51 protein-coding genes and 3 tRNA genes (1 of these 54 running past the window's edge) are annotated in these 56924 nt (G+C 66.9%); 25 read left to right on the top strand and 29 right to left on the bottom strand.

Annotated elements, in window-relative coordinates; genetic code table 11:
• Positions 1 to 514: the 3' portion of a Uma2 family endonuclease gene (locus AC4HOU_RS07125; protein ID WP_228815875.1), read on the top strand. 74 nt of this gene lie to the left of the window's left edge; 514 of the gene's 588 nt are visible here — the last part of the coding sequence; the start codon falls outside the window, past its left edge; its stop codon occupies positions 512 to 514.
• A 95-nt stretch (positions 515 to 609) separates the two neighbouring features.
• Here AC4HOU_RS07125 and AC4HOU_RS07120 read toward each other — a convergent pair whose 3' ends face one another.
• Positions 610 to 771, bottom strand: a complete 162-nt coding sequence (locus tag AC4HOU_RS07120; protein ID WP_014348450.1) for a hypothetical protein — start codon at positions 769 to 771, stop codon at positions 610 to 612.
• Positions 772 to 978: 207 nt separating this feature from the next.
• Positions 979 to 1413 (bottom strand): DUF4254 domain-containing protein, encoded by a 435-nt coding sequence (locus tag AC4HOU_RS07115; protein ID WP_490724290.1) that lies wholly within the window; start codon positions 1411 to 1413, stop codon positions 979 to 981.
• Positions 1414 to 1770: 357 nt separating this feature from the next.
• On the opposite strand from AC4HOU_RS07115, the gene AC4HOU_RS07110 reads away from it, so the two are divergent.
• Positions 1771 to 3036: a helix-turn-helix domain-containing protein gene (locus AC4HOU_RS07110; protein ID WP_490724289.1), complete on the top strand. Its 1266-nt coding sequence runs from the start codon at positions 1771 to 1773 to the stop codon at positions 3034 to 3036.
• On the opposite strand, the gene AC4HOU_RS07105 is transcribed toward AC4HOU_RS07110, so the two are convergent.
• Positions 2979 to 3743 (bottom strand): 2'-5' RNA ligase family protein, encoded by a 765-nt coding sequence (locus tag AC4HOU_RS07105; RefSeq protein ID WP_490724288.1) that lies wholly within the window; start codon positions 3741 to 3743, stop codon positions 2979 to 2981. The two genes, AC4HOU_RS07110 and AC4HOU_RS07105, sit on opposite strands and share 58 nt — an antisense overlap.
• Positions 3744 to 3914: 171 nt before the next feature.
• Here AC4HOU_RS07105 and AC4HOU_RS07100 point away from each other — a divergent pair, with 171 nt between their 5' ends.
• Complete coding sequence (locus AC4HOU_RS07100) at positions 3915 to 4310, top strand: hypothetical protein (protein ID WP_490724287.1); 396 nt, start codon at positions 3915 to 3917, stop codon at positions 4308 to 4310.
• Complete coding sequence (locus tag AC4HOU_RS07095) at positions 4307 to 4915, top strand: DUF3558 domain-containing protein (RefSeq protein ID WP_490724286.1); 609 nt, start codon at positions 4307 to 4309, stop codon at positions 4913 to 4915. Before AC4HOU_RS07100 ends, AC4HOU_RS07095 begins: the two co-directional genes overlap by 4 nt.
• A gap of 777 nt (positions 4916 to 5692) precedes the next feature.
• On the opposite strand, the gene AC4HOU_RS07090 is transcribed toward AC4HOU_RS07095, so the two are convergent.
• Together AC4HOU_RS07090 and AC4HOU_RS07085 are read right to left on the bottom strand one after the other, a co-directional pair.
• Entirely contained in the window at positions 5693 to 8026 is a 2334-nt protein-coding gene (locus AC4HOU_RS07090; protein ID WP_490724285.1) for a TPR repeat domain-containing protein, read from the bottom strand.
• Between the two features lie 3 nt (positions 8027 to 8029).
• The gene (locus AC4HOU_RS07085; protein ID WP_490724284.1) at positions 8030 to 8332 is read right to left on the bottom strand and encodes a hypothetical protein; all 303 of its coding nucleotides are present in this window, start codon (positions 8330 to 8332) and stop codon (positions 8030 to 8032) included.
• Positions 8333 to 8516: 184 nt separating this feature from the next.
• On the opposite strand from AC4HOU_RS07085, the gene AC4HOU_RS07080 reads away from it, so the two are divergent.
• The 3 genes from AC4HOU_RS07080 to AC4HOU_RS07070 all read left to right on the top strand — a co-directional run bounded on the left by AC4HOU_RS07080 (position 8517) and on the right by AC4HOU_RS07070 (position 11875).
• Positions 8517 to 10451 (top strand): hypothetical protein, encoded by a 1935-nt coding sequence (locus AC4HOU_RS07080; RefSeq protein ID WP_490724283.1) that lies wholly within the window; start codon positions 8517 to 8519, stop codon positions 10449 to 10451.
• Between the two features lie 14 nt (positions 10452 to 10465).
• Positions 10466 to 11206 (top strand): ESX secretion-associated protein EspG, encoded by a 741-nt coding sequence (locus AC4HOU_RS07075; protein ID WP_490724282.1) that lies wholly within the window; start codon positions 10466 to 10468, stop codon positions 11204 to 11206.
• 168 nt (positions 11207 to 11374) lie between these two features.
• A complete protein-coding gene (locus AC4HOU_RS07070; protein WP_490724281.1) occupies positions 11375 to 11875 on the top strand; it encodes a cupin domain-containing protein in 501 nt (166 codons plus the stop codon).
• Here AC4HOU_RS07070 and AC4HOU_RS07065 read toward each other — a convergent pair.
• From AC4HOU_RS07065 to dprE1, 5 genes are all read right to left on the bottom strand, one after another.
• On the bottom strand, positions 11868 to 15260 hold the full coding sequence (locus AC4HOU_RS07065; protein WP_490724280.1) for an arabinosyltransferase domain-containing protein: 3393 nt from the start codon (positions 15258 to 15260) through the stop codon (positions 11868 to 11870). The genes AC4HOU_RS07070 and AC4HOU_RS07065 overlap by 8 nt on opposite strands.
• 61 nt (positions 15261 to 15321) lie before the next feature.
• Positions 15322 to 17178 carry a glycosyltransferase family protein gene (locus tag AC4HOU_RS07060; RefSeq protein WP_490724279.1) on the bottom strand — a complete coding sequence of 619 codons (1857 nt, stop codon included), beginning with the start codon at positions 17176 to 17178 and terminating at the stop codon, positions 15322 to 15324.
• A gap of 95 nt (positions 17179 to 17273) precedes the next feature.
• Positions 17274 to 19403 carry a galactan 5-O-arabinofuranosyltransferase gene (locus AC4HOU_RS07055; protein WP_490724278.1) on the bottom strand — a complete coding sequence of 710 codons (2130 nt, stop codon included), beginning with the start codon at positions 19401 to 19403 and terminating at the stop codon, positions 17274 to 17276.
• Positions 19404 to 19654: 251 nt separating this feature from the next.
• The gene (dprE2, locus tag AC4HOU_RS07050) at positions 19655 to 20434 is read right to left on the bottom strand and encodes a decaprenylphospho-beta-D-erythro-pentofuranosid-2-ulose 2-reductase (protein ID WP_163813541.1); all 780 of its coding nucleotides are present in this window, start codon (positions 20432 to 20434) and stop codon (positions 19655 to 19657) included.
• The gene (dprE1, locus tag AC4HOU_RS07045; RefSeq protein ID WP_194992515.1) at positions 20431 to 21909 is read right to left on the bottom strand and encodes a decaprenylphosphoryl-beta-D-ribose oxidase; all 1479 of its coding nucleotides are present in this window, start codon (positions 21907 to 21909) and stop codon (positions 20431 to 20433) included. The genes dprE2 and dprE1 overlap by 4 nt, the downstream gene beginning before the upstream one ends.
• A gap of 143 nt (positions 21910 to 22052) precedes the next feature.
• Here dprE1 and AC4HOU_RS07040 point away from each other — a divergent pair, with 143 nt between their 5' ends.
• Entirely contained in the window at positions 22053 to 22511 is a 459-nt protein-coding gene (locus tag AC4HOU_RS07040) for a GtrA family protein (RefSeq protein ID WP_163813584.1), read from the top strand.
• Positions 22512 to 22600: 89 nt separating this feature from the next.
• Here the strand turns inward: AC4HOU_RS07040 and AC4HOU_RS07035 are convergent, their stop codons facing one another.
• Together AC4HOU_RS07035 and AC4HOU_RS07030 are read right to left on the bottom strand one after the other, a co-directional pair.
• Complete coding sequence (locus AC4HOU_RS07035; RefSeq protein ID WP_163813539.1) at positions 22601 to 23206, bottom strand: pyridoxamine 5'-phosphate oxidase family protein; 606 nt, start codon at positions 23204 to 23206, stop codon at positions 22601 to 22603.
• 338 nt (positions 23207 to 23544) lie between these two features.
• On the bottom strand, positions 23545 to 24027 hold the full coding sequence (locus tag AC4HOU_RS07030) for a hypothetical protein (RefSeq protein WP_163813538.1): 483 nt from the start codon (positions 24025 to 24027) through the stop codon (positions 23545 to 23547).
• 240 nt (positions 24028 to 24267) lie between these two features.
• On the opposite strand from AC4HOU_RS07030, the gene AC4HOU_RS07025 reads away from it, so the two are divergent.
• The gene (locus AC4HOU_RS07025) at positions 24268 to 24828 is read left to right on the top strand and encodes a DUF4282 domain-containing protein (protein ID WP_490724277.1); all 561 of its coding nucleotides are present in this window, start codon (positions 24268 to 24270) and stop codon (positions 24826 to 24828) included.
• A gap of 97 nt (positions 24829 to 24925) precedes the next feature.
• The gene (locus tag AC4HOU_RS07020; protein WP_490724276.1) at positions 24926 to 25804 is read left to right on the top strand and encodes a helix-turn-helix domain-containing protein; all 879 of its coding nucleotides are present in this window, start codon (positions 24926 to 24928) and stop codon (positions 25802 to 25804) included.
• Between the two features lie 21 nt (positions 25805 to 25825).
• Here AC4HOU_RS07020 and AC4HOU_RS07015 read toward each other — a convergent pair whose 3' ends face one another.
• Together AC4HOU_RS07015 and rfbA are read right to left on the bottom strand one after the other, a co-directional pair.
• Entirely contained in the window at positions 25826 to 26380 is a 555-nt protein-coding gene (locus tag AC4HOU_RS07015) for a dTDP-4-dehydrorhamnose 3,5-epimerase family protein (protein WP_163813536.1), read from the bottom strand.
• Between the two features lies 1 nt (position 26381).
• The gene (rfbA, locus tag AC4HOU_RS07010; protein ID WP_490724275.1) at positions 26382 to 27254 is read right to left on the bottom strand and encodes a glucose-1-phosphate thymidylyltransferase RfbA; all 873 of its coding nucleotides are present in this window, start codon (positions 27252 to 27254) and stop codon (positions 26382 to 26384) included.
• 336 nt (positions 27255 to 27590) lie between these two features.
• Here rfbA and AC4HOU_RS07005 point away from each other — a divergent pair, with 336 nt between their 5' ends.
• Positions 27591 to 28577, top strand: a complete 987-nt coding sequence (locus tag AC4HOU_RS07005; RefSeq protein ID WP_178127826.1) for an alpha/beta hydrolase — start codon at positions 27591 to 27593, stop codon at positions 28575 to 28577.
• A 172-nt stretch (positions 28578 to 28749) separates the two neighbouring features.
• On the opposite strand, the gene AC4HOU_RS07000 is transcribed toward AC4HOU_RS07005, so the two are convergent.
• Complete coding sequence (locus tag AC4HOU_RS07000; protein ID WP_036531823.1) at positions 28750 to 29454, bottom strand: DUF8020 domain-containing protein; 705 nt, start codon at positions 29452 to 29454, stop codon at positions 28750 to 28752.
• 303 nt (positions 29455 to 29757) lie between these two features.
• On the opposite strand from AC4HOU_RS07000, the gene rfbB reads away from it, so the two are divergent.
• The gene (gene rfbB, locus AC4HOU_RS06995; RefSeq protein ID WP_280213282.1) at positions 29758 to 30768 is read left to right on the top strand and encodes a dTDP-glucose 4,6-dehydratase; all 1011 of its coding nucleotides are present in this window, start codon (positions 29758 to 29760) and stop codon (positions 30766 to 30768) included.
• Between the two features lie 10 nt (positions 30769 to 30778).
• Here the strand turns inward: rfbB and AC4HOU_RS06990 are convergent, their stop codons facing one another.
• Both AC4HOU_RS06990 and AC4HOU_RS06985 read right to left on the bottom strand, forming a co-directional pair.
• Positions 30779 to 32383 carry a DUF2142 domain-containing protein gene (locus tag AC4HOU_RS06990; RefSeq protein ID WP_490724274.1) on the bottom strand — a complete coding sequence of 535 codons (1605 nt, stop codon included), beginning with the start codon at positions 32381 to 32383 and terminating at the stop codon, positions 30779 to 30781.
• A complete protein-coding gene (locus AC4HOU_RS06985; protein ID WP_163813532.1) occupies positions 32380 to 33342 on the bottom strand; it encodes a glycosyltransferase in 963 nt (320 codons plus the stop codon). The genes AC4HOU_RS06990 and AC4HOU_RS06985 overlap by 4 nt, the downstream gene beginning before the upstream one ends.
• A gap of 101 nt (positions 33343 to 33443) precedes the next feature.
• Here AC4HOU_RS06985 and AC4HOU_RS06980 point away from each other — a divergent pair, with 101 nt between their 5' ends.
• The 3 genes from AC4HOU_RS06980 (at position 33444) to AC4HOU_RS06970 (ending at position 37235) form a co-directional block, all read left to right on the top strand.
• Positions 33444 to 33968, top strand: coding sequence for a GtrA family protein (locus tag AC4HOU_RS06980; protein ID WP_175585873.1), 525 nt, complete (start codon positions 33444 to 33446; stop codon positions 33966 to 33968).
• 138 nt (positions 33969 to 34106) lie between these two features.
• A complete protein-coding gene (locus tag AC4HOU_RS06975) occupies positions 34107 to 36017 on the top strand; it encodes a glycosyltransferase (RefSeq protein WP_194990183.1) in 1911 nt (636 codons plus the stop codon).
• Positions 36018 to 36467: 450 nt separating this feature from the next.
• Positions 36468 to 37235, top strand: a complete 768-nt coding sequence (locus AC4HOU_RS06970; RefSeq protein WP_490724273.1) for a hypothetical protein — start codon at positions 36468 to 36470, stop codon at positions 37233 to 37235.
• Positions 37236 to 37543: 308 nt separating this feature from the next.
• Here AC4HOU_RS06970 and AC4HOU_RS06965 read toward each other — a convergent pair whose 3' ends face one another.
• Positions 37544 to 38479 carry a hypothetical protein gene (locus tag AC4HOU_RS06965; protein WP_490724272.1) on the bottom strand — a complete coding sequence of 312 codons (936 nt, stop codon included), beginning with the start codon at positions 38477 to 38479 and terminating at the stop codon, positions 37544 to 37546.
• A 92-nt stretch (positions 38480 to 38571) separates the two neighbouring features.
• On the opposite strand from AC4HOU_RS06965, the gene AC4HOU_RS06960 reads away from it, so the two are divergent.
• Entirely contained in the window at positions 38572 to 38715 is a 144-nt protein-coding gene (locus AC4HOU_RS06960; protein WP_490724271.1) for a hypothetical protein, read from the top strand.
• A 55-nt stretch (positions 38716 to 38770) separates the two neighbouring features.
• Here AC4HOU_RS06960 and AC4HOU_RS06955 read toward each other — a convergent pair whose 3' ends face one another.
• The 6 genes from AC4HOU_RS06955 to AC4HOU_RS06930 all read right to left on the bottom strand — a co-directional run bounded on the left by AC4HOU_RS06955 (position 38771) and on the right by AC4HOU_RS06930 (position 45086).
• Positions 38771 to 39616: an SDR family oxidoreductase gene (locus AC4HOU_RS06955; protein ID WP_163813531.1), complete on the bottom strand. Its 846-nt coding sequence runs from the start codon at positions 39614 to 39616 to the stop codon at positions 38771 to 38773.
• Between the two features lie 527 nt (positions 39617 to 40143).
• Positions 40144 to 41190, bottom strand: coding sequence for a ribosome small subunit-dependent GTPase A (gene rsgA, locus AC4HOU_RS06950; RefSeq protein WP_195020415.1), 1047 nt, complete (start codon positions 41188 to 41190; stop codon positions 40144 to 40146).
• A gap of 452 nt (positions 41191 to 41642) precedes the next feature.
• On the bottom strand, positions 41643 to 42629 hold the full coding sequence (glfT1, locus tag AC4HOU_RS06945; RefSeq protein ID WP_490724270.1) for a galactofuranosyltransferase GlfT1: 987 nt from the start codon (positions 42627 to 42629) through the stop codon (positions 41643 to 41645).
• Positions 42626 to 43468: a galactan export ABC transporter ATP-binding subunit Wzt/RfbE gene (gene wzt / locus AC4HOU_RS06940; RefSeq protein ID WP_163813529.1), complete on the bottom strand. Its 843-nt coding sequence runs from the start codon at positions 43466 to 43468 to the stop codon at positions 42626 to 42628. Before wzt ends, glfT1 begins: the two co-directional genes overlap by 4 nt.
• A gap of 14 nt (positions 43469 to 43482) precedes the next feature.
• Positions 43483 to 44370 carry a galactan export ABC transporter permease subunit Wzm/RfbD gene (wzm, locus tag AC4HOU_RS06935; RefSeq protein ID WP_375139387.1) on the bottom strand — a complete coding sequence of 296 codons (888 nt, stop codon included), beginning with the start codon at positions 44368 to 44370 and terminating at the stop codon, positions 43483 to 43485.
• Between the two features lie 107 nt (positions 44371 to 44477).
• Positions 44478 to 45086 (bottom strand): bacterial proteasome activator family protein, encoded by a 609-nt coding sequence (locus tag AC4HOU_RS06930; protein ID WP_163813528.1) that lies wholly within the window; start codon positions 45084 to 45086, stop codon positions 44478 to 44480.
• 95 nt (positions 45087 to 45181) lie between these two features.
• Here AC4HOU_RS06930 and AC4HOU_RS06925 point away from each other — a divergent pair, with 95 nt between their 5' ends.
• Entirely contained in the window at positions 45182 to 46384 is a 1203-nt protein-coding gene (locus AC4HOU_RS06925) for a cysteine desulfurase-like protein (protein WP_163813527.1), read from the top strand.
• A gap of 136 nt (positions 46385 to 46520) precedes the next feature.
• Here AC4HOU_RS06925 and AC4HOU_RS06920 read toward each other — a convergent pair whose 3' ends face one another.
• Positions 46521 to 47522 carry an NAD(P)H-quinone oxidoreductase gene (locus AC4HOU_RS06920; RefSeq protein ID WP_490724269.1) on the bottom strand — a complete coding sequence of 334 codons (1002 nt, stop codon included), beginning with the start codon at positions 47520 to 47522 and terminating at the stop codon, positions 46521 to 46523.
• A gap of 412 nt (positions 47523 to 47934) precedes the next feature.
• Here AC4HOU_RS06920 and AC4HOU_RS06915 point away from each other — a divergent pair, with 412 nt between their 5' ends.
• The 5 genes from AC4HOU_RS06915 to AC4HOU_RS06895 all read left to right on the top strand — a co-directional run bounded on the left by AC4HOU_RS06915 (position 47935) and on the right by AC4HOU_RS06895 (position 51448).
• Positions 47935 to 49110 (top strand): lactate 2-monooxygenase, encoded by a 1176-nt coding sequence (locus AC4HOU_RS06915; RefSeq protein WP_490724268.1) that lies wholly within the window; start codon positions 47935 to 47937, stop codon positions 49108 to 49110.
• A 138-nt stretch (positions 49111 to 49248) separates the two neighbouring features.
• Positions 49249 to 49659, top strand: coding sequence for a MarR family winged helix-turn-helix transcriptional regulator (locus tag AC4HOU_RS06910; RefSeq protein WP_163813576.1), 411 nt, complete (start codon positions 49249 to 49251; stop codon positions 49657 to 49659).
• Between the two features lie 33 nt (positions 49660 to 49692).
• Positions 49693 to 49780: transfer RNA gene (locus tag AC4HOU_RS06905), tRNA-Ser, on the top strand.
• Between the two features lie 130 nt (positions 49781 to 49910).
• Complete coding sequence (locus tag AC4HOU_RS06900; protein ID WP_228815215.1) at positions 49911 to 50294, top strand: hypothetical protein; 384 nt, start codon at positions 49911 to 49913, stop codon at positions 50292 to 50294.
• A 92-nt stretch (positions 50295 to 50386) separates the two neighbouring features.
• Entirely contained in the window at positions 50387 to 51448 is a 1062-nt protein-coding gene (locus AC4HOU_RS06895; RefSeq protein ID WP_163813524.1) for an alpha/beta hydrolase, read from the top strand.
• A 74-nt stretch (positions 51449 to 51522) separates the two neighbouring features.
• Here the strand turns inward: AC4HOU_RS06895 and hisC are convergent, their stop codons facing one another.
• Positions 51523 to 52602 carry a histidinol-phosphate transaminase gene (gene hisC / locus AC4HOU_RS06890; protein ID WP_490724267.1) on the bottom strand — a complete coding sequence of 360 codons (1080 nt, stop codon included), beginning with the start codon at positions 52600 to 52602 and terminating at the stop codon, positions 51523 to 51525.
• A 96-nt stretch (positions 52603 to 52698) separates the two neighbouring features.
• On the opposite strand from hisC, the gene AC4HOU_RS06885 reads away from it, so the two are divergent.
• The 3 genes from AC4HOU_RS06885 (at position 52699) to AC4HOU_RS06875 (ending at position 53726) form a co-directional block, all read left to right on the top strand.
• The gene (locus AC4HOU_RS06885; protein ID WP_163813522.1) at positions 52699 to 53436 is read left to right on the top strand and encodes a dienelactone hydrolase family protein; all 738 of its coding nucleotides are present in this window, start codon (positions 52699 to 52701) and stop codon (positions 53434 to 53436) included.
• A gap of 91 nt (positions 53437 to 53527) precedes the next feature.
• Positions 53528 to 53617 (top strand) — tRNA-Ser (locus tag AC4HOU_RS06880).
• A gap of 36 nt (positions 53618 to 53653) precedes the next feature.
• Positions 53654 to 53726, top strand: a tRNA-Arg gene (locus AC4HOU_RS06875).
• A 98-nt stretch (positions 53727 to 53824) separates the two neighbouring features.
• Here AC4HOU_RS06875 and AC4HOU_RS06870 read toward each other — a convergent pair.
• Genes AC4HOU_RS06870 through AC4HOU_RS06860 form a run of 3 tightly spaced genes read right to left on the bottom strand, consistent with a single transcriptional unit; the run spans position 53825 to position 56853 of the window.
• Positions 53825 to 54979 (bottom strand): tyrosine-type recombinase/integrase, encoded by a 1155-nt coding sequence (locus AC4HOU_RS06870; RefSeq protein WP_195016256.1) that lies wholly within the window; start codon positions 54977 to 54979, stop codon positions 53825 to 53827.
• Positions 54980 to 54983: 4 nt separating this feature from the next.
• On the bottom strand, positions 54984 to 55157 hold the full coding sequence (locus tag AC4HOU_RS06865) for a helix-turn-helix domain-containing protein (protein ID WP_195016257.1): 174 nt from the start codon (positions 55155 to 55157) through the stop codon (positions 54984 to 54986).
• 13 nt (positions 55158 to 55170) lie between these two features.
• Positions 55171 to 56853, bottom strand: coding sequence for a replication initiator (locus AC4HOU_RS06860; RefSeq protein ID WP_490724266.1), 1683 nt, complete (start codon positions 56851 to 56853; stop codon positions 55171 to 55173).
• Positions 56854 to 56924: the final 71 nt, after the last annotated feature.

The raw sequence follows: 56924 nt of genomic DNA, 5'->3' as shown, positions 1-56924 counted from the left end.
GCCTGCGGATTTCAGCCGCACCATCGAGGTGGTCGACGGTCACATCGTGAAGTGCGAGAGTCCGTCGCGGTTGCACAACCGGGTGGCGCGCAGGTTGGCTGCCTCACTGGAGAGCGGCCGTAAGCCCGAGCCATGCCTGATGGTCGAAACGGACGTCGACGTCCGGCTCAGCGACGTTCCGTTGAGCCTGCGCCGCCCGGACGTCACGGTGTATCACTGCCTGGAGGATGACGAACGGCTCTACGCCGGCGACGCCGTACTGGTCGTGGAGATCGTTTCGCCCGACAGCTCCTTCCGGACCGACACCGTCGAGAAAAAGGCTGTGTACGCGGCGGCCGGCATCCCCGCTTACCTGATTGTGTACCCCAACGAATCCGGCGACGGAATCTCCCAGATCGAGGAATTCCGGCTGTCGGACGGCCGCTACCACCTCGTCTACCTGCACACGCGCCGCCTGACGATGGAAGATCCGGTGCCGGTCGACGTCTCCTTCGCCGAATTGATCTCTGGGTGATCGGCTTCTGGTCGCGCGCCTAGGAAACTGAGGAAGGGCGGTGTTCGTCGTTATGACGAGCACCGCCCTTTGGGTGGACGAGGGAAGTTCGCTGACTACACGTTGGTGAGGCGCCGGCCGAGTTCGCGCCGTAACACCTCCTGATCGGGTAACCGATTGAGCACCCGTAGCACCGACGGGCGCAGTTCTCGTTGCTCCTCGTCGGTGAGCAGTCCGACGAGATCGCGCAGGGGCATATCTTCGAAGGCCGGAGTCATAGGTTCAACTGTACGACTCGACGCTGGGTAAATCCTGAGATCGAAACAAGCAGTAGCGCAACGTTTCCCGGGGGGATGCTGTGTGACCGGCGGGTTACTGCCGGGTATCGCCCCGGGCCGGAAAATCTACCGATCGTGCCGGGGAAGTGTCCACCATTGGGAAGGTCCGATCTGGGTCGGACGATTCCGGCACGGCCGGTCCTCTGTTCACAGCGCCCCGGACAAGTCCGGCAGGCGGCGCGTGCCGGCAGTGAGCTCATGCGACAGGTCGCCGTAGCCGAGCGAAAGCTCGGCTAGCCGCTGCCAGGCGAAGTGGAGCTCCCAGGGTGGTGCGTCACGGGCGAGTTCGGAATGGGCCAGGACCGAGAACCGGGCAAGGCGGTCGACCACCCCGCCCATGGTCTCGGTGTGCATGTAAGCGGCGCCGAGCGGCGGGCGAATCGAGCCGGCGACCCATCGGTCGATCTTCTGTCTCAGGATGGCTCTGCGAGAGTTGTTCTCGGCGAAGGCAAACCCGGACGAATCTGGTTGCTTCTGATGCAACGCGGCAAGTTCGGACGCGGCCTCCAGGACTGGGTGGGGTTGCCGCACGGTTCCCGTGCAGGCTTCCAGGACCATATCTTTCGACGGCAGGGTGATCATTTCATTCCTGTCTTGTGTGGATACTGCTCAGCCGAGCACCGTGGACAGCTCCTCCAGCGCGGCCAGGTATTGAAGGCAGTCCGGACCGTGCTCAGCGTGTGCTGTGAGGACATAGGCGGCCCGTGACCGATCCATCTGTGTCGGTGAGCGAGAGCAGTCCCGGTGTTGCCTCTCCCATAGACGGATCTCGTTGGACATACGTGGCTCCGGTGGGTCGACGGGGTTCTACACGCTCGGAACCGAGCGCTATCGAAACCATCTCTCCAGCTAGGAAGAGTTTTCAGGCACACGACCGCTACGGAGCCTCTACGCTTCCGGTTACGGATCGAGCGAGCTATGGGTGGGTGGATCGTGATCGTGACCGAGTGGACCGGAGTCGAAGTACGCGCGATGCGACTCGCAGCCCTGCGCGTTTCCCAGGAGGCCATGGCGGAACTGCTCGGATTCACCGAGGCTGTCGTGCGCAAATGGGAGAAGCGCGGCGCAACGATCACGCTATGTCACCAGTACGCCGAGGCAATGGATACGATGCTGCGGCGGCTCGACGACGATCAGCGGCAACGTTTCGCCGCTGCGCTGGCAAAACGGTCAGCCGCGCCGATCATCGGACCCACACCTCCCGTCGGCGTCCTGTTCGAGCCCACGTCAGTGATTCTCGACCGGATTCAGCGTTTGTCCACGTTGGACGCCGACGACCAGCTGGCCGACGGCCTGGATCTTGCGATCGCGTATGTCCTCGATCGGTACGAGTCGGAGGGTCCGCAACGCCAAGCGCCCGAAGTGGTGGCACTGCGCCATCGAGTCGAGGAATTGCTATCTCAGCCCAGGCACCCGGGGCACCTCCAGCGGTTGAATCGCCTTGCGGCGCGGCTGTCGGGCGTACTGGCCTACATGGCCGTCAACAGCGGCAGATTCGGCCTCGCGAAGATGTACTGTCGCGAGGCGCTAACGCTGGCTACCTCCATTGGCGACCGCGAGCTGCGGGCATGGATCAAAGGGACCGAGGCCTTCTGCGCCTACTACATGGGGGATTACCGCCACTCCGCGGACTTGGCCCGCGAAGGCATCGAATTAGCAGGTACGGGACCACAGGCAATCCGCCTGTATTCCAACGGGCTTGCGCGCGCGCTCGGCAAATTAGGTGATATCGCAGGTGTCGACAGAGCTATCGAGCAAGCTTCCGACATCGTGGAAGTTCATGGCACGGGTCTGTCTCTGACTCCCGCCTTGACCTTTGCCCCGTACGGGCGTGCCCGAGTAATGGCCAACGCAGCGACGGCCTACCTCTCGGCGGGCCGGTACGACAAGACCTTGGAATACAGCCAGCGGGTCCAGGAACAGATCGAGGCTTCGGACTCGGCGTGGAGCCGCTCACTGGTCGGCCTCGATATCGCCACAGCCCTCACCCGCAAACCCCAACCGGACCTCGAAGAGGCTGTGCACGTGGGTATCAAGGCGCTCTCGGCGTCCGGCAATCGCCCCATCCGATCCGTCTGGCAACGCGCACACGAACTCGGTGCGGTGTTGCGGGCGGCGCCGTCGACCGTGGCGGACGACTATCTCGATCACCTCCGTGAATGGTCAGCAGCCACGCGCGAACTCACCGTGCCCGAGTCCGAGTGACCAGCCAGCCTGATCTTTGCGCGGTTGTCCCATCGGTAGGTCCGGCCTTCGCGCCGCAATGCGACCAGATCGACAGAATCCACCCGAACCCACACCAGGGGCAGTTCGCGCAGTGCCGCCACCCTCTCGATCAGATCGCCCGCTGGCTGCGCCGTATTCACGTAGCCGATGCCGAGGTGGGGCCGGAAGCTTGTGGTCCTCTCGCGCGCCTGGGTGCCAGGGAGAACGCGCGCTGTGCATGCGAGAAGTACTTGGTGCAGTTCGAGCAGTGGATCCCAGGGAGCGACCGAGAACCGGACAGCGCTGCGCGAACCAGCCAGCGGGCCGACGAGCAGATCAAAGGGGCTCGACCCGGATAAGCTTTGCTCGGCCAGCGCGACCAATTCGCTGACCTGCGCATCGGAGACATCCTGGGTATCACCGATGGCAGACAGCGTGATGTGTAGTCCCCCCTGAGGAATCGGATCCAAGACGTCGGTGCCGAGCTGCGCCTGGCACTTCTGTGCGAGCGCCGCCAGTCGTTCGTCGTCGAAGGTCAGGTACCAGTAGTAGCCCGTGCGGCCCAGCGGCCAGTGCTTCAGCCGCCAATGATCGTCAAGCTTTCGTAGCCGGGCGAACGCAGACCAATCATTCGAGCCGATCGCATCGGGATCGGCTGTTGAGGACGGCATTGACGTCGGGAACGGAAGGCTGGCCTTATCGTTCATACTGGCAGCGTGCCCTCTGGAAGTCGGCAGGTCCACCGCGAGTTTACGGGAGCCACAGCCGGGGGTTACATGACAACCCATGGATGCCCAACTCCATAGCCTCAAAGCATTCGTGCCGTTCACAAGCACCTCTGATACGGTTGGCCGGTACCAAACGTCAGGGGGTAGTAGGTGGCCATGCAGAACATCAACTTCGGGCAGGCCGAAATCGCTGCATTCAGTCAGGCTGCACAATCTGGCACAATCCGGTACAACCCGGATGTCGCTCGCGACGCTGCAACCCAATACCAGAACATGATTGACGGCCTGCTTGAAATCCGCAGGAACCTCGGTAACGCTACCAAGGCAGTCGGCTTCGGTGGACTTGAATCCGCACAACAACTGGCGAATGGGTTCGCGAAAAAGGCGGTCGACGGTATTGATGTCATCGAGCAGCTGATCGAAGGTGCCATGCGCATGAAAGAAGCATATCTGCGGGCCGGAAACCTTTTGGCTGAGGCTGATGCCCAAAATGCAGCAATTTTGCAATTCGCTAACGACGCTTCCGATTCTGGGTTGCAACGATGAAGCGCACAGTACTGATCACAGGCATCGTCGCCGCCGTCGTTGCCGCTGGATGTTCTGTCGATAGCGGATCAGACGTTTCCGGATCGGCTATGCCCCATGCGACGACAACCGCACCGCAGATCGCTGTCAGCGTGAAACCCGCCCCGGCCCAATACAACCAGGGTCGAAATGAAGTTGCCTTCGACCCATGCTTTGGCGTGGGCGATGAAATAGTCCACGCCGCCGGTTTCGACCCAAAAACTCGCGAGCGTGAAGATTACGTGTTCGATACGTACTCGTTCATCGGCTGCGAGTTTCAGTACAAAGAAACGCAAGGCGGTTCGCGGGTAACAATTAGAACGCTGACCTTGATGTCATCGAACATCAAGCTGGAAGAGTATAGGCAGAAATACAAAGATACGACCGATATTTCTGTTGGCGGCCGTCGGGCGATCCGGTATGTCAACCCGGACGGACACCGGGACGCCTGCAATGTGGCGATAGCTTCCGCCGACGGCGTCCTCGATATTACAAAGAATGTGAGTTCTCCATTCACAACGGAGAAACCTTGTGATCGGATTCAGGAAATCGCGGAGGCAGTCGAGTCCGCGCTCCCCGAAGGGTAAACTGGCATGCACCAGGGTGGGTTTGCGGCGCTGCTGGCGGTGGCCAGGGAGAAGTAGCTCGCCGGCCAGCAAGAACTCAACGCGGCGGAGTAGCCGAGGGATTGATGGGATCCGGCATCTGCTGGATAAAGGGTTCTGGTTTGAATGGCTCACAAACTTGCGACCTCATCTCGTCGGTCACAGAGTTATCGATTCCCATATCGACCAATAGCCAGCGAGGGCTCTCTGGCCGGGACCCATCGGCGGCCGGGCGATCGGTCCATTGGACCCGCGGGTGTATAAGTTGGTACGGGTGGGGATCATCGGGTGTGGGGCCGACCGTATTACCGTCCTCATAGACAGAATAGGTACCAGGAGTGCTATAGGCACATATGGCAAACTCGAGTGTGTCTCGGTCTATTTCTCTAGCATCCACAACTCGCTGCGTTATTCCGCCAGTTGAGCCGATGAATCCCGGTGGGTGCGGCACTGGTGTCGTGATGCTGCCGGACTCCGGTGCAGCCTGCTGGAGAAAGCGGATGCGTGTCGATTCTGGAGTTTCGGGGTAGGGTATCGCCATGCTGTCCGCTGACATCGCAAGAGCGAATTCTGCGGCCACTCGCATTGGCTCATTCATCGGTATCGAGATTTCCGAATAATATCGGACTTCGGGGTAGGGAAATTCGGCGGTGCTCGACGACACCCGGCTGACATCGTGCTCAGTGTTGCTGGGTGTACATGCAGAGGTAATTGCTATTGCAGCACCCGCAATAAGTGTGGCCAGCGGGACGGAACGCATCATGAGCCTCCTTGCTGTCCGAGGTTTATCGAGTACGACTGGCTGTAATCTGTAATGTATTGGTTCAGTCCCTGTGTGGCTAGGAAGTCGAGGAAGGCTCTGTTCTTGATCGGGTCCTCTCGAATCGCGACAAGGTCGAATGGTTGGCCCCCGTTTTGCAAAATTGGCGGGAGCTGTCCGGCCGAATAGGCGGCAGTTAGTATCGACTGGTGCGCATTCCCGGTCGCTTCAGCCCGTAGCACAGCCTCGCTGGGCCGCTCCATGTAATCGTATTCGGGCTTTCCGAGCCATTGCTGCACTTGGTTCGTCACGGCGTCGCCTACTTCGACGCCGGTTATTCCGGTAGCAATATCGGCGTGCGGAATCTTCCCAACAGCTTGATCGGCCAGTTGCCCAGCAATTGCAGCACCGGCCATCTTCGCCTGGTACATAGCGTTTGATGGATTCTCAACGGCTTCGCCCTTGATCTGGTCCTGGTTGATTAATGCATCCCACATTGCGTTGTCGAGCCGGCCTGAGAGAGTGGCGGCGTCGCTGCCGGCGAGTGCGTTGGCAGGTGCGCCAGGGTAGTCGCGCATCGCGCGGGTGAGTTCGTCCAATCGGTGTTGTTCGACGGCCGTTGTGAGTGTGAGGCGGCCTTCCTCAGAGTAGGAGCCGAGTTGCAGCAGCCGGTTTGCCTCCTCAGCATTCCAAACGACCTGACCGCCGGGGAGCACGTCGCTCTGTGTGTAGCCGTTGGCCTGTCCGGGTGTGCTGACCGCACCGAGATTCGCACTGACCGCTTGACTTACCGCTGTTGCGATTTCAGGATTCGCCGCGAAGCTCTTCCGGCTGTTTTCCCACGCGCCATTGTCGTCCAGGGGTGCCAGCATATTGCCCAGCCCCGCCAGCGCTTGCCGACCGCGCTCGCCGCGAGGATCGTCGGGCGGTAGCTTCGATTCGTCGGTAATTCGGTCGATCAGCATCGATGCCCCGCGCCCGTTGTCAGAGTCGGACCAGTCGTAATTGAGGAGGTTACGGACAGTTTCTTCGGGCTTGTACCCCTCGGGCATACCCTCCCCAGTCCAGATCTTATGGCTGGAGTCATCATTGCGGCCTGCTATGTCGAGGAAGCTCGCAGCAGCTTCATCGCGCCCATCGGGATGGTATTGGTCCTGGATCATGTCAGAGGACTTCAAGTAGAGCTGGGTTCCCAGCTCGGTTCCGGGCTCATACCCCGGGTTCGCCTGGCCCAGGAGGGACGCCAGTTCGTTCGTGTCTTCCCATTGTTCTTGCAAGGCCACTACCGGCCCGCCTGGAACATTGGGATCGATCGGGTCGGGGTCGGTACGGCGTGCCTCGATGAGTTCTCGAAGTCCCTGCGGCACATTCTGGTAGCTGCCGGGGTTCGCGAGTGTGCCGTCGGGATTTCGCCCGGTACCGAGATCTTCGTTACTGATGACCATCAGCCCATTGGCGAGCGAGTCGCGCTGAGCAGCGGCGACGGTATTGCCCGCTTCCTCCTGGGTCCTGAGGTGTTCCATCAGCCCGAGCATGCCGTCCTTGCCAGCCGTCTGATACAGGTTTCGGTAGTACTCCTGGACTCCTGGCGGCAGCGAGTCGACTTCGCCACCTTCTGACAGGATGCGAAGCTGTTCTTGGGTAAGTGGTTGTGGTGGAAGCTGCCTCGCGATTCGATCCAGTACGGCGGGGTCACGCTCGTGTTCCTTCGTGCTCGCCCAATCGGCCAGAGCTTGACCGTCCTCTTTGCCTAGCCCGGCGGAGTCGCTCGGTGCAGCCGTTGGGGCATCGACGCCGTCACCCAGCTGATCGCCTCGAACGCGAATCTCTTGGGTCGCCGTGCTGATGGCAACGCCAACTTCGCTGATGGCGCCGGCAAGACTGTAGTAGGCAGCGTTGATCAGGCTCTGGTGAGCATTTACCTTGTCGGTAACGGTCTGCTTGTCCTGATCCGACAGCGTGCCGCCAGTTTGGCTCGCGGAGACCACCCAGTTGTCGGCAACTTGAAGCTTGACTGGCGAGGTCGCATCATTCTCCGCATCACTCACCTTCCCCAGCAGCAACCGCTTCTCGTTGGCCAACCGCTGATCCGCCGCCCGGAGCGCCGCTGCAACATCCCGGATCTCCTGGGACAACTTGCGGCCTTGGTCGTGCTCCTCGGTAAAGCGGTCCGAAGCCGCGTCATGCGCCTTGCCCGACCAGCTGGTTCCCGTGAAGTGGGTAAGGATCTGGCCGAGCTGGGTTTCGTAGTACTGAGTGTCGGTCTCTAGCTCGGTGGCCCACTCCGAGAGCTTCTCCGGCTTCCAGTTGGTGACCTCGTTGCGTGTCGGCATTGCCTACCCCCGGCCCTTGAAGTCCATCGTGTCGAGCTTCTTCTTGAAGTCTTCGTCCGTCATCTGCATGTTGTCCGCGCACTGCTTGACCAGGGTGGACAGCGCCTGGATGCGTTGGGCGACGCGAAGCCAGGCGCCCTCGGTGAACTCGCCGGTCTGTGCACAGACCTGGCCGAGTGAGCAGCCGGGGAGGGCGGCGCCGATCTGGTCGCCTGCGGTGCGCACGTCGATCTTGTCGATCTCCTGGCTCACGGTGTCCAGTGTGGTGGCCAGCTTCTTGAGCTGGTCGATGTCGGCCTGGATCATGAGACGTCCCCCTTCTCGGCGCGAGCCGACCGGCTCGGCGTGCCGTGAATGTTCAACTGCGCTGGAACAATATCGGAGTGATGCCAGCGGCTTCCAGGCGATGCTCGACCGCCGCATATTCGGATGGCGCGTGTTAACCTGCCGAGTCGGAACACATGTGTCTTGGCGCGCGAAGGGGGCCGCTATGGGCGGGCAGGATGGTTCGACGCCACCTCTACCACCAGCGAGTTCGATCCCGATTCCGGGGCTGCAAGAGCTCATCGTGTCGAAGGATGCGCAGAACGCGGCCAGTCGGGCCCGCACGTCACTCGGACTCGCGGCGGCCGACGATACTCGTCTCAGCGAGCTCGGCGCCGGCACCGACCCAGATTTCGTGAGCACGCTCGAACACTTCGAGGGCATGACCCACCAAGCGATGTACCAGGCAGTACATGGGCCGGGGGGCATCGACGCGGCCGGTATGCGCACCTTGCAGCGAGTGTGGCAGGAATACGCTACCGACCTTCTTAATCTCTCGATGTTCAACATGATGGGCCTGAACCGCATCTTCGGTTCGGGCGAATGGCAAGGAGCGAGTGCCAGCGCTGCGGAAACCGCCTCGATGCAGTTCGCAAACGCCGCGAATCAGATCGGCCAAGTGTTCAGCTCGGTGAACCTACGGCTCGACGCATTGGCCTGGGCTGCCGAGGCGGTGCGGACCGCGATCCAGCCGCCGCCGGCATCCACTATCCCGCTGCCCGATCCCGACAATCGAGACCAGTCGGCCGCACCCGGTCTGATCAACCCCGAATACGCCGATAGCGACCGCGCGGCAAGGGAACTCGCTCGCCAAGAGGCGGTTCGGGTGATGAACACCATCTACAAGCCGAATTTTCCGCCCGCAGGCGCCGCGGTTCCTTCCTACGTCGAGGTTCCGCAGATCGGCGGCGGAGACGGAACATCGGGCGGGAGCTCGGGCAGCGGGCCGTCGGGTGGCCTCGGTGGCTCGACTGGTGGCCCAGCGACTGGCGGTGCCGGACAACCCGGAGCGGGCACTCCACCAGCGGAAACTCCCGCAAACGGTGGTCAGGGACTGCCGAAGACCGGACTCGAGGGGCTTGGGATCCCAGAAGGGTTGGGTCTTCCCGAAGGGTTGCTGCCCGGGGCCGATGGCACGACGCCGGCATCAACTACAGCTGCCGGTCTCGGCCCCGGCGCAACCTCATCACCGAATTCCACTGGTTTCGGTGCCTCCGGTCCGGGTGGATCGGGGCTGGGCCTGGACGGTTCAGATCGGGCAGGTCGCTCACTGCCGGATTCCGGCGGTCCGGGTGCATCACGTCCGGGTGTACCGGGCGTCGGCCCAGGTGTGGGTCCCGGTGCAGCCGCCGCGGGCGCGCGTCCTGCTGGCGCCGGGGCCAGGGGAATGCCCATGTCGCCGATGGCGCCGGGCGGACGCCGAAATGAGGACGACGAGAAGGAGCATTCGGCGCCCGACTACCTGCGCGGAGTATCCGACGAGTGGACCGCGGGTCTCGAAAGCCCGGTAGAGGTGATCGGTGCAGGACTCGCACCCGAGTTCGACCCATCCTTCACCCAGATGGCCGCGAACTATGAGGTCGAAGAGCCGAACACCGGATCGTCGAGATGGGTATCGCAGGAATTGAACTCCCCAGCTCCTGAGCGCGCGGTTGCCGCGCAGCCCGGAAACTCTGCGGCAGATGGTGATTGGGATGTGGATGTCGTTACCGACACCGAACCCGCGCCTGTTCAGCAGAGGGACTACGACGCCGGAGCGAGGCCCGCCGCGACGGAGATAGCGAGCACCGCACCTACCAGCGCACCACAGTCCGCTGAGGTGTTCAGCGTCTCGGGCGCTGGACCGATGATGGACGAACCATCGCCACCACAGTCAGCAAGCGAACCAGAGTCGTTCACAATCTCTGGCACGGGACCGATGATGGACGACGCACCGCTCGAGGCCGCAAGCTCCACGCAGTTTACGGTGTCCGGCACCGGACCGGTCATGGATGAAACGCCATCCGACCAGGAGGAGACATCTAGCGAACCGGAGGTTTTCACTGTGTCGGGGGTGGGTCCGATGATGGATGAACCGACTGAAGGTGCTGGCCGACAGTGACGAGAACAAAGTGGGTGTTCACGCCCGATGAGTTCGCGTGGGTATGGGGTGAGACCGGGCGCGACGAATATCCGGACCCGATCAGCATCATCGAATCCGCCACGACCGAAGACGAGTACGCCGAGCTCATCGGCCCGATTCGCGCTCGGTATCCCAGATTCGGCGACCCAGATCTAACCGGTCCGCTGCGCGTGCTGGCCGATCCGGACTTGCGGATCATCTGTAGCGGGCACTCGCACAGGTCGAGCAAGCGCGCGCGTTCGGTAGGCGCAGCCTCTGGTGAACTTGGCGTGATCCTCTTCCAGAGGTCCGGAGCGACGCCTGAATCCGGCGGCGACATCCAAATGGTCATCACCCGACGCGAGAGTCTCGGCAAGCAGATCGCCGCCACGATGCCTCCGGCTGAGCCGGGCGCGGCTGGCGATATGGTCGGCTATACGCCCCGCGTGCGCGGTGAAGAACCACCGAGTTCCTGGGGGCGTTCTCGAAACGATGAGCTACCGGTCGAGGAGCGCATTCGCGCTCTGCTGCTGGCACCGCGCAGCGCCGAGGGCTATCTCAAGGTCCAGACTCATCTGCGCACAGACCGGCCGCAGCCGCCGGTCTACCTGAGCTGGATCGACGTCCGCGATGACCACCCGGCAGCGGGCCGGTATCTGATCGATATCGACCATCACGACACCAAGCTCAAAGCCGCTACAGCGGAGGCTACAGCGGCTGCATTGGCGCGTAGGGCGGGAATTGCCCAGCGCTGAGGCGCTGGCCTCTCTGAAGACGCGGGTGAAGTTGGCTCTGGATCACTGCTTCTGGCCACTTGTTCGATTACCCGTGCCCGATCGTGATGTCACACTGACTGTCCCCACTTCGTCAACCTGTCGAACCGCCCGATAAAGGGATGTCGGCAGCGAAACGGAGGGATTCCGATGACGAACCACACCTCGACCTCTCCCGTCCTCGTTCGGTCGGAGGCGGCGGAAACATTGCAGGACGGGGCGCTCAGCCAGATCATGTTGCTCGCCCAGGGCAGTGCGACCGGGGGTGCGTTGACCTCGAACAAGGCGCGGTTGCTGAAGGGCTCGCCCGGTGCGCCTGCGCATTTTCATACCGGGATGACCGAGATGTTCCTCGTGCTCGACGGTGCAGCGCGGTTCTTGGTGGACGACAAGATCGTGCGGCTGGGCCGGGGGGACTTTCTGACCATCCCGGCCGGCGTGCCGCACGCGTTCGCACCCGCGGCCGACTCGGACGCCGAACTGTTCGTCGCGTTCACGCCCGGCCCGGACCGGTTCGACTACTACCGGCTGCTGGAGCGGGTCTATCGGGGCGAAGCCACCATTCAAGACATTCGCGACCGCTCCGAGCGTTTCGACAACCACTACTTCGACAGTGCGGTGTGGCGCGAGGAACTCGCTCGCGTCATCTGATCCTGATCGGGGAGTCGTCGGCGAGGCCGGAGCGGGTCACAGTCGTGATGTCGAGTTCGGCCGGCATCGCCTCCGGGTCGTACGGGGTGAACTGTTCCAGCGAACCCCAGTCGCGGCCCCAGTCGTCGTTCAGGTACGTGGGCACGGTCTCGGCTTGCAGTAGTAGTTCGGTCCAGCCGAGGGGGCCGCCGCCGATGTCGTCCTGCCAGGCGTTGGAGGCGTCGGAGCCGACGCGGTCGGGCAGGATGCGCCAGCGCGGGACCTCGGCGACGCCGTAGCGGTGGTCGAAGGGACGCTGGCAGGGGAAGGCCAGGCCGACGTGCCAGTCCAGCAGGACCGGGTCGGTGTGGCCGACGACCGAATCGAGGGTGGCCAGGCGCGGCAGGCGGGGCGGGGTGATGGCCAGCCATTGCCGCTGGGTGATGTCGTTGTCGGTGGCGACCAGGCGCACCGCATTCACCTCGGCGGGCAGCTGGTCCAGCGGCACGCGCAGGTTGCGCCAGGACGGCGCCGGTCCGATATCGGTCGGCGCGATCGCGCCGAGGACGGTCATGGTGCCGTCGGCGGCGCGGGTTCCGTACTCCAGCACCAGGTCCTGGCCGTAGGTGAGCACGCCGTCGGCGTCGACGGAGCGGATACGACCGGCCGCGGTGATGGCGAGCACCTGGTAGGCGGGGTCCTCGCGCAGGGAGCCGGACAGGTCGAGGCGATACCACTGGGTGGTGAGCTTCGCCTGCTTCTGGTCGTCGTCCTGGTAGCTGCCGAGCACCGGGGTGCGGGCGGGGTCGAGGCCGAACGGGAGCGCGACAGTCGACCCGTTGATGCCCGCCTGCGCGGTGGTGCCGCCGCCGGTGCCCGCGCCGGTGGTGTCGCTGGTCTTGTTGTCGTTATCGGTTTCGACGGTATTGGCGCCGCCGCCGGCGATTTCCTCGGCGTCGGCGGTGAGATCGTCGGCCACGCCGTCGGGGGTGAATCCGACTGTCTGTACGCCGGGTTCGCTGGAGACGAGACCGTCGGCGGGGTCGCCGTCGTACGGAGTCAGCAGTGAATCGGCGGTATTGGTTTCCACCAGTACCGAATCCGCGAGCGCGCAGGGCTCACCGGCCAGGGAGCGCACATTGGATTTCGCGACCGAGTACGCGGGGTATTGGGAAACGGCGGCTTTGGCCAGCGAGGCCACCTCGAAGATCACCATCAGCGCGGCCGCGATCGTCAACGGGGCCGAGGCGTACCGGCCCCATCGCGAACCGCCGGAACGCTGATACGGCTGCCGGTAATGCAGCCACAGCGCGACCAGCAGCGCCAGCACGCTGAGCCCGAGGAACAGCGTCGATATGCCCTTGCCCGCCACCAGCGGCGCCTTGTCCCACCAGGGCACACCGTAACTGGACACATACCACCAGCCGTTGGACCCGGTGAACGTGATGGCGAGCAGGAAAAGCACGGCCGCGGCGAACAGCGCCCGGTTACGCGCCGAGCGAATCCCGTTGACGCCCACCGCGACCGCCGCCAAAGCGGCGAGCGAACCGGCCAGCCCGGCGTACACGCCGAAGTGATGGGTCCATTTGGTCGGCGTCCACATCATCAGCAGCAGCGAGGCGAACACGATGCCGAGAATGCGCACCGACGGCCCACGCGAGGTGCCGGGAATCCGGCCCTTGCGCAACACTTGCAGTACACAGACCAGCAGGCACAGCAGCATCAGCAGCACACCGAAACGCCGCGACAGCGAACCGTCCGGTGCCAGCATGAGCAGCGAGTCCCAGCGGGTGCGCTCGTCGAACCATGCGACGTTGGGCCCGACGATGGTGCGCACCCGGGTGGCTTCCATGACGGTGGCCAGGGTCTGGTCGGCGAAAATGACCACCAGCACCAGGGTTCCGGCGGCGATGCCCGGTGCGAGCAGCGCCGCGTAGCGGAAGATTCCGCTGGCGAGCGAACCGCGCGGGCGCTGAGCGGGTTTCGCATCGGCTTCCCGAACCCGGCTGTCAGGTCGCTGGGGGACGCCGTCCGGCCGAGCTTCGCCGCCCGCGCCCCGCACTCGCGCCCGAGCCTCGGCGAGCACCGATTGCGTCGCAACCTCACCCCGCGCCCGCTTCACGATCACCTGCAACACCGGCCGCGACCCAGCGATCAGTGCCGCGATACAGATCAGCCCGGTCGGCCCGGCGGCCAGCGAGAAGGCCGCGATGAGAATGCCGATCGCCGCGGGCAGCAACCGTGAGGTGGCGATGGCGCGTTCGATCGAGCACCAGGTGAGCAGCGCACCGGCAGCGATCAGCGGTTCGGGCCGCAGGCCGTTGTCGTAGGGCAGCCAGAAGGCCAGGAACACCAGTCCGGCCGTCCACAATGCCACCTTGTTGCGGCGCACTCGCGCACCGAGCCGGGGCAGCACCTCGCGGCTGATCACCAGCCAGCACACCACGCCGGCCAGCAGCGCGGGCAGCCGCATCCACGGGCTGGCGTCGGAGACCCGCGTCATCCATGACAGCACCTCGTACGACCACCCGAACGGCGCCTCGGGCACCCCGAACCAGCGGTAGTAGTTGGCCATGTAGCCGGCGTGCTCGGAGGCACGCGCCATGTTCAGGATGTAGCCGTCGTCGGAGGTGTTGGCGCCGATGACGTGCCAGAGCGCGAGCGTGCCGAGCACCGCGCCGTCGGCGAGGGTGAACCGCCACCAGTGCGCGGGCAGGAAGCGGCGCGCACGTCGCCCGTCGGAGGTGTCGAGCAGATGCAGCGCGATCAGCGCGACGATGGTGCTCAGCACCGCGATGATCATCGCAGCGAGCTTCAACACGCTGGGCGAGGAGCTGAAACGCGAATCGATATCGGCGTGCAACCGGATGCCGTCGAGCCGCGCCTGCTCCAATTCGGTGAACACGCCGACCATCTGCGGCCGGATATCGCGAGTGACGGTGGCGCGGAACGGCGTTCCATCCGCGCGATTCGCCCCGGAGATCTCGGCGCTGGTGGCCGCGGCTTCCGAGGTGACCCGCACGACTTCACAATCGCCGATCTCGGCCACCGGCGCCGACAGCAACGGCACATCACGCAACAGCACCGACAGCGAACCGTCGCGCACCGCCACGATCAGCCCCTTGGCCGAGGCCTGATCCGACTCCATCGGGATGGTGGAGACCAGCGTGCCCGTAGCGTCCCGCAGCACCGGGCACGGCACCGTGAGCTCGAGGCGCAGCGGTTCGTAACTCACCAGTGGCGCTTCGACGCTCGTCTGCCCGGCCTGCGGCCAGTCGAGCACCGCCTGCTCCTGACGCACCGGCAGCAGCGGGGTCAGCAACGCCAGCACGAATCCGAGAAATCCGGAGACGAGGGCGATCAGGCGGAGACGGTTGAACGCTCTGGGAGATCGGTCCGGTCGCACGGGACTCGACTCTAACCGGCGCTGCCGGACGCAGCCCGCTGCCTGCCCGTGGGCGCCGAAGCTAACGCAGCATCCGCACGTCCCACACCCAGACGTCCTCGACCCTGGTCGGTCCGGTGCCGAGCAGTTCGGTCATGGTCTGGCGCAGGGTATCGGCGTTGGTGGTGCGTGGCAGTACCACCACGTCGGCCTGGCAGTACCGCAGATCGGCCAGTGCCGCCGCGCGGTCGTCGGCGTCGATCGCCGGAACCTTTCCGGTGTCCTGCGCCTTCACCAGCAGCGACGCGGTGGCCCGCGCGGCGGGACCGTAGATGCCCTTCTTGTCCGCGCCGGTGGGCCCGACGAAGTAGCCGCCGGCGAGCGGGAAGGTGAAGCCCGCGTCGGCTTGCCAGCGCAGCGCCCGCGCGTCGGGTGGGCGCGGCGGCGGCACCACCACCACCGAGCCGTGGTCGACGTACCGGTCGACGGTGCCGTCGGCGAAGAACTGCGGCGTCTCCTGGCGCTCGGCCACCGGCAGGATCGTCGGCACCAGCGGCAGCAAAGCGAAGGCGAGCGCGGCGAACCAGCCGAGCGGCTTGGGGTCGACCGCGGACTCCTTCCACAGGGCGACGGCCCGTTCGGTGGCCAGCGCCAGGATCACCGCGATGGCCGGAATCGCGGCCATGGTCAGCCGGGATTCCAGCATGGAGTTGACCAGCGGCACCGATTCGAGCAGCCGCCATGGCAGCGCGATGCCGGTGGGTTCTTTGCCGAACTCCGCCTCCGAACCCAGTGACAGCACCCCGAACACCACGATGACGCCCGTCGCGGCCCGCACCATGCGCTCACGCCACAGCAGCGCGACGGTCGCCACCAGCAGCAACAGCAGCGGCCAGCCGAAATAGGCGTTCTGTTCGGTCGGATTGATCGCCACGCTCTGGCCGGGGGAGAACATGCCGCCGAGCGATTCCGAGGGGAACTGGGCGATGGCCTTGAGATCGTTGCCCATCGGACCGTGGTCGATGGATCGATAGCTCTGCGGCCCGAAGAACTGCCACCACAGCGGGATCGCGGTGAGCGCGAGCGTGATCGCCGCGGCCAGCGCCACCGTCGGGGTGGCGCGGCGCAGCACGAGCAGCCCGGCCCGTGGTTCGCGCAGGTAGTAGCCGATGGCGAAGACCGCGATGGCGAGCGCGAAGATCAGCAGAGGTTCCTCGCCGAGCGCGATCTGCATCGCCACCAGTAAGCCGAGGATCAGCGCATCGCGAACCCGGCGGCCCGGCCGCTCGGTCACGCTCGCCCGGCGCACCAGCCGGATCAGCTGCCCGGCGATCAGCGGCAGCAGAACCAGCACCACGAAGTTCGGGTGGGCATTGGCGTGCGAGATCATCGCCGGCGCGAAGCCGCAGAACAGACCGCCGATGACGGCCGCGGTCCGCGAACTCACCAGTTCCCGGGAGAACAGCCAGTACCAGGCGAACGCGGTCGCGCTCAGGCCGAGGGTGAGGACGAACACGAAGGTGACCGTCGGCCCGAACAACAGGGTGACCGGCGTCAACGGGACCCCGACTCCGAACATGGCCGTATTGGCCATCATGTTCACCCCGGCCGGGAAGTTTTGCAGATTCGTCCCGAGCGGGTTCTCCAGATTCGCGACCGAATGGGCGGTGATCGCGAAGAACCACTCCCACATGGTCTGGTCCTGGCCGCTCTTGATCAGGTAGGAGCCGCTGGTATCGCGCCACTGCCCGGACAGGATGACGGTCGCGAGCACCAGGTAGCCGGTGCCGACCAGCAGGTCGGCGCGCGGTATCCGCAGCCGCGGACGGGTCCGTTCGGGTGTGTGGTCGGTGGCGAGCCGCGGAGCCGTCGACGGCCCTTCCGTCGCGACCTCCACCGCCGTCGATCCACCCCGCTCGACGTCAGGTTCCCCACTCAAAACGTAATACAACTCCTCGTGCCGGCCGGATCAGCAGCCCACCGTACCCAACCACCCTGAGTGCGAGCTGACAACCCGCGGCCTGCCCGCCGCCCTCAGCGCGCGAGCGTGATCAGCGTGAACGGACCGATATCGGTGCTGGTGAAGCGCGGATCGTCGAACAGCGCGCGGGGGAAGGCGACGGTGTACCGGCTCACATTCGGATCGTTGGGATAGACGTCCTTTGCGAGCCTCAGCGTGTAGTCCTCGCCGCTGCGCCGGAACAGGAACGCATCCGGAGCCCGCCACGGCGCCGCGTCCATCGCGTCGAGCAGTTCCTGCGGGGATTCCAGCGCGCTCCACGCTTCGATCGCCGCCGCGCGTTCGGCGAATTCGGCGAGCGGGTTGGCGTAGTGCGAGGTCAGGCCCTGGAAACCGAAGTAGGGGTAGTAGGCGAGGAAGGTGGTGTCGGCGGTGAGCAGCACCGTCTCCGAGCGGGGGCGTCCGGTTCGGGCGGTGAGCGCGGCGTCGATCTCGCGGTAGTAGGCCACCGCCGACGGGTCGCGCTGATCGGCGCGCACGCCGTCGCCGTCGGTGTCGGTGTAGGCGGTGGTGATCTCCGGCGCCAGCACCCGCGGAATGTCCTGGGCGAAGGCCAGCGCACCGACCAGCGCCACCACGACCACCACGATCCGGAACCGCTCCGGTTCGTTGAACGCCTGATACGCCGCCCGCGCGCCCTCCACGAAACCGAACGCACCCGCCGCCGCCAGCAGCACCAGCAGAATCGGTTCCAGGCGGAACGACAGCAGAGTCGTCCCCGCCACGGTCGCCAGCATCGACAGCAGCGACCACAGATACACCGCCAGCACGCCGATCCCGAGCGCCTGCGCCCGCCGCGACGATCCCGCCCGCAGCACCAGCCAGATCGTGCCGATCAGGCAGAACCCGCCGAGCAGCGAGAATTCCACCATCGGGAACGGCAGCTCCGCGCCGGCCTCGGGCAGATAGTGGAATGCCGTGCCGCCGCTGGGCCAGCTGCCGCCGAGCAGCTCGAGCAGGAACGGCAGATAGACGGTGAGCGCGATGAGTCCGGCGATCGCGCCGATGACGACGAGCCGCGCCAGCGGAGGAAGTGCGGCCCGCCACGCGCCGCCGTCGCTCACACCGGAGCGCTGCGCGGAAGCGGTGATCTGGGTGGTGCCGGTGGCCTGGGTGGCAGTGGTGGCCAGGGTGGCACCCGGGCCCTGCGTGGCATCGGCGTCCCGCGTGGCACCGCCGCCCCCGGTGCCCTGGGTGGCATTGGCGCCCTGGGTGGCATCGGCGGGCTGCGTGGCGGTCATGTCCCGCTGGGCGGTGGTGGGGTGGGTGACGGCGGCGTACCCCGCCGCGACCAGCGCCATCAATGTCACCGCGAAGGCCGCGAACGCGAGGTACAGCGTGTAGAAAGTGGCGGCCACCCCCAGGAATATCCCGGTGCCGAGCACCGCACCCCAGCCACCTGCGGTTCCCCGCTGTACGCCCGGCCGATGCAGTGCACCCCAGGCCAGCACCAGCACCGGCGGCAGCAGAATCGCGATGACGGCGCCATAGGCCTCCGGCGCGGCATACGCGACCCCGACCGCCGTCACCGCCGCCGCCACCGCGACCGCCCAGTCCGCGCGGATCAGCTCCGACCACAGCACCAGCGCGAGCACCGCGGCCACCGCGATCGAGCCGATGGCGTACGGCTTGAAGACCTCCCACCCGTCCATGCCGAGCACATTCGCCACCCGGCCGCCGATCCAGAACCATCCGGCCGGATAGAACGGCGGCAGATCCGCGTAGGTCATATCGCGCAGCGCTGCGCTGTCGGTGAGCCTGGTCAGGTACTCGGTGCGGAACTCCTGATCGACGGAGACACCGAACAGGTACAGCTTGGTCGCGGCCAGCGGCATCCCGAGCGTCACCGTGACGAACGCCGAAATCCCGGCCCACGACAGCAGTTTCGCCAACCAAAGCTTGGTCTTGCGCCGGATCAGCACGATCGACGCGACCAGCAGCAGGGCGGAGGCCACCTGCCCGACTGTGGTGAGGGCGCGAGTCACATTGGAGGAGTTGAACGCTGGCCACTGCACCAGCGAAAACGCGTACAGGCCGACCGCCGCGACCACGGCCGCGACAACCGTCGCCAGCACCGCCTGCCCCAGCGCGCCCCCGACCCGGCGCACCAACTGCCTCGACCGCACATCGTCGTTCGTTGTCATCGGCGCGCCCAACCTCCGGCTCCTGTCGTACCGACTGCACGTCGCGGTCAGCCTAGTGGAGCCTCATCCGCGCGCCTCCGTGCCGAGGTCCAGTGGGCCATCACGCGCATTCGACTGCCGGAGTCCGGTGGGCTGCCTCCGCGCCCTCGACGTCCCAGCCCGGCCGACTCGAAGTTTCAGTCGACGGCGGCCGCGCGGGTAAGCCGCTGGTCGTACCCCGCAGGGCACCGCGGCCGCCGTCGATCACCTGCTCACATCGGGAGTTTGCGGAAGATCGGGCGCGGAATGTGGCGCAGCACCGACATCAGGTAGCGCACCTGTCCGGGAGCCCAGATCAGCTCCTTGCCCTTTTGCGAGGCCTCGACCGCGAGCGCGGCCACCTCTTCCTTGTCGACGGTGAACGGCGCTTCCTTGGCCCCGGTCGCCTTCCAATGCTCCAGCGTGGTGGTGGTGCGCACCTGGCCAGGCCGGATGACGAGCACACGCGGGCCGTAGGGCCGCAGCGCCTCACCGAGGCCGAGGTAGAAGCCGTCGAGGCCGGCCTTGGTGGAGCCGTAGACGAAGTTGGAGCGGCGCACCCGCTCACCGGCGACCGAGGACATGGCGATGATGCGGCCGTAGCCCTGCGCCTTCATCTTCTCGCCCACCAGCACGCCGACCGACACCGCAGCGGTGTAGTTGATGCCGACGGTCTGCACCGCCTTGCGCTGGTTCTGCCACAGCTCCTCGGCATCGCCGAGAACACCGAAGGCGACGATGGCGACATCCACATCGCCGCCGTCCCAGGCCTGATCGATCACCTTGGGGTGGCTGTCGGTGTCGAGCGCGTCGAAATCGACGACGTCGACCTGCTCGGCCCCGGACGCCTTCATCTGCGCCACCGCGGTATCGCGCAGCGGATCATTCGGCAACGTGGCCAGGATGATCCGGGCGGCGCCCTTCTTCAGATACTCGGCACAGATCGCCAGCCCGATCTCCGACGTTCCGCCGAGCAGCAGGATGGTCTGCGGGTTACCTACTGCGTTGATCACTGGAGCTCCAGCCTCCTGGCCATATCGGACATGAAAACGCCTGTGGGGTCGACACTTCGGCGGATCGCGATCCACTCGTCGATGCGCGGGTACATCCGGTGGAAGGTTTCGGCGGTGGTGCGCGAATCCTTCGCGGTGTAGAGCCGGCCGCCGAATTCCAGGACGCGCTTGTCGAGTTCGGTGACCAGCTCGTTCAAGCCGGGCCGGATCGGGAAGTCGACGCAGATGTTCCAGCCGGGCATCGGGAAGCTCAGCGGAGCCTGGTTGCCGGGGCCGAACAGCTTGAAGACGTTCAGCGCCGAGATGTGCCCGGACGCCTGGATATCGATGATGATCCGCTTGAACTCCTCGACCGCTTCGGTCGGCACCACGAACTGGTACTGGAGGAAGCCGGCCGGACCGTAGGCCCGATTCCACTCCGCCACCATGTCGAGCGGGTGATAGAACTGGGTCAGGTTCTGCACCTTGCCGGTGTAGGTGCCGCCCATGGCGTAGTACGCCTCGCCGACAGCGCCGAGGGTCAGCTTGTTGGCCGTCCAGCTCGGGAAGATGTTGGGCACGGTGAGCAGCTGCGGTGCGTCGAACTTCAGCGGGTTCTTGCGCAGTTTCTTGGGCAGTTCGTCCACCTTCGCCAGGCGGCCGCGGGTCAGGCAGGCTCGGCCGAGCTTCGGCAGCGGGTTCATCACGTCGAACCACGCACTCGAGTACGTGTAGTTCGCCTCGCTCCCATCGCTGTGCACCGCGATGGTCTCGTCCAGCGTCCTGGTCTTGACGCCGTCGTTGAGGAAGTACGCGGTCTCGGTCGGGATCATCTCGATCGTCGCGCGCAGGATGATGCCGGTCAGCCCGTTGCCGCCGACCGTCGCCCAGAACAGTTTCGCGTTCTTCTTCGGCGAGATGGTCTGCACCTGGCCGTCGGCGGTGAGCAGGTCGATGGAGCGGACGTGGTTGCCGAAGCTGCCTTCGGAGTGATGGTTCTTCCCGTGGATATCGGAGGCGATGGCGCCGCCGATGGTGACCTGCCTGGTGCCGGGCAGCACCGGAACCCACAGGCCGAACGGCAGCGCCGCCTTCATCAGCTGGTCCAGGCTCACGCCACCGTCGACGTCGACCAGGTGGGTGTCGCCGTCGATGCGGTGGATGCGGTTGAGCGCGGTCATGTCGACGACGAGGCCGCCGCCGTTCTGCGCGTGATCGCCGTAGGAGCGGCCGAGCCCGCGCGCGATGATGCCGCGGCGCAGGTGGGCGGGCTTGCCGTCGTTGTCCTCGGCGACCATGGCCACGGCCTTGGCGATCAGCTCCGGATCGCTGGTCGAGAGCACTTCGGCGGATGTAGGTGCGGTGCGACCCCACCCGGTGAGCGTCCGGGTGCGCGTCGGTAGATCGAACGCGCGGCCCGCGCCGTTGGTGGCGGCGGGAACGCTGTCATCACCGGTCGTCGTGGTGGGGGTCGTAGCTTTCGTGGACATCGGCATAGAGGCTACAGGTATCGCCGAGCGGGCGGCCGGGGTCGCCGTACCCGCCGGTATGGCGTCGGCCACGCGCGCGGCCCCGGCGCGGTGGACGCGGTCCGGGCCCGGTGGATGCGCGGTGGGCCGCGGCGGTGTCCATTACTCTCGTGCGCGTGAGTGCCGAACCCCATCTGCCGCTTCCGGTCGAACTTCCGCTGGTCGACGAGCCGGGCGGCACGGACGTCGACCTGAAGACGCAGGTGATCCGGTTCGGTCTGACCGGCGGGTTGTCGGCGATCGTCGATTTCGGCCTGTACTCCCTGCTGTACGCGCTGGGACTCCAGGTCAATCTCGCCAAGGCCATCGGCTTCATCGCGGGCACCACGACCGCTTACCTGATCAATCGCCGCTGGACCTTCCAAGCACCGCCGAGCCGCGTCCGTTTCCTCGCGGTGGTGGCGCTCTACGCGCTGACCTTCGCGGTGCAGGTCGGTCTCAACTGGGTGATGTACCAGGCACTGGACGACACCTGGTGGCGGTTGCCGCTGGCGTTCGTGGTCGCGCAGGGCACCGCCACCGTGATCAATTTCGTGGTGCAGCGGATGGTCATCTTCAAGATCGACTAGGGCGGACCGGCTCGGCACGGCCCGGCGGACTGACGGCGTCCGCCGGCGCGGGCAGGCTGCCGCCGGGCCGCGCGCGCCGCCCACTCCGCTCAGCTCTCGACCAGCGCGCCCGTCTCCGCCTTGACTCCGAAATAGTCGCCGCCCTTGGCGCGCACACTGTCGGTACCCCATTCGCGCTGTTCACGGCTGGCGGGCACCAGATGCGGGATGTGTTTGCGGCAGTGGATGTAGGCCTCTTCCACATCGACCACCACCCACAGCTGGGCCTCGCGCCCGCGCCGGCTCGGCGGCAGGCCGGGCACCCAGGTGCGCAGCGCGACATCGTCGACGATGCGGGCCGAGCCGTTGATGTGCAGGCCGATCAGATCGCGCAGGAAATCGATCAGCAGGATCCCGATGTGCGGGTTGGTGTGGATATTGCCGAGGCTGGCCAGTACACCGTTGCCCCGATATTCCGGGTAGGCGATCGTCTGCGCGTCGATGACGTGCAGGAAGCCCGGTTCGCCCGCCCGGAAGCTGGCATCGCATTCGCCGCGGGCGTCGGCGGTGGCGATGAACGCCATATCCATCCGGCCGACGAATTCGATCATCTGCTCGTTGAGCCGATCGCGGACCTGGTCGTCATAGAAGCGCCGGGCCCGGTCCTGGGTGCCGTGACGTTCCTGTAGTTCGTGCTCGCCGTCGCTGCCGCGCATGCGCGCCCCCTGAGATAGCCGGATTCGAGACCGTCGAGGCTCGTCGTCGAACCAGCGACTTAAAACGAAAGCTGGTCAATTTTATCCGGCAAACACTAGGTTGCGGAGCGGAATGCGTCCAGCCGGGCCGACGAATCCCGATCTCGCCCAAGGTTTTCCGGGCACTGACAAAACAGACTGGTTCGTTCGATTATCGGCATCGGGTTACCGCGCGGCGAACCTGACCGCGCACAAGGGTTTTCGCGGCACGGCAAAGACCCCGTCGGGGAACGACGGGGTCGGTGCCTGCCGTGTGCAGTTGTCGATCGGACGGTCTGGTCCGTGTCTGCGGTGCAGGCTCAGCAGGCGACGCTGGTGAGCTGTCCACGCTTGCGGGCCGCGGCGGCCCGGACGGCGGCGCTGATCGCGACCACCGGCGGCAGCCAGCGGGCCTCGCCGGGGGCGATGCCCCAGCAGGCCGATCCGGCCGAGAGCTGGGTCGGCGGCAGCGGGATGCTCGCACCGTCGGTGTGGACGGTGACCCCGGCCGCGCGCATGGCCTCGATCGCCATGGCGGCCTTACGGGCACCGGTGACGAGGTGGATCTCGCGACGCTCGGTACCGGGGATCTCGATCACCGGTCCGGACAGGTTGTTGGCACGCAGGAAGCGACGGACCTCCGCGGCCAGCTCCCCACTGACCTCGATGGCGGACAGGTCGTCATCGGTGATCAGGCACAGACCGTTGGCCGTTTCGGCGACCGTCCAACCGCGCTGGGTGTAGTCCTGCGCGGCTGCGGACATGGCGTCCGCCGAGACGGAAGTCGGAAACGTCGTGCGCACTGTCTTCTCCATTCCCCGTTACAGATCAGGTCCTGCATTCATGGTTCGTATCGAGGGCAGGTGCCCGAAGCGTTACGAGATTCCGAGAATTTTTCACAACTGTCGGATTCGTCTCATTTACCGGCGAGTAATAGCGATCGGTGCTAGGTCGCCCCTCGGCCGGTGGCATGGCTATGACCGGGGCAGATGTGACGAGGTCGGGGCTGGTTTCCGCGGCCGGGAGCGGGAAGGATTCCCCGCATGAGTGATGAGTCCGGCCGCACCGAGTCGCCGCAACCGGACGACCTGGAGGCCGAGTCGCGCTGGATCAGCTGGCGCTCGACCGCGGCCCGCCGGTTCTCCGGCGCGGCCGCCGACGAGGAGACCCAGCCGGAGCCGTTCGTCAGCAGGCGCGCGTTCCGGCAGTGGTGCGCCGACGCCGTGCGCGGCCTGCTCGATGTGCAGTTCCGCAGGCCCGTCACCCGCACGCTGCTGCCGCTGGCCTATCTGCTCGGGCTGCTGTTCGCCTTCGGCATCCCGATCGCGCTGACGGTGCTGATGTGGCAGGCCTCGGCGTTGCTCGGCATCTTCGCCGCCTTGATCGCGGTGCCGCTGGGGTTGAGCATCGCCGCCTCGGTGCGCCTGGTGCTGGAGTTCCTGGTGAACGCCTCCCGGCTGGCCACTCGCGTCGAGCACATCAGCGATCTGGCCGACGACCTGTTCCAGGCGTTGTCCGACGTGGCCGAGCCGGTCAACCAGCTCTCCGAAGACGTTCGCGCGGTGCAGTTCTGGCGGTTCCGCCGCGGCGGCTCCCGTAAGTGATTGTCCTGCAAGCGACACCTGTCCTATCTGTGACATCCCTGGTATTGCCGTCCGGTTTCCTTGTGGAACAATGCCGTTCGTCTAACAAGGGGGAACAGTGGCAGCACAGGGGACCACCGGCTCGACCATGCCGAGGCGGCGCCTCGGCAGGCAGCTGCGCGATCTGCGCAACCGGGCGAGGATGACCACACGCGCCGCGGCGCAGCAATTGGAATGGTCGGAAGCCAAGATCTGGCGCATCGAAACCGGGCAGACCTCACTGCGCGGCCTGGATGTAGAGGCCATGTGCAAGGTGTACGGGGCGCCGCCGGAGGCCGTCGCACCGCTCACCGCGCTGGCCAAGGAGACCAAGGCGCGCGGATGGTGGACCGGTTACAGCGACGTCATCGGTGAGGGATTCGACGTCTACATCGGGTTGGAGGAGGCCGCCGCGCGGCTGTACGCCTACGAGGACCAGCTGATTCCCGGCCTGCTGCAAACCGAGGCCTATGCTCGCGCGCTGCTGCGGGCCGCGCGCCCGGAGCTGTCCGATTCCGATATCGAGCGCCGGGTGCGGTTGCGGATGGCCCGCCAGCCCCTGCTCACCAGGGACGAAGCGCCGTTGCGGCTGGATGTGCTGATCGGCGAGGCCGCGCTGTGGCGGCCGCTGGGCGATCGTTCGGTGACCGCGGGCCAGCTCGACCATCTCCGGCTGATGTGCGAGCTGCCGAATGTGCGCATCCAGGTGGTGCCCTCGGATGCCGAGTACCACCGCGGCATCGAGTCCGGGCCGTTCGTGCTGCTGGAATTCCCCGCGCTCGATTCGGGGGCGGGTGCGCCGGAACCGCCGGTGGTGTACGTCGAGGCCTTCACCGGGCCGGTCTACCTGGACAAATCGCACGAAATCGACCGTTACCGGGCGGCTTTCGACAGTATCCGGGCGGTGGCGGTGGACGCGCGCACCGCGATCGATGACGCACGCGCCAACGTCCGCTGAGGCCTGCCGGGCGAGGCGGGCTCAGCGATCGGCCAGGCGGGGCGCGGCGGCGTCCTTCGGCGAGCGCAGGTAGGTCAGCGGACGGCCGTCGCGATCGGTGCGCGGCCAGTCGATGGCCAGCTGCGGATCGAAAGCGTCCAGATCATGGTCGAATTCGGGGGAGTATTCCAGCGAGCACAGATAGGTTACGGTGGAATCGTCGGCCAGCGACAGGATCGCGTGGCCGAGCCCCTCGGACAGGAACACCGAACGGCGGTGCACATCGTCGAGTACGACGCTGTCCCAGCGCCCGAACGTCGGCGAGCCCTCGCGCAGATCCACCACCACATCGAGGAAGGCGCCGCGCACGCAGCTGACGTATTTGGCCTGACCGGGTGGGTTTTCGGTGTAGTGGATGCCGCGCAGTACCCCGGCGGCCGACACCGAGGTGTTGACCTGGAGCAGATCGAAGCGCCGGCCGGTGGCCTTCTCGAACTCGGAGGCCTTGAACGTCTCGGCGAACGTCCCGCGCTCGTCGCTGTGCAGCCGCGGGGTGAACACCCATGCGCCCGGGATCGACATCTCCGTGATCTGCATGTCACCAACCTTGTCCGTGCTCGAGCAGATCGAGCAGATAGCTGCCGTACCCGGAGCGGACCAGCGGATCGGCCAGCGCGCACAGCTGTTCGTCGTCGATATAGCCCATCCGCCAGGCGACCTCCTCCGGCACGCCGATCTTGAGGCCTTGGCGTTCCTCGATGGTGCGCACGTAGTTGGCGGCATCGAGCAGCGAGTCGAAGGTCCCGGTGTCCAGCCACGCGGTGCCGCGGGCGAGCACATCGACGTGCAGCTTGCCCGCTTCCAGATAGGCCCGGTTGATATCGGTGATCTCGTATTCGCCGCGTGCCGATGGCCGCAGGCCGCGGGCGATCTCGACGACATCGTTGTCGTAGAAGTACAGGCCGGGGATCGCGAAATTCGAGCGCGGGACCTTCGGCTTCTCCTCGATGGATACCGCTCGGCCGTCGGTGAATTCGACGACGCCGTAGGCCGAGGGGTCCGATACGCGGTAGGCGAAGACCGCGCCGCCGTCCAGTCCGGCGAACCGGCTCAGGCTGGTGCCGAGGCCCGGCCCGTGGAAGATGTTGTCGCCGAGCACCAGCGCCGCGCAGTCGGTGCCGATATGGTCGGCGCCGAGGACGAAGGCCCTGGCCAGGCCGTCGGGTTCGGGCTGGACGACGTAGTCGATGGCGATGCCGAACTGGGTGCCGTCGCCGAGCAGGCGGCGGAACGATTCCGCGTCCTCCGGGGTGGTGATCACCAGGATCTCGCGGATCCCGGCCAGCATCAGCGTGGAGAGCGGGTAGTAGACCATCGGCTTGTCGTAGACCGGGACCAGCTGCTTGCTGACACCGCGCGTGATCGGGTGCAACCGGGTCCCGGTGCCGCCGGCCAAGATGATTCCGCGCATGTCTGCACAGTCTGCCAGGGCATCGGGGGATGAGGGCGACCGGTTCGACCGCCTGCGGCCGCGACGTTCGGGTGCGGCCGACGGCCGGTCCAGGCATCGAGCAGATTCCGAGTGCTGTTCGAAACGGTTACGGAGTGCGGGTACCAGGTATGGGGAACAGCGGATTCGGGCACTGTTGTTGCACAGATAGCGGTCACGCGGTGTGCCGGGGCGGCGAGTTGTGAAACATACTTGCTTCTGAACTGGCGCCGGGTGATCGGTGTGAACGTCAGCGTCGACGCTCATCCGGGCTGCCGTCCGGCCGGGGTTCGACGCCCCAGCGGAGGCAGGTGCGCCATGGGTGCGACAAAAGAACCGGGCATCGTGGTCAATCCCGGCGGTCCGAGTGCGCCGGGACGCGTCTTCGAGGCAGCCTTCCGAGGTGTGGTGCGACCGGTGCTGCGCAGCTTCCCGATCAACCGGATGACGTTGCCCGTCGGCGCGGCCCTGATCGACGGCCTGTCGATGTTGCGCCCGGAGCCCGCGGGCATCGACCGCGAACAGGTCAGGATGAAGGGTTTCCGGATGGAGATCGTGCGTCCGGCCGGAGCATCGCGGGCGCTGCGCCACGGTGCGGTGCTGTATTTCCACGGTGGCGGCTTCGCCATCTGTGGGCTGCGCACCCACCGGCCTGTCGTGGCCGGCTTGGCGCGCCGGACCGGGCTGCCGGTGGTCAACGTCGAGTACCGGCAGCTGCCCGGGACCCGGATCACCGAATCGCTGGCCGACTGCTTGGAGGCCTACCGCTGGCTGCTGCGCCACCGCGTCGATCCCGCGCGCATCGTCATCGCAGGCGATTCGGCGGGCGGTCTGCTGGCCTTCTCCACCGTGCTCGCCGCACTACAGGTGGGTCTGCCCGCACCGGCCGGGATTCTCGGGCTCAGCCCGCTGCTCGATCTCGATTACGCCGCGAAGAGCGAGTACGAGAAGACCGCGCGCGACGCCTACATCCCGCTGGCGGCGCTGACGGCGGTGGTGCGGCTCGGCGGTGAGGTCGCCGGTGTACTCGATCCGAAGCTGTCCCCGGTCAACGCGACACTGACCGGACTGCCCCCGGTCCTGCTGATCGCGGCCGAACAGGAGCTGCTGCGCTTCGACAGCGAGCTCATGGCCCGGCGGCTCACCGCGGCGGGCGTGCCGAACTCGCTCGAGCTCTGGCGTGGCACGGTGCACGATTTCATGAGCATCGCGCCGAATCTGCCCGAGGGCCGGGCGGCCCTGGCACGCGCCTCACGATTCATTCGAGCAAGAATCGAACAGGCCGAGCACGTGCGTACCGCGTGAACCGTGGGTGAACAATCCCGCACACGTGCCGAATCCGCCCGATAGGAATACCGCAACAATGTGATCCGAAATACGTTCCGTAATTTCGCGGGCAAATATTCGGCCATCACCGCAGAAACCCCGCCCGGTCGGAACCGGACGGGGTCACCTGCTGTAGGGAACCGTCGGAGAATTACTTGGCCGGCGGGTTGAACGGCTGGTTGATGGTGGTGAAGTACTGGATCGCGGCGCCGATCGCGACGGGCGCGGTGATCAGGATCTGGCCGGCCAGGGTGCCGAGCGCGCCGACGGCGAGGATGCCGCCGATGCAGCCGACCGCGGCGGCCGGGATGAACGGGCCGAACAGGCCGATGATGGTGGCCGAGGCGACGGTGGCGCCCGCGATGCCGCCGAGCACGCAGCCGACGGCCGCGCCGCCGATGCCGCCGACCAGGGTGGCGATGGTGGCGCCGGTGCTGATGGTGTCCTTCATCCGGTTGAAGGCGTCCTTCTCCCGGTCATAGGGGGACTTCCAATTGGCCTGGTCCTCGAACGGCAGGGCGACCGGCTTGTAGACGGCCTTGGCCATGTCCAGCTGCGGGGTCAGGGTGGCGGTGCGGCCGGAGATGTCGGCGGCGATCGGGAACTCGAAATCGTCGACGCGGAACGACAGCGGGGTTCCGGCCAGCACGGTGCCGTTGCTCGCCTTCACCTTGAAGGTGTTGTCCTCGACGACCAGCGAGCCGGCATCGGTGGTGATGATCGTCGACGACTCGGTGCTCTCGGCGGTGAAGTTGACGGCGGTCTCGGGGGCGGGCGCGGCGTTGACGGTGCCGGCCGTGACGCCGAGCGCGGCGATCACGAGCGCCGAAGTCGCGGCGAATTTCCTCATCAGCATTTCTGGAACCTCGATGTAAAGCGTTCGGAGGGGACGAAATGATCGAAATCGAATTCAGCTAACGACGGGTGAACCGGCTGTGTCCGTTCGTTCAAATTCTGTTCACCGGGGGCGCGTTTAGCGCGGTGCGGTTCTGGAAATGTGTACTTCTGGGCGGCGTTTCCAGGGGATTCGCGGAGGCGGTGTTTCGCTGAATCGGAATTCAAAGCGAGCAAGGACACATCCATCCGTCTCGGCTATCTTCGCAATTCGCCCATGCCCGCGGTACCCGGAGCCCGCTCGCGGCGACGTAAGGTAAGTGGGGTGCGATTGCTGGTAACCGGCGGTGCCGGGTTCATCGGGGCGAATTTCGTCCAGCAGACCGTGACCGAGCGGCCCGACGTCACGGTAACCGTGCTCGACGCGCTCACCTACGCTGGGAACAGAGCCTCGCTCGCGCCCGTGGCCGACCGCATCGACTTCGTGCACGGCGACATCGCCGACCTCGATCTGGTCGACGAACTGGTCAGCGGTGTCGACGCGGTGGTCCACTTCGCCGCCGAATCGCATAACGACAATTCGCTCACCGAGCCCTGGCCGTTCGTCCAGACCAACATCATCGGCACGTACTCGCTGCTGCAGGCGGTGCGCAGGCACGACGTGCGCTACCACCACGTCTCCACCGACGAGGTGTACGGCGACCTGGAGGCCGCGGATCCGGCCTTCACCGAGCAGACCGCCTATAACCCGTCCAGCCCCTATTCGGCGACCAAGGCCGCCAGCGATCTGCTGGTGCGGGCCTGGACTCGCTCGTTCGGGATCCGCGCCACCCTGTCCAACTGCTCCAACAACTACGGCCCGTACCAGCACGTGGAGAAGTTCATTCCGCGCCAGATCACCAATCTCATCGACGGGGTGCGGCCGCGGCTGTACGGCGCGGGCCATCAGATCCGGGATTGGATCCACGTCGACGACCACAACCGCGCGGTCTGGGATGTGCTCGAACGCGGCCGCATCGGGCAGACCTACCTCATCGGCGCCGACGGCGAACTCGATAACAAGACCGTGGTGCGGCTGATCCTCGAGGCGTTCGGCCGCGACCCGGACGATTTCGACCACGTCACCGACCGGCCCGGGCACGATCAGCGCTACGCCATCGACGCGAGCCTGCTGCGCGAGGAGCTCGGCTGGCGGCCCCGCTACGCCGATTTCCGGGCCGGCCTCGCCGACACGATCGCCTGGTACCGCGCGAACGAGGACTGGTGGCGTCCGCACAAGGAGAGCACCGAACGCGCGTACGCGGCTGCCGGCGAGACGACGATCAGCCCGAACTGAGCTGCCGCGCTCAGCCCCAGACCACCACGTAGTACTTGATGGCCGCCGCGGCCAGCGCGATCGTGGTGGCCGCCACGATCGTGATCGGCGCCGCGCGGCCCGGCGCCTTACCGCCGGGGCCGGTGAGCCGCAACGGCATCCAGCGCAGCAGCACCGCGAAGGTGAGGATGGCCAGCGGCACGAAGTAGCGGCCCTGCACGCCATCGATGATGTAGAAATCGACCGGCGTGAACGACATGTAGAGCGTCACGTAGATCATCGCGACGCTGGCCGCCAGCGTCAGCGCCACGATCAGGGTGCGCCGGAAATCCGGGGTCGTCATCCGCTCGGCGATCCCGAGACCGACCGCGAACGCCAGCAGGCAGGTCACGATCGACATCGCGGGCACATCCACGTACCCGAAGCCGAGCTCGCCGAAGAACTCGGTGAACCACTCCTGATCGCGGCGGGCGATGCTCTCGCCGAAGACGCCGAGGAAACCGAACGGGTCACGCAGGATGCCGCTGAGCTGTTCGCCCGGATTCACCGTGTACCACTGGTGCCGCGGACGCATCAGGCTCATGCCGTCACCGGTCGGCGCGGCGATCTTCATCCACACCGCGAACCCGGCCGCGCCGATGGCCGCGCACAGCCACGGCAGCCGGCGCAGCAGGCCCGAGAAACCGAAGCGCTTCGCCGGAACCAGGACCACCAGCATGGCCAGCAGCACGTAGGTGGGCTTGCTCAACGGCAGCAGCACCGTCGCGGCGAGCAGCGCCGTCGTCTCCACCCGGCCCAGCCCCCGACCGAGGAACAGTGCCTTGACCAGCAGCGCCGAGACCATGATGGCCAGCGCGTTGGTCATCGTGTCCGCGGTGACGGTGCCCGCCTGGAACACCGCGATGGGCAGCAACGCCACACTGAAGGCCAGCCACTGCACGCGATAGCCGCGCAACGCCCACAGCGCGAATCCGACCACCACGAGATAGGCGAGCAGACCGGCGAGCCGGGTCAGCAGCACCATGCCGCCCGCGTCCAGATCGAGCACCCCGGCCAGCCGGATACCGATCGCGGCCGGCACATAAGGCACCGGCGAGTAGGCGGCGGTGTTGGTGAACCAGATCGTCTTGTGCTCGGCGGTCACCTCGGCGCCGCCGACGCGGTCGTAGCCGCCCGGGTCGCCGACCATCGCGCCCGGCTCTTCCGGGTTGTCGTTGTAGTCGCGGAAGGCGTAGCCCATCAGCGCGTCGATGGCCGCGGGCGCTTGGCCGCCGTAGGCGACGCCGCGATCGTCATCGATTTCCTGCGGCAGGAAGCCGCCGTGCGCCACCTGATAGGCGCGCCCGAACTGGGTGATCTCGTCGTGACCCCAGAACGGCGGGGTGATCACCGCGAATACGGCGCCGAACAGGGTTGCCAGGATGGTGAAGGCGAGGGTCGCGGCGCCGAACCTGGCGATCAGGGTGTCGGCGGTGCGGCGCAGGGAATTCGAGGTCCGCGAAGCCTTCTCGGGGCGCGACGACGCGGCCGGGCTCGCGGCTTCGGACTTCGCCGCGTCGCCGGTGTCAGCGGTGGGGGTCTCGGGGTCGGCCGGATCCTCGGACGCTGCGGATTTCCGGTCGGCCGAGGTCGTCAACGCCCGGCCTCGCCGGGACGCGGGTCCTCCCCGGGAGCCGAATAGCGCAGGTAGACCAGTCGCGCCGTTTCATGCCGCGACCGGCGGATGCCGTCGAGGATCATGCCCGCGGTCCAGGCCAGGCTGCCGAGCAGCAGCAGGGTGAAGGCCAGGAACAGCGTGGGGAAACGCGGCACGGTGTGCGAATCGTAGAACTCGATGACGATCGGAATCGTCAGGATCACCGACACCAGCCAGCTCAACGTGCCGAACAGGCCGTAGAAGGCGACCGGCCGCTCGTGCCGCGCCAGCCCGATGATGAGCGCCAGGATCTTGAAACCGTCGTGGTAGGTGCGCAGCTTGCTCTCGCTGCCCGCCGGGCGATCACGGAAACCCACCGGGACCGCGGTCTGCGGCACCCGCAGATGCAGCGAATGCACCGTCAGCTCGGTCTCGATCTCGAACTCGCGGGAGACGGCGGGGAAGCTCTTGACGAAACGGCGGGAGAACACCCGGAACCCGCTCAGCATGTCCTCGACGTTCTCGCCGAACACCTTGCCGACCACGCCGTTGAGCACCTTGTTGCCGGTCTCGTGGCCCGCACGGTACGCCGAGGCGCCCTCGTCCTGCTTGCGCACGCCGAGCACATGGTCGTAGGGGCCGTCGAGCAGGGTTTTGATCATCAGCGGTGCGGCCGACGCCTCATAGGTGTCGTCGCCGTCGATCATCAGGTACACATCGGCCTCGATGTCGGCAAAGGCGCGGCGAACCACATTGCCCTTGCCCTTGGTGTGCTCGGCCCGCACGATCGCACCGGCTTCGCGGGCGCGTTCGGCCGTGGCGTCGGTGCTCAGGTTGTCGTAGACGTAGACGACGATGCCCGGCACGGCGGCCTGCAGGTCGGTGACGACCTTGGCGACCGAAGCCTCTTCGTTGTGGCAAGGGACCACGGCGGCAATGCGAAGCTCGGTGGGATCCACCCGGGTCAATCCTCGAGGTCGGCTGTGAATGGGAACACCGGGAGATTACAGGTGCGCGCGGGCAAACGCCCCAGCGAGGTGCCTGCGGTACCGTCGCCCGAGTGTCACCCAGTGAGCCGACGAGTCCCGCACCGCAGTCAGCGCCTGCGGCGCCCGCGTCGTTGACCGGCAAAGTGTTCACCGCGCTGCGTCAGGGCAGTGCGTTCCTGGTGGTCGGTGCCATCGGTTTCCTGGTCGACGCGGGCACCTACAACCTGCTGGTGTTCTGGGGTGGGGAGGGTGTGCTCTATCACGCACCGCTGCCCGCGAAGATCATCGCGATCGCGGTCGCGACGGTGGTCACCTACTTCGGCAACAAGTGGTGGACCTTCTCGCACAAGAAGACCGACAACCCAGGGCGCGAGTACCTGCTGTACGCGGTGTTCAACGTCATCGCCATCGGCTTGCAGCTGGGCTGCCTGGGCTTTTCCCGTTATGTGCTGGATCTTTCCAGCGCGCTCTCGGACAACATCTCCGGCACCCTGATCGGCCAGATCGTCGCCGTGGTGTTCCGCTACTGGGCCTACGACAAGTTCGTCTTCGTGGGCAAGAGCGCCCCCGCTCCGGAACGGGTCGGCGCCGAATGAGCAGGGTTATCCGACCGGCCGGCCGGGTAGCTACTCGGCGGGCTTACGGCGTGTGCGATTGATATCCTCGCTCCCGCCGCGAACCGTATGCAGGGACATGTCTGTCCCGTCGGCACAATGAGGAATTTCGAGGACTTCATGGACCAGTCGGCTACCCAGGCCGTTACCGAAACGAACGATCGCGCGGACGTCGCGCCGGACGCGTTGCGTGTCGCCTCCCACCCGGCGCCCGATCGACTGGTGCTGCAGCGAGGGATCTTCACCGGCCCGTCGCCGAAGGTAAGCGATGAGCTGTACGCCGTGGTCAAGGGCCGCTCGACGCGGGAACGGCAAGCGTTGCGGCTGGAGAAGGGCGCCCTCGCGCACACCAACACCTATTTCGGGCGGTTCGCGGCCAGCTACTGGCAGCGCTGGACCACCGTCACCGCGGTCGAGGCGACGATGATGCTCGAGGTGGCGAACAAGGCGCGGGTGCGGCTGGTCGCCTCCGATATCGCCGGGCACCGGCGCATCATCGCCAGCGCCGACGTCGATGCCAGCGGTCCGCTGACCCTGTCCGCGCCGTTGGACCAGTACGTCGACGGTGGCGCGCTGTGGCTGGAGTTCGACGCGGTCGGCGCCGAGCTCGGCATCTCCGAACTCACCTGGACCACCGCCGCACCGGAGCGGGTGCGTCCGGTCGCCATCGCGATCTGCACCTTCAACCGGGCCGAGGATTGCGCGCACACCGTCGCCGCGCTCGCCTCCGATCCGGTCGTGCTCGCCGCCATCGATGCGGTCTACGTGGTCGATCAGGGCACCGACCTGGTACAGGACCGGCCGCTGTTCCAGCAGACGCTGCCCGTCTTCGGTGACAAGCTGCGCTACATTCGTCAGCCCAATCTCGGCGGGGCCGGCGGGTTCACCCGCGGGCTCTACGAGGTGTCCGGCGCCAATGAGCACGCCGACGTCATCCTGATGGACGACGACATCCTGTGCGAGCCGGAAACGGTGTTGCGGCTCAACGCTTTCGCCAATCTGACCGTGGAACCGACGCTGGTCGGCGCACAGATGCTGTTCCTGCTCAACCCCGACTACCTCAACGTCGGCGCCGAGGAAGTGCATCTGGACAAGCTGATGCACGGGCAGAAGGTGCCGAAGGCCCTGCGCAACACCAGCATGCTGAAGAAGAACCAGGAACGCCGCGTCGACGCCGGCTACAACGCCTGGTGGACCTGCCTGATCCCGGCCGAGGTGGTCAAGAAGATCGGGCTGCCGATCCCGATCTTCTTCCAGTGGGACGACGTCGAATACGGCGTTCGCGCCCGCGAGCACGGCTTCGTCACGGTGACGCTGCCCAATGCCGCGGTCTGGCACGCCGATTTCTACTGGAAAGACTTCGACGACTGGGCCCGCTACTTCAGCACCCGCAACTCGCTGATCGTGTGCGCCATGCACACCGATCTCGACGGCAAGGCGATCACCCGGCAGCTGTTCCGCAACCTGGCCGAGCATTTGGTGGCCATGCAGTACGGCCTCGCGCACACCACGTTGCAGGGTATCGAGGACTTCCTGCGTGGCCCGCAGGTGCTGCGCGACGGCGGCATCGAGGCGCTGGCGGCGGCCCGCACCAGCCGCGCCGAATTCGCCGAGACCATCAAGCATCCGGCCGCCACGCCGCCGGTGTCCTCCGCCGAGATCCAGGTCCGGCGCGCTGGTGGTGAGCCGAGCCGGCTGCTCGCGGTGCTGGTCAAGCGCGCGATCACGCAGTGGACCGGGCGCACCCAGCACGGCATCGTCGGCGTCACCCGCGAGGACGCGCACTGGTGGCACGTGTCGCTGTTCGACCACGTCGTCGTCACCGATGCCTCCCAGTCCGGTGTGCGAGTTCGCCGCCGCGACAAGGCGACCGCGCGCAAACTGCTGCTGCGCACCATCCGGGTGCTGCGCCGCCTGCGCCGCGAACTGCCCGCGCTGCAACAGCAGTACCGGGCGGCGATGCCGGAGCTCACCAGCCGTGAGAATTGGGAGCGGTTGTACGGGATCGACGGAGGTCGCGAGGCGCGCTGAGCGCGGAACCATCGGTGACGCCGGATGACAACGGTTGTCGCCGATGGAGTTTCGGCGTGCCGCGACAGTTCGGGATGGTTCGTGGATCGCCGTGATTGCCATGGTCGGACTCGGTGTCTCCGTGTCGGTATCCGAGTGTGATTCGCCGTAGACAGTGCCGGCGTGCTCTGGCGCGATGCGCGGCCCTCTCGTGGTTCGAGCCTGCCCCGGACGGGTAGATACCGGTGTGCCCGGGCTGCTTCACGGCGGCCGCGGCATGAATCGGACGCAGCCGGCGCAGTCGTCTTGTGGTTCGAGCTCGCCTGAGATGGGTAGGTACTAGTGAGCTCGAGCCGCCTCGACGGCGGCTGCGGCAGTGATCAGACGAAGCCGGCCCGCCGCTCTCGACATGAGCCACCGGCGAAACCTCGGTAGGGTGCGCGTGCACGTTACCGATCTTGGGAGGAATCGATGAGTTACCCGGGGCCGCCGCAGGCGCAGCCGGTGCCAGGTCAGCCGCAGTTCGGGGGTGCGCCGCAGTACGCGCCGCCGGGTGCTCCGCCGTACGGTCAGCCGCCGATGGGTCAGCCGATGCCGGGCCAGTCGCCCGGTCATCCGATGCCGGGTCAACCGCCGATGGGCCATCCGATGCCGGGCCAGCAGGCGCCTGGTCAGCCGATGCCAGGCCGTCCGCCGATGCCGAATGGGGCACCGCAGTTCCCGCAGGGCGGGCCGTATGGTCAACCGCCGCAGGGAATGCCGCCACAGGGTCGTCCGCCGATGCCAGGCGCTCAGCCGCCCATGCCGTACGGCGGCCCGGGCGCGCAGGCTCCCGCGGCCGGTCAGGGCATGCCCGGCGACCCGCCCGGCCTCACCGTCGACGCCTCCTACACTCCGCTGGCCTTCCTGCTCGCCATCACCAAACCGAAGATCATCGTCAACGGCCAGCAGGTGCCCAACACCCGCTGGGGCGCCAACCACATCCCGGTCGGCCCCGGCCAGCACCACGTCAAGGTCAGCACTCCCTGGCTGTTCGACATGGGCCCCGCCACCACCGCCGTCCCCGTCGCTGAAGGTCAGGCCGCGCGCCTCTACTACCGCGCCCCCGCCCTGATCTTCCTCAACGGCGCCATCGGCCCGGGCCCCCAGAAGACCCCGGGCATGGTCTTCGTCTACATTTCCTGGGCCTGCGCCGCCTTGCTGATCCTGCTCTCGATCCTGCCCCTGCTGCTGATCTAGACGTTGTCCGGAGCCGGATCGCACGCGGCCCGGCTCCGTCAGTGGCGGACCTGTCCCGCCGGGGGCGGCGTCGACCTGCAATCGGGCCGGATCCTGCCGGTAGACGCCGCCGCTGCTCGCTCTCACCGCCCGCTGGGACGGAACACCGAGGCGAGGGCGGGGGCGTGACCAGCGTTGTGCGAATCGGCTTGCGTCCTCCCGAAAACCCATCGGCCGCTACGGGATTCAGGTACGCAGGAGGGCAGTCGCCCTACGATGGCGCGGTAAAACCTCGCCGACCGGCAACGCCGGGCTGTTTCTCGCCCCAGCTACTGGCAGGTGTCGAACTGTTCACGGAGACGGCGTTGTACGTCGATCGCCTCCGGCGGGTAGTAGCTCTCGGGATCCTGTTCTCCGGCCGTGGTGCCGTACGAACACCCGCCCACGTGGACGGAGCCGCTGAACGACTTGCCGTCCGGCCCACGGGTACCGCTCCACCGCAGTAGCATCGGATGGCGGGTTGTCGGCTGTAGGGCGGCGATCGCCGCCGCCAGATCCGCGTACGCCGAGGCCGGATCCCGGACACCGACACTCATGTTCGACATGTGCCCGTCTTCGATCCGGACGGCGAGGACCTGCACTGGCAGCCCATTGACGAGGGTCAGCAACTGCTGCTCACGCTCCGCAGTGAGCGGAAACCCTACCCACCACATCGGCGCGTCTCCGGCCGGGAGGATGTCGACCCCGAGTGCGTCGGTGCCGATCACCGGACGCACAGCGGCTAGCGATTCGGCCGCCGCGGGCGAGTGATTCAAGGTAATGGTGGCCACCTTCCCGCGGAACCAGGAGACCTCGGTGCCGGGCAGTGCGCCTCCGATCTGCCGGACTCCGCGGGCATCGGCGGCAACCTGATCCGGATCGAGACGTTCCCCGCGCCGAACCTTCAGCCGCTCCCCGACGATGAACTCCGTTGTCTGGTCGTATCCTTCGAAGTAATCCGCCTTGATCTCATTGATCCGCCGGGCCACCGCCGCGATCTGATCTTCGCTCGCCCCACGCATCCGCACCCACAGATCCAGCACCGCACCATGGGTGATGTTGTTGGAGTAACTGGCCGAGAAGTTCTCCACGCCGGGCATCACCGCGATCTCGGCCTGCAACTGTTTCACCTGCGTCGGCCGCCCGGGCAACCCGGTGCACCCGACGGCGGCAACCACGACCGCCACCAGAACGAAAACCCAGACCGCACACTTGATCCTCCCCATACAGGAATACTGCCCCAGGATCCCGCTACGCGCCGCCGGCTGCGCAGCTCCGCTGGCCGGTGCGCGCTCTTCGACTACATGGAAGATTCGCAATGAGCACACAGGAAGAATTCGACGCGCAGCTCCGTGCCGCTCGAAAGACCCTCGAGTACAAGTCCGCCTATCGCGCCTGTGAATTGGCGCATGAGGTCGACCGGCAGATTCGGCTGACGCGTGACAAGGCCCCTGGACGGTGACAGCAGAACGCCACGGTCCGCCTGTGCGGGCCGTGGCGTTGTGGGCCGAAACCGATCAGAGGAACAGGTCGGTGGTCAGGGGGCCATCACCCGGGGTGACGCGGTACTTGTCCAGGTCGGTGATGCCGTGGGCGGCGAGGACGTCGTCGTCGATGAAGAAGTTGCCGGTGGTTTCGGTCGAGGGGGAGGTCAGCACCAGGTAGGCGGCGTCGGCGTAGATGTCGGGGGTGCGGGAGGTGGCGACCATTTCCTCGCCGCCGAGCAGGTTCTTCACCGCGGCGGTGGCGATGGTGGTGCGCGGCCACAGCGAGTTGACGCCGATGCCGTCGGACTTCAGCTCTTCGGCCAGGCCGAGGGTGGTCAGCGACATGCCGTACTTGGCGATGGTGTAGCCGAGCGAGGAGCCCGCCCACTTCGGGTCGAGGTTCAGCGGCGGCGAGAGGGTGAGGATGTGCGGGTTGCGCCCGGCCGCGGCGGATTCGCGCAGCGCGGGGATGCACAGCTTCGACAGCAGGAAACTGCCGCGGCAGTTGATGTCCTGCATGAGGTCGTATTTCTTCATCGGCAGCGCGTCGGTGGGCGAGAGGTCGATGGCCGAGGCGTTGTTGACCACGATGTCGATGCCGCCGAACTGCTCGATCGTCTGGCGCACGGCTTCGGCGACCGATTCGTCGATGCGCACGTCGCCGACGAAGGGCAGCACCTTGCCGCCGGCGGCTTCGAGTTCGGCGGCGGCGGTGTGGATGGTGCCTGGCAGTTTGGGATGCGGCTTGTCGGTCTTGGCGATCAGGGTGATGTTCGCGCCGTCGGCCGCGGCTCGCTTGGCGATCTCCAGCCCGATGCCTCGGCTGCCGCCGGACATGATCAGCGTCTTACCCGCGAGCGGCTTCGATTCGGTCATTGACTGCTCCTGTCGTGTCCGCCGCGGTTGCGAGTACCGCGGCCATCCGCTTCTCGACATTAAGCGTAAACCCAGACCCTATGCAACCAGTTGCATAGGGTGCGCCAGTGTTGTGCCTCACACTCGCTCCAGCTATCCGGGATCAGCTGTTTCCGCTGGTCGGGCTAGAGAGCGCAACGCTGAACCGGGCCGATCAGTCGAGGTTCGGACGCGCAGAGCGCGATCGCCCGCGCCCCGGTGCTGCCGGACGATGGACGGTGCCCGCCACTTCGGCTGCCCGTCGAACGATTGCCGCGGAGGCCCGTGTCCCGGTGCTGCCGGACGAGGGCCCGGTCGGCCACCTCGGCTGCCCGCCGAACGATTGCCGCGGACGCCGGCGCCCCGGTGCTGCCGGACGAGGACCGGGTCGGCCACCTCGGCGGCCTGCCGAACGATCGCCGCGGACGCCCGCGCCCCAGTGAATCCGGCCGAGGCGAACGACCGCGGGCAACCGGGGCCACCCACTACCGGTGACCCCGTTGCGCGGTTCAGCGCCGCGAGTTCTTCTCCCGGAACATCCGGCGGTGCTGTTTGCTGATATCCCGCCACGCCTTCTCGCGCTCGGCCCGCAACCGCTTATCGCTGCGCGCCGCCATCCACTCGTTCTCGCGGGCGAGCTTGCGGTAGCTGTCCAGCCGTCGCTCGGTGAGTTCACCGCTGTCGATGGCGGCGCGCACCGCGCAGCCGGGTTCGGCATCGTGCGCGCAGTCGGTGAAGCGGCAGTCGGCGGCCAGGGTTTCGATATCGCTGAAGGTGCGTTCGAGACCCTCGGCCGCATCCCAGAGACCGACGCCACGGAGACCGGGCGTATCGATCAGCGTGCCGCCGCCGGGGAGTGGACGCAGCTCGCGGTGCACGGTGGTGTGCTTGCCCTTCTTGTCGACCGCGCGAACGTCGTTCGTGGCGAACACATCCGCGCCGAGCAACGCATTGGCCAGCGTCGACTTACCCGCACCGGACGCGCCGATGAGGGCGACGGTGCCGTCGAGCAGCGCGGTGAGCACATCGAGCCCGTACTCGCTGGTGGCGCTGACCGCGACGACGGCGGCACCGGGCGCGACGGCCCGCACCTCGTCGAGCGGAAGATACTCGGCCGCATCGGCTTTGGTGAGCACGACGACGGGTTGCGCGTGCGATTCCCAGGCCAGGGCGAGCATCCGCTCGATCCGGCCCAGGTCGACGTCACCGTCGGCGGGCGCGCAGATCAGTACCGTGTCGACATTGGCGGCGAGTACCTGGGCGCGCGAATCCCGTGACGCGGTGGTGCGCACGATCGCCGAGCGTCGCGGCAGCAGCCGCCGCACGGTCATCGTCGCGTCGACGAGCACCCAGTCACCCGTGCACAGTCCGCTGATCTCGGAATCCGAGCGTGGGCAGATCGCGCGGCCGAGGCCGCTGGGTGTGGCGACATCGCATTCGCCGCGGTCCATCCGGATCACCCTGGCGGGTACGTGGCCGGGCGCCAGATGTGCGGTGTAGTCGAGCCGGACGCTGTCGGTCCAGCCGTAGGGAATGAGCAGGTCGTAATCGACCATAGTGAGAGAACCTCCGTGGGGCCGAGCCCACGACGAGGGGCTCAGCGAGTTGAGTACGAGATGGAGTTCGGCCCGCCGGCGTGCACCCGCACAGCCGACGCGGACATGACAAACCGCGCGACAATCACCACGAACTCCACCTCCTCGTTCTCCTCGAAGCTCGGCGCCTACTCTCACACGCCGACCGCTGCCCGCGCAACCGAATTTCCCGGGCGTCCGCACCACTGAGCCGGCGCCGTCACGAGCTCCGCCCCCGACGCCTCGCATGAGCACCCGGGTCGCCAGGTGCTGCGCCGGATCCGGGCGACCTCGACTCCCGCACGGCCGGGAGCTTCCGGTGACCCGAACCACCGGCCGATGGCGCCCGCCTCATGAGCAGTCGCCGAGGACGGACCGGTACCGTCCGCGCCGCGCCGGACGAGGATCGCGACGCCGCAGGGCGCGATCCGAACTCAGTCCGGCTTCCCGAACTGTTCGTGCCGCCCCAGACTGCGCAGGTGGAACCATTCCCGCAGACCTGCCGGGTCGCGCCTGGTCACCAGGAAGAACCAGGAGAAACGAATCCACTCCTGCGGCAGCAGCTTCCGCATCCCCGGCTGCGACATGAGGTAGCCGCGGTTGCGGTAGGTGAAGTAGCGCTTCACCGGATCGTCCGGGTACTGGGTGTGCATCCGGCCGCCGAGGATCGGCTTGAACTCGGCGGCGCCATTGGGATGCAGGTAGGCCGTTTGCAGGCAGGTGCCGAAAGGCAGCCCGGAGCGCACCAGGCGCCGATGCACCTCGACCTCGTCACCACGCACGAACAGCCGCAGATCGGGCACCCCGATGACGTCGATCGCCTGCGCCGAGATGAGCGCCCCGTTGAACAGCGACGCGATATCCGGCAGGAAATCCTCCTCGCCCAGCTCCGAACGCAGCCGCCGCCACACCACGCCACGGCGCAGCGGGAAAGCCAGCCGATCGGGTTCGTCGATATCGCAGACCACGGGCGAGACCTCGACCAGCCCGTGCCTGCCCGCGCAGTCCAGCAGCGTCGCCAGCACCTCGGGGCCTTCTGGCCTGCCGTCGTCGTCGGCCAGCCACACCCAATCGGCGCCGAGGCTGAGCGCGTGCAGGATGCCGAGCGCGAATCCGCCCGCGCCGCCGAGATTGTGGGCCGAGCCCAGGTAGGTGGTTTCCACCGGCTGATCCCGCACCAGCTCGGCGACCTCCGGTTCGTTGCCGTTGTCGACGACGATGAGATGGTCGACCGGCCGCGACTGGGTGGCCAGCACCTTCAGCGATTCGGCCAGCAGTTCGCGCCGCTTGTGGGTGACGACGACGGCGACGATGCGAGCGGTCGCGCCGGTATCGACTGCCGGGTGTTCGGCGGAGGTCGCGGACTCGACCGGGGACGCCCCGGCAGCGATCGGGGTGTTCTTCCCGGTCGGCTCACTCATGTCTGGTTCGGCTCCAGTTCTCGTTCGGCGTCATCGGCGGCCTGCTCGGCTTCCAATTCGGCAAGGACGGTCGCGACGTGATTACCCGCCTCCGGGCCTTCGTAGGCCCGCACCACTTCTTCGATACCGCCGTGCAGCCGGACCTGGCCGTGATCGATCCACAGGGCCGAATCGCAGAGCTGGGCGAGGAATTCGTTGGAATGGCTGGCGAAGACCAGGATGCCGGATCGGGCCACCAATTTCTGGAGGCGCAGCCGGGCTTTTTTCATGAATTCCGCATCGACCGCGCCGATGCCTTCGTCCAGCAGCAGGATTTCCGGGTCGATCGAGGTGACGACCCCCATCGCCAGCCGCACCCGCATACCGGTGGAGTAGGTGCGCAGAGGCATCGACAGGTATTCGCCGAGTTCGGTGAAATCGGCGATCTCATCGATCTTGGCCATCATCTGCTTGCGCGTCTGGCCGAGGAACAGGCCGCGAATGATGATGTTCTCGTATCCGGAGATCTCCGGGTCCATACCGACACCGAGGTCGAACACGGGCGCGACCCGGCCGCGAATACGGGCGCTGCCGCGGGAGGGTTCATAGATTCCCGACAGCAGCCGCAGCAGCGTGGATTTGCCTGCGCCGTTGTGCCCGACCAGGCCGATCCGATCGCCCTCCTTGAGCGAGAGGGTGATGTCGCGCAGCGCCTCGACTACCACGACGTCGGATTGATTGCGCCCGATGGCGCCGCCGGCCTTACCGAGGAACGCCTTCTTCAACGACCGCGATTTCGCGTCGAAGATGGGGAACTCCACCCACGCGTTGCGGGTTTCGATGCTCACATGATCGGTCATCGTTGCATCGGCTCCTATACCCAGTACGGCACGCGCGAACGGAATTTCTTCAGGGCGAACACGGCCGCGATCCAGCCGACGACGGTGATCGCGCCGACGATGCCCCAGTGATAGAGCCGCTGATCATCGCCGAGCAGCGGCGCGCGCACGATTTCCAGGTAGTGGAAGGTCGGCACGATTTCGGCCAGCTTGGCCCGATCGGCCACGTCGCCGCCCTGCTCTTGCAGGCTCTTGGTGTTCCACATGACCGGCGTCAGCACGAACAACATCAGCGTCATGCTGCCGAGGATCGGCGCGATATCGCGGTAGCGGGTGCTGAAGATGCCGAACAGGATCGACACCCACATGGAATTGGCGAAGATCAGCAGCAGCGCAGGTATCGCGAAGACGACCGTCCAATGCAGGTTCTGCCACACCCCGAAGGCGATCAGCACCACGAAATAGATCGCGAAATTGTGCGCGAAGAACAAGAACTGCCGCCACACCAGCCGGTAGACGTGCACGCTCAACGCCGAGGGCAACTGCTTGATCAGGCCCTCGTTGGCGATGAACACATCCGAACCCTCGAGAATGCTGGCCTGGATGACGTTCCACACGATCAACCCGACCGCCACGTACGGCAGGTATTCGCGCAGCGGCTGCCCGAGCAGCGCCGCGTACAGGATGCCGATGGCGGTGGCCTGCACGCCGGTGGCGATGGTGATCCAGAACGGGCCGAGCACCGAGCGCCGGTAACGCTGCTTGATGTCCTGCCAGCCAAGCGATAGCCACAGCTCGCGCTGACCGAAGCCGTCGCGCATGTCCTTGAACGCGCGGGCGAACGATTGCGAGTCCGAGACCAGCGGTTCGGCAGGCTCGGCGGGCGCGGTGACGGTGGGTTCTGAGGTCTGTTCGTTAGTCACATCGGAAACCGAGTCGGGGCGAGCGGCAGCGGCGGGCACGGTGCTCGACACTACTCGGCCGAGGCGTACCGGGCCCCGCCAGCACTACCGTCCACGCTCTGCTTGGGTTACAGGTACTGGCCGGTGCCGCCCATGGTGTGGCCGTGCTGGGCCGACCGCTGGTCGCCCGCGTGCACGCCCGGCGGCAACGCACCTTGGCGCATCTGCTCGAGCTGCGCACGAGCCGCCATCTGCTGGGCGAACAGCGCGGTCTGGATGCCGTGGAACAGGCCCTCCAGCCAGCCGACCAGCTGGGCCTGGGCGATGCGCAGTTCGGCGTCCGATGGCACCGACTCGTCGGTGAACGGCAGCGTCAGCCGTTCCAGCTCCTCGCGCAGCTCCGGGGCCAGGCCCTGCTCCAGCTCGCGGATCGAGGACTTGTGGATCTCGCGCAGCCTGGCCCGGCTGGCGTCGTCCAGCGGTGCCGCCCTGACCTCCTCCAGCAGCTGCTTGATCATGGTGCCGATACGCATGACCTTCGCGGGCTGCTCGACCATGTCGGCCAGCGATTCGCCGGAGTCATCGCGCTCGTCGGAGTCCTTGCTCTTCTCGTCGCCGTCGGAGACCACCTGCGCGGTGTAGGGCACGCCCGATTCCTTGCCGCTGGGTAGCAGCAGGGGGCGTCCCTCGGGTCCGATAACGACGACGGGATCCGATGCGTCATCCGAGTGCGTCATGGTCTCTATCATGTCGCGTCGGGCGCCGACGTGCTAAAGACGGTGCCTGTGGGGAGGGTTACGCGGCCTCACCCGCTGCCCTTAGAGTGGCCAGCATGACTTACGACGTCGCACGGGTTCGGGGCCTGATACCGTCCCTGGGCGACGGCTGGATCCATCTCGACCCGCAAGCGGGCATGCTGGTTCCGGATTCGGTATCCCGGGCCGTGTCAACAGGTTTCCGTACGTCGTCGTTTTCCCACGTAGGCCGTCATCACGCAGCCAAGCGCAGCGCCGCCATTCTGGATGCGGCGCGTGAGGCCGTCGCGGACCTGGTCGGCGGTGATCCCGCCGGCGTCGTGCTCGGACCGGATCGTGCGGTACTGCTGGCCTGGCTGGCCGAATCGCTGAGCTCGCGCCTTGGGCTCGGTACCGGGATCGTGCTGTCGCGCCTGGATGACGAGGCCAATGTGGCCCCCTGGCTCCGCATCGCCAACCGCTACGGCGCGCATGTGCGCTGGGCCGAGGTGGAGATCGAGACCTGCGAGATGCCTGCCTGGCAGTTCGAGGAGCTGATCGGGCCCACCGCGCGCCTGGTGGCGCTCACCGCTGCCTCGCCGATCGTCGGCTCGGCGCCCGCCGTCCGGGTGGCCGCCGACCGGGTGCACGAGGTGGGCGGGCTGCTGGTGGCGGATGCGTTCGGCGCCGCGCCGTACGCGCTGATCGACATCGAAGAACTCAACGCCGACGTGGTCGCGCTGAGCGCACCGTCGTGGGGTGGTCCGCAGATCGGTGCGCTGGTCTTCCGCGATCCGGCGTTTCTGGACCGCATTCCGTCGATGTCGCTCAACCCGTATGCCAAGGGTGCTGAACGGCTCGAGGTCGGCGGGCATCAGTACTCGCTGCTGGCCGGGCTCACCACCTCGATCGACTATCTCGCCGGGCTCGACGAACGCGCCACCGGCACCCGACGTGAGCGGCTGGAAGTGTCCATCACCTCGCTGCAGGACTATCACGACCAGCTGTTCGAGCATCTGATGGACACCCTCGACAAGATCGAGAACCTCACCGTCATCGGCCGCGCCTCCACCCGCATCCCGACCGTCAGCTTCACCATGGTCGGCCTGCAGGCGGAGAAGATCGCCGCCAAACTGGCCGACAATCGCATCGGCGTACTCAGCGGCACCCACGGCGGCAGCCGGTTGCTGGACGCGCTCGGCGTCAACGACGAGGGTGGTGCGGTGACGGTCGGTCTGGCGCCGTATACGACGAAGTTCGAGATCGATCAGCTCGGCCGAGCGCTGGCGGCGTTGGACTGAGGTGCCCGGGGCGGCGGCGGTGCTGGACCGAGCCACCTCGTGCACCGGCCGTGCTGGACCGAGGCATCCGCCGGCCGTCCTGGACCGCGGACCCGGCCCGGCTCTCCGCGCATAGTGGCCGTCGCAACCGGTTCGGTCAGTAGTCGCCGATCTGCAACACGACCTTGCCCACGGTGTCGGGCGAGTCCAGCAGCGCGTGGGCCGTGCCGACCTCGCTGATCGGCAGTTCGGCCGCGATCACCGGGACCACCGCGCCCTCGGCCACCAGCGGCCATACATGCTTGCGCACCTCGGCGATGATCTCGGCCTTGCTGCCGGGCCCGGTCGCCGGGCGGCCGCGCAGGTTGGTGGCTCGGACTGCCGCACGCTTGCCGAGCAGGGTCGCGAGGTTCAGTTCGGCCTTCGCTCCACCCTGCAATCCGATGACGACCAACTGCCCGTAGGTGGCCAGCGCCTCCACATTGCGGGCCAGGTAGGCCGCGCCCATATTGTCGAGAATGATGTCGGCGCCAGGCCCGCCGCTGCCCTGTTCGGCGCGGATGACCTCGACGAAGTCCTGTTCGCGATAGTTGATCAGGAGGTCGGCGCCCAGCTCGGCGCACTGTTCCAGCTTGTTCGCCGACCCGGCCGTCACCGCGACGCGCGCCCCCAGCCGCTTGGCCACCTGGATCGCGTGGGTGCCGATGCCGCTCCCGCCGCCGTGGATCAGCACCAGTTGCCCGGCGTGCAGCCCCGCGGTCATCACCAGGTTCGACCACACGGTGGCCGCCACCTCCGGCAGTCCGGCCGCCGCGCCCAGGTCCAGCTCGTCCGGGATCGGCAGCAGTTGCCCGGCCGGTGCGACGGCCCGCTCGGCATAGCCGCCGCCGGACAGCAACGCGCACACCCGATCACCCACCGACCAGTCGCGCACGCCCTCGCCGACCGCCGCGATAACCCCCGAGCACTCGAGTCCGGGGATCTCGCTGGCACCCGGCGGCGGCGGATAGTGGCCCTTGCGCTGCATGATGTCGGCCCGGTTCACCCCGGCCGCCGCCACGTCGATGAGCACTTCGCCGGGACCGGCCTCGGGTTCGGGCGTCTGCGCCCACTCCATGACCTCCGGCCCACCGAATCCGTTCAACGTGATCGCGCGCACGCGCCCATACTGCCGGACCGCCGTCGCCCGGCCATCGGGAGCCCGCGCTACGTGGCCGGGTGGCTGCCGTGCTGTGACCGGTCCGCTCCGCACCCGGACACCGTGAGAGCCAGTGCTACGTGGCGGGTGGCGGCCGTGCTGGGACCGGGGCGCTCCGCCACCCGGCCATTGTGGGAGCCCTCGAGCGCTACCTGGCCCTTGGTCGTGCGGTGGATGTCGCCCCGCGACCGAGCCCGGCGCGGTGATGCGCACCCGCATCCGCGGCCGGCGGTGCGCTGCCCGCGTGGAGCGCACGCGGAGTAGCGCTCGTCGGGGTGGCCCGGGACGGAAGGATGCGCGGGAATGCCGGGGGCCCTGCGGATTCGCCGGGTGTGGGCGCGGTCACCGAAGGTAGGCGCTAGCGTCTTCGAGCGTGAGCAGCTTCATCGACTTTCAGAATGAGATCTACTTCCGCGGGCTCGGCGGTGAGGTTCCGGAACTGCCGATGACGGCCGATGGTCTCGAAGAACGCGCCCGGGAGTTGCTCGGCGCCGAGGCCTTCGCCTACGTCGCGGGGAGCGCCTCGGATGAGCGGACCGCGCAGGCCAATCGCGCCGCCTTCGACCGCTACCGGATCGTCCCGCGCATGCTGCGCGGCACCACCGGCCACGGCACCCGCGATCTGTCGGTCGAGGTGCTCGGCACCAAACTGGCCGCGCCGGTGCTCACGGCGCCGGTCGGGGTGCTCGAGCTGCTCCAGGACCGGGGCGAGACGGTGGTCGGCGAGGTCACCAAGGAGCTGGGCGTCGGCATGGTGTTGTCGACGGCGGCGTCGTCGACCATCGAAGAGGTCGGCGCGGTCTCGGGGGAATGGTGGTACCAGCTGTACTGGCCCGCCGACAACGATTTGGCGCGCTCGTTCGTTCAGCGGGCGGAGAAGGCGGGTGCCAAGGCCATCGTCGTCACCGTCGACACGCCATCGCTCGGCTGGCGTCCGCGCGATCTCGAGCTGGCGCATCTGCCCTTCCTGAAGGGCAAGGGCATCGCGAACTACCTGTCCGATCCGGTGTTCCGGGCCAAACTGCCCGCCGCGCCGGAGGAAAGCGAGGACGCCATGCGCACCGCGATCCTCACCTGGGCCGGCCTCTTCGGCAATCACACGCTGCGCCCCGCCGATATCGCGCACCTGCGCGAATGGACCGATCTGCCGATCGCGGTCAAGGGCATCCTGCACCCCGACGACGCCAGGCAGGTGGTCGACGCCGGTGCCGACGCGGTGGTGGTGAGCAACCACGGCGGCCGCCAGGTCGACGGTTCGATCGCGGCGCTGGACGCGCTGCCCGCCGTCGTCGCTGGTGTCGGCGACCGGGCCGATGTGCTCTTCGACTCCGGTATCCGCACCGGCTCGGACATGCTCATCGCGCTGGCGCTCGGCGCCAAGGCGGTGTTCTACGGACGCCCGTGGGCCTACGGCCTCGGCATCGCGGGCCACGACGGCGTTCGTCATGCCCTGCGTCTGCTGCTGGCCGACTTCGATTCGGCGATGGGCCTGTCCGGGCACGCGAAGGTCGGAGATCTTTCCCGCGACCTGCTGGTGACCCCGCGCTGAGCCCGGAATGGGTAACCGGCCGGTAACTTCGCTGGTCGGACGACATAGAATACCGACGTGCCTACCAAACCAAGCGGTCGCGTTTCCGCTGAGCCGGAGTGGCTGACCCCGGCTCAGCAGAACGCGTGGCGGGCGTTCATGGACGGCCACCTCCGCTTGATGACCGCGTTGAACCGGCAGCTGCAACGCGACAACGATCTGAGCCTGGCCGAATACCGCATCCTGGTGCTGCTGTCCGAAGCGCCCGGCCGGGCCCTGCGGATGAGCGAATTGGCCGACGGCGTGCTGTCCTCGCGCAGCCGCCTCACCCACCAGATCCGCCGGATGGAAGCCCAGGGCCTGGTACGCCGCAACACCTGCGTCGAAGACGGGCGCGGGGTCCTCGCCGAGCTCACCGACACCGGAATGCGCAGGCTGTCGGAGGCCGCGCCCGGTCACGTCGAGGCCGTGCGCAAGGGATTCATCGACCTGCTCACTCCCGAGCAACTCGACCTCGTCGCCGACGTCTTCGGCCGCATCGACCTCGAAGCGCTCTCGGACGGCCACTGACCGGCCCGCACGATCGGTTACGATCGTGGACCTGGAGACGTGGCAGAGCGGCCGAATGCACTCGCCTTGAAAGCGAGCGTCGTGAGAGCGACCGGGGGTTCAAATCCCTCCGTCTCCGCCATCAACCCGCGCCGACGGCCGGACCTTCCCGGCCTCGGCGGCGGCAACGCCCCGATACCGATCACGTCCCAGCGTGCGGACACGCCGCGATTATCGAGTGTGTCCTGCACCGCGAGTGTTTCAATGCGGCTATGACGTGGACCACCATCGCTAGATCCCTGAGCTTGCTGGCCGTGGGTACCGCGGCCGGTCTCACCCTCGCCGCGGCCCCCGCCCAGGCGAGCGACGCCAACCCACTGGACTGTTCGGGCGTGCCGCACGCGCAGGGCGTGGCCGACCGCCACAGCGCCATCCGTGGCGTGCCGGTGGTGCCGGTGTGCATGAACAACAAGGTTTACATCGGGATCCCGCTGGCCGTCTCGCCATTGGCGAACATCACCCGGCCCGGCACCACCACCGTCTGCCTGGTGGAACGTGAAACCGTCGAGGCCGCCGCGCGATTCGAATGGCGCCGGGATCAGCACGTGGTGCCGATGTGCATCGCGAACCGCGCCTACGGCGTCTACGAGCCCTGATCTCGGCCATTCGTGCTGGTAGCCGGGTGAATTCGGGCCCGGCCCGCTCCTCGTCGCCGCGGCCCGCAGGCCGTTTCTGGCAGTATGGCCACATGCTGTCACGGCGTGGACCGCGGCGCCGGCTGTCCGGCGCGCTGGTGAGCGCCGCACTCATGATCGGTGCGGCGACGATCGGCGCGCCCTTGACGACGGCGGCGCCCGCGGAGGAACAGGGCACCGGATCCTCCGACGGGCCGGGCATGGCCGAGCAGACCAGGCCGATGCCCGCCCGCCCGAAGATCAGCGGCGTCAGCGAGATCACCGACCGCAGGCTGCGCGTCTACGTCGATTCGCCCGCGATGAGCCGCACCGTCGAGGTGCAGGTGCTCTTGCCGCGGGATCGCAGCGCCCCTCGGCCCACGGTCTACATGCTCGATGGCCGCAGCGCCGTCGAAGACAGCAACAACTGGATCGAACGCGGCGGCGCGCTGCAGTTCTACGAGGACAAGAACGTCAACGTGGTGCTCACCGTCGGCGGGCCCGCCAGCTACTACACCGACTGGCAGCGGCCCGACCCGGTGCTCGGCACCAACATGTGGGAGACGTTCCTGACCAAGGAACTGCCCCCGCTGATCGATGCCCGCTTCAACGGCAACGGTCGCAATGCCCTGATGGGCGTGTCGATGGGCGCCGAGGGAGCGATGATGCTCGCGGTGCGCGAACCGCAGCTCTACGCCGCCGTCGCCGCGCACAGCGGCTGCTACACCAGCGGATCCGATCTCGGGCAGGCGCAGGTGCGTGCCGTGATCGCCACCTACAAGGGCGATCCGGACAACATGTTCGGCGAGCCAGAGGATCCGGCCTGGCTGGCCCACGACGTCACCAGGAACGCGGAAGCGTTGCGCGGCAAGGCGATCTACCTGTCCTCCGGCAGCGGCGTCCCCGGCAAGTACGAGGTCCCGAGCAACCCGGAGCTGCTCACCGCCATCGGATTCGGCAGCCCGCTCGAAGCCGGCACCAACACCTGCACCCGCCGCCTCATCGACCGGCTCAACGCCCTCGGTATCGCGCACACCGCGAACCTGCGGCCCACCGGCACCCATTCCTGGCCCTACTGGGCCGACGAGCTGGTCAGCTCCTGGCCGACCATCGCGCGCGGGCTCGGCGTGGCCTGAGCCCGGCGGAGCTCAGAGCCGGCCGGTCGCCTGGCTTCGGCGGTGGATCAGCCGCTCAGCGGTGGACCTGCTGCTCAGCCGGTGAACCTGGCGGCCACCGCCGGATCGGTGGCGAAACTCAGGAACAGATCGTTCTCGTGCGGATCGCCGGTGGTGACGCGCACGCCGTCGCCGGCGAACGGCCGCACCAGCACGCCGGCCTCGGCGCTGGCCTCGGCGAACGGCACGCTGTGCTCGCCCAGCGCCAGCCAGACGAAGTTCGCCTCGCTCGGCGGCACCCGATAGCCCGCCGCCAGCAGCGCGACGCGCACCCGGTCACGCTCGGCGATCAGCGGTTCGGTGCGATCGAGTAGTTCGTGGCGCGCCTCCAGCGAGGCGATCGCGGCGGCCTGCGCCACCCGGTTGACGCTGAACGGAATGTGCACCTTCAGCAGCGCGGTGATCACCTCGGGCGCGCCCACCGCGTAGCCGGCACGCAGCCCGGCCAGCCCGTAGGCCTTCGAGAAGGTGCGGAGCACAACGACATTGGGCCTGGTGCGACCGAGCTCGACGCCATCGGGGCGGTCCTGCGGGGTGAGTCGCATGTACTCGTAGTAGGCCTCGTCCAGCACCACGAGCACGTTGTCGGGCACGGAGTCGAGGAAGCGGGTGAGCGCCTCGCGGCCGACCGCGGTGCCGGTCGGGTTGTTCGGGTTGCAGATGAAGATCATCTTGGTGCGCTCGGTGACCGCGGCGGCGATCGCGTCCAGATCGTGCACCAGCTCCGGGTCCAGCGGCACCGGCACGGCCGTGGCATTGCCCACCTGGGTGACGATCGGGTACGCCTCGAACGAGCGCCACGCGAACAGCACCTCGTCGTCGGGGGAGGAGCAGGTGATCTGCACCAGTTCCTGGCACAGCGCGACGCTGCCGCAGCCCACCGCGACGTTCGCCGGAGAGACGCCGAGGAACTCCGCGAGCGCGGCCCGCAGCTCGGTCACCTGATTGTCCGGGTAGCGGCTCGCCAGCTCGGCCGCCTCGGTGATGGCCTTGAGCGCGGCGGGCAGCGGACCGAAGGTGGTCTCGTTGCTGGCCAGTTTGACCGCACCGGGATGGTTGCGGCCGGGGACGTACGCCGGAATGGAATCGAGGTCCGGCCGAATCTGCGCGGTCACCCCCCAACCATATGCCCGGTGCCGGAATTTCCGTGCGCGAGGGCCTCTCACGTGCAATTTCTCCCCAAGATCAGAATTCGGCCCTACGCTGGATTCATGTCGGGCACTTATGACGATCTAGCGCCGCTGCGCGTCGGGGACGACATGGCAACCGAAGGTGAGTCCGAGCCGGACCGGCGCCCGGCCGCGCACCCGCAGGTGCCCATCACCGTGGTCGAACCCGAGGGCAACGCCCGTGGCGGCATCGTGCTGCTGCACGAATCCGGTGAGTTCACCGGGCCGTTGCTGGAGCTCATGCAGGCGCTGGCCACCGAGGGCTGGACGGTCGTCGCGCCCAATCTGTTCCACCGCGCCACCGATCCGCCGTCGACCGGTGTGTTCGGCGACGAACTGTTCGAGGATTTCGACGCCTGCTTCGACTGGCTCACCCGGCGCGGGGTGTTCCCGGACTGCATCGGCGCGCTCGGCTTCGATACCGCGGGCACCGCCGCCTGCCTGGTGGCCACCAACCGCCCCATCGGCGCCGCGGTCAGCGTCGCGGCTCCCGGCATCGTGAGCCCGCTCACCGACAAGGCCGAAGCACTCGTCGAGGCCGCTCCCCGCTTACAGGCACCGTGGCTGGGCCTGTTCGGCGAGACCGATCCGAACACCCCGGCCGAGGAGGTCGAGCAGTTACGCGACGCCGCCGCCCGCGCCGAGGTGGCGAGTCTGGTGATCAGTTATCCGGGTCTGCTGCACCGCGCCGACAAACCCGGCGACGACGAGGAGGAGCGCGACGATCTCATCGACGCGCAAACCAGGATCTTCGACTGGTTCGACAGCAATTTACGCTAACTACCAGCCGTTTTGCACTCTGTGGATCGGCTACTGTAACCTTGCTGCTCGGCGGTTCGAAAGGACCGGTGCCCTCGAAGAGAAGGCTCCAGGAGGCGTGCCAGAGCGGCCGAATGGGACTCACTGCTAATGAGTTGTCCCTTCACGGGGACCGGAGGTTCAAATCCTCTCGCCTCCGCCAAGCCCGGGAAACCGGGTGTACAACTGAACACCGCATGCGCCCGTAGCTCAACGGATAGAGCATCTGACTACGGATCAGAAGGTTAGGGGTTCGAATCCCTTCGGGCGCACAGAAATCGGCCCCCGAACTGCGCGAACAGTTCGGGGGCCGATTCGCTTTCAAGATCATCCGGGCCAGAAGTAGTACTTTGGGAGTACAAACGAGGTATTACTTTCCTCCGGCGAATCGGTCGAGCACCGGGCGAGCATCGGGGCCGCGAGTATGGCGCTCGAGATAGTGCTGTTCAGTGGTCGACAGCTTTGCATGTGACAGCTGGGCTTGTGCATCAGCCGGACTGAGACCGTTTCGGACCACCGTCGCAACCGTCCGACGGAAGCTGTACGGCGTCACCCACGCCAGCTCTTCGGGCAAAGCAGCCCGCAGCGAGCGCCGCATGTTCGCGAGGCTCATCCAACCACCGTTGCGATTGGCGAACACCGGGCCATCCGGGTCTGTCGCCTGACCGAAGAGTCTCGTCAGCGCCTCCACGGCCAACTTCGGGAGAACGACGGTGTGGTCAGGTGCACCACCCTTGCGTTCATCCTGGCGATGAACACCCTTCCCAGTCACCTTGCCATGGTCCAGCGCCGTGCCTCTCGTCGTCATGGTCGGCGGATCCGCCAGCAGGTCGACGTCTGACCACCGCAGACCTAGCACCTCATTCGGCCGGCACCCTGTCGACGCCATCACGTCGATGAACTCAACCAGCAGCCGCCCCCGCCGAGGACCACTCATCCCGGCGCGGTCGCGGTAGGCCACGACTGCCGAACGCACCACCGCGAACTCTTCGGGCGTCAACGCTCTCGCCGGTGCGGGTTTGCTGGTCTTCCGGGTGACCTCCCGGATCGGGTTCACCTTGAGCACATCCTCACGCACCGCCAGTGAGAACATTCCGAGCAGCACCACACGCAGCATCCGAGCCCGTGACGGCGGAAGCTTCGCGATATGTCGTTCGGCCCGACTGGTCGGAAGCTCACGCACCCGCAACGCGCCAAGCTTGGGTTCGCCATGCTTTCGCCACGTATCGCGATAGGCACCGATCGACTGGGCTTTGAGACCATCCTTTGTCGCGATCCACACCTCGAACAGCTCCGACAACGTAGTCCGTTCGGTTACATCTGCCCCGTCGACGGGCGTCGTGCGCTTTGTGAGGTGCCGTTGGAGAGCGCGCCGTGCATCCTCTTCGGTCGAACCGCTGCGCTTCACCCACCGCCGGCGCCCGTCCTCATCCCGCACGTAGACGTACGCGGTGAACTTATTCGGTCCCGCCTTCTTGACCGTGATCTTTCCCCACTCGCCGGGGGCCATACGCTGTCTCGGCACAGGATCACGCCGCCTGGTCGAGAGCCGCGAGGTATTCGGCCACAGCCTGCTCGGGCACGAACCGCCGGCGACCGATCTTGACCGAGCGGAGCTGGCCGGTGCCGATCAGCTCGTAGTACTTGCTGTGTCCGATCGGGATGAGCTTGCGGACGTCGGACTCGGTGAGCAGTTTCGACATGGTGGGTCCCCTTCTATGCGGCGGTGGGCAGGATTGCGGAATTGTCTTGTGGTGCTGCTGGGTTGGCGGCGAGTAGCGCACTCGTGTACTCAGCACGCCACGTGATGCGCTGGGAGACCGCCGCCATGATCAAGTGGTCTCGGGGCGGCACGTTCTTGTCGCCGGGCTCGACCGGGGTGATGATCAGCCGGGAGCGGTCGGGTGGGTTGATGCCGACCGCGGCGAGGGTTTGCCGAACGAAGTCGGCGCGGTCCTGCTTGTGGTCGGGCAGGGTCTTGTTCGACCAGCGGCGCGAGACAAGCACCCGGCGACCGGGCATGCCGAGGGTGTCGCGGCGGTGTGCCTTGCCCCGGCATTTGCCGGGCTGGGTCTTGGCGGTGGCGCCCTTGGGGACGATGCCGTAGCGCAGCCAGACCGGGCATCGGGGCGAGCACGGGGTGTGCTGGAGTTCGGCGTGGAGCCGGTCATAATGCTCAGCCGCGCGCCGGGACTGGGGTTCGATGATCTCGGCGACCGACTTGGTCAGGTACTTGGTCAGGTAGCGGACCTTCTGGTCGGCCTTGGGGGTGCCGCCGAGAATCCCCTTCGAGTCGACCTGCGCACCGAAGCGAACCACGTGCGCGGGCTCGAGGTCGTCCACGGCGTCCATGACGTCCAGGGCGTCATCCCACCCGGTCAACGGCGCGCCGGTGTCGGGGTCGCAGAACGTGGCGGCGGCGTCGTCCCAGACCGGCATCCGGTCGCCGGTGTAGACCTCGTGGTCGTGGTGAGGCCACCACACTTGGTGGTAGGTGGCTTCGGTGACCGCGCGGATGATCTTGTGCGGGATCGATCCCCGGATGGCGAGGTGGATGTGCGGTGCGCCGCGACGCTGGGGTTCTACGGTGGCGAAGTACTGCACGTCCCAGCCGACCGCCCGGCGCAGGTTCTGGATCCAGCGGTCGAACAGGGCCGCGAAGTGCACGATGTCACGCGCGGCCTGGGTGTAGTCGTAGCTGTCGGGGTCACGGGGTGAGCCGTCCCCGCAGGTCCTGCCCTTGCTGTCGATCGCGCCGTCGGTGTGGACGTGCCCGTAGGACGGCAGGGTGAGCGTGACGAACGTCGAGGGCCGGTACTTGCCCGCGTACTCGCGGCCCACGGTGACCTTGGCGACCTTCAATCGCGGCAGGTCGGGGGCGTCCTGGCGGCGGCTGGTCGAGCGCTTGCGGCGTTCGGCCGGCCTTTTGTCGAAGTCCGGGAGCCGACCCCGGAACCCGGACTCGCGCAATTCGACATCGAGAGATGCGACGATCTCCCGGATTCCGGCCATCAGTTCCCGGTCGTCGTCCTCGCGGGCTTGCTGGTACTGGGCGAACAGGTCGGAGCGGGCCGCGATCAGGCCCTTTTGCTGCTCGGTCGGGGTTTTCTTCTCGGTGATCGGTTCGTCGGTCATGTGCCAGCCCTCGAAGCACTGCGTCATCCGCAGATACCGGGCCTTGGCCGCACACGCCGGGCACACCGATTCGATGGTGGCCTTGCACGGGGACGCCACATAGGCGACTTCCAGGGTGGCCGGGTCCTCGGTGCGCATCGGGACCGGGCGACGGCAGATGTGATTGTCATCAGCCAGGTCAGCCGCGATATGCCGGAAGTCCGGGAGTGCGCGGCGTTCGGCGGCGGTCTGGCGTTGCGGCACATCAACACTGGTCGTTTCCATCAGGCAGCCTCGTTCTTGTCCTTGGTCCAGTGGTCGACTCGGGGGAGGATCACGGTGGCGGCGAGGGCGTC

Source organism: Nocardia sp. JCM 38205, from assembly GCF_058222935.1.
This window is presented reverse-complemented; position numbering and strand designations above follow the sequence as displayed.

Coding starts and splice junctions, on each gene's coding strand:
- AC4HOU_RS06895 (WP_163813524.1), top strand. CDS start 50,387: ATGCTGTCACGGCGTGGACCGCGGCGCCGGCTGTCCGGCGCGCTGGTG.
- AC4HOU_RS07070 (WP_490724281.1), top strand. CDS start 11,375: ATGACGAACCACACCTCGACCTCTCCCGTCCTCGTTCGGTCGGAGGCG.
- AC4HOU_RS06965 (WP_490724272.1), bottom strand. CDS start 38,479: ATGGGGAGGATCAAGTGTGCGGTCTGGGTTTTCGTTCTGGTGGCGGTC.
- AC4HOU_RS06925 (WP_163813527.1), top strand. CDS start 45,182: ATGACTTACGACGTCGCACGGGTTCGGGGCCTGATACCGTCCCTGGGC.
- AC4HOU_RS07080 (WP_490724283.1), top strand. CDS start 8,517: ATGGGCGGGCAGGATGGTTCGACGCCACCTCTACCACCAGCGAGTTCG.
- AC4HOU_RS07115 (WP_490724290.1), bottom strand. CDS start 1,413: ATGATCACCCTGCCGTCGAAAGATATGGTCCTGGAAGCCTGCACGGGA.
- AC4HOU_RS06910 (WP_163813576.1), top strand. CDS start 49,249: ATGGACGGCCACCTCCGCTTGATGACCGCGTTGAACCGGCAGCTGCAA.
- AC4HOU_RS07120 (WP_014348450.1), bottom strand. CDS start 771: ATGACTCCGGCCTTCGAAGATATGCCCCTGCGCGATCTCGTCGGACTG.
- rsgA (WP_195020415.1), bottom strand. CDS start 41,190: ATGGTCGATTACGACCTGCTCATTCCCTACGGCTGGACCGACAGCGTC.
- AC4HOU_RS06970 (WP_490724273.1), top strand. CDS start 36,468: ATGAGTTACCCGGGGCCGCCGCAGGCGCAGCCGGTGCCAGGTCAGCCG.
- AC4HOU_RS07015 (WP_163813536.1), bottom strand. CDS start 26,380: ATGCAGATCACGGAGATGTCGATCCCGGGCGCATGGGTGTTCACCCCG.
- dprE1 (WP_194992515.1), bottom strand. CDS start 21,909: ATGCCGATGTCCACGAAAGCTACGACCCCCACCACGACGACCGGTGAT.
- AC4HOU_RS07025 (WP_490724277.1), top strand. CDS start 24,268: ATGAGTGATGAGTCCGGCCGCACCGAGTCGCCGCAACCGGACGACCTG.
- AC4HOU_RS07095 (WP_490724286.1), top strand. CDS start 4,307: ATGAAGCGCACAGTACTGATCACAGGCATCGTCGCCGCCGTCGTTGCC.
- AC4HOU_RS06960 (WP_490724271.1), top strand. CDS start 38,572: ATGAGCACACAGGAAGAATTCGACGCGCAGCTCCGTGCCGCTCGAAAG.
- AC4HOU_RS06930 (WP_163813528.1), bottom strand. CDS start 45,086: ATGACGCACTCGGATGACGCATCGGATCCCGTCGTCGTTATCGGACCC.
- wzt (WP_163813529.1), bottom strand. CDS start 43,468: ATGACCGATCATGTGAGCATCGAAACCCGCAACGCGTGGGTGGAGTTC.
- AC4HOU_RS06900 (WP_228815215.1), top strand. CDS start 49,911: ATGACGTGGACCACCATCGCTAGATCCCTGAGCTTGCTGGCCGTGGGT.
- AC4HOU_RS06955 (WP_163813531.1), bottom strand. CDS start 39,616: ATGACCGAATCGAAGCCGCTCGCGGGTAAGACGCTGATCATGTCCGGC.
- rfbA (WP_490724275.1), bottom strand. CDS start 27,254: ATGCGCGGAATCATCTTGGCCGGCGGCACCGGGACCCGGTTGCACCCG.
- AC4HOU_RS07105 (WP_490724288.1), bottom strand. CDS start 3,743: ATGAACGATAAGGCCAGCCTTCCGTTCCCGACGTCAATGCCGTCCTCA.
- AC4HOU_RS06885 (WP_163813522.1), top strand. CDS start 52,699: ATGTCGGGCACTTATGACGATCTAGCGCCGCTGCGCGTCGGGGACGAC.
- AC4HOU_RS07000 (WP_036531823.1), bottom strand. CDS start 29,454: ATGCTGATGAGGAAATTCGCCGCGACTTCGGCGCTCGTGATCGCCGCG.
- AC4HOU_RS06860 (WP_490724266.1), bottom strand. CDS start 56,853: ATGGAAACGACCAGTGTTGATGTGCCGCAACGCCAGACCGCCGCCGAA.
- AC4HOU_RS07085 (WP_490724284.1), bottom strand. CDS start 8,332: ATGATCCAGGCCGACATCGACCAGCTCAAGAAGCTGGCCACCACACTG.
- glfT1 (WP_490724270.1), bottom strand. CDS start 42,629: ATGAGTGAGCCGACCGGGAAGAACACCCCGATCGCTGCCGGGGCGTCC.
- AC4HOU_RS07055 (WP_490724278.1), bottom strand. CDS start 19,403: ATGACAACGAACGACGATGTGCGGTCGAGGCAGTTGGTGCGCCGGGTC.
- AC4HOU_RS06865 (WP_195016257.1), bottom strand. CDS start 55,157: ATGTCGAAACTGCTCACCGAGTCCGACGTCCGCAAGCTCATCCCGATC.
- AC4HOU_RS07090 (WP_490724285.1), bottom strand. CDS start 8,026: ATGCCGACACGCAACGAGGTCACCAACTGGAAGCCGGAGAAGCTCTCG.
- AC4HOU_RS07005 (WP_178127826.1), top strand. CDS start 27,591: ATGGGTGCGACAAAAGAACCGGGCATCGTGGTCAATCCCGGCGGTCCG.
- AC4HOU_RS07035 (WP_163813539.1), bottom strand. CDS start 23,206: ATGCGCGGCAGCGACGGCGAGCACGAACTACAGGAACGTCACGGCACC.
- AC4HOU_RS06975 (WP_194990183.1), top strand. CDS start 34,107: ATGGACCAGTCGGCTACCCAGGCCGTTACCGAAACGAACGATCGCGCG.